Genomic DNA, 41,132 nt, shown 5'->3' with positions numbered 1-41,132 from the left:
ATGCGGAGAAAGGTATTACCCGGTATTAGCCCCGGTTTCCCGGAGTTATCCCGATCTTACAGGCAGGTTGCCCACGTGTTACTCACCCGTCCGCCGCTCGTTCCACAGGTTTCACCCCGAAGGGATCTGCCTGCTTCCCGCGCTCGACTTGCATGTATTAGGCACGCCGCCAGCGTTCGTCCTGAGCCAAGATCAAACTCTCCATAAAAGACTTGCACATGGATGTGCTGATGTCGATGTTGCAACAGGACGTTGCGAACTTAATCGACGATCATTTGATGCTTGCTCGTTCAAAAACTAGCTTGTATATCTTGCTTGACATACTGGTTGTTTTGTTCAGTTTTCAAAGATCAAATTGACAGCTGCGTCGTCATCTGCAGCTTAAACATTATATCGTTTCTCAAATGAAAAGTCAAGAGTTTTTTATAATGCTTGTTCGCCTGATTACCGTTCAATTAAAACGGCAACTTAATTATTATAACAATTATCAGCAACAAAGTCAATAATTGTTTTCGGCTTTGTGTAAATGAGTTAGCGATTAACGCAACGTTTAATAATTTACCATGATTATTATCGTAAATCAAGAGAAGAATACAAGGGATTTAATGGAAACACTTTGAAAGTAACAAGATAGAAAAAAGCAGGTCGCCGTTAGCAACCTGCCTTTTTGGTACTACTCTCTATTTCTCATTTGAGGGAACAACAGAACGTCGCGGATAGATGGCGCGTTTGTAAGCAGCATGACAAGCCGATCGATGCCGATTCCCAATCCGCCTGTCGGCGGCATTCCGTATTCCAGCGCTTCCAGGAAATCTTCGTCCATCTCGTGCGCTTCATCATTGCCTTGTTCTTTTTCTTTTACCTGCGCTTCAAAACGTTCCCTTTGATCTATTGGATCATTGAGCTCAGAGAAAGCATTTGCGTGCTCTCGACCTACAATAAACAACTCAAATCGATCGGTGAAACGGTCGTCCTCAGGGTTTTTCTTGGCAAGTGGAGAAATTTCCACGGGATGTCCATATACAAAGGTAGGTTGGATCAACTTTTCTTCCACCCTTTGCTCGAAAAACTCGTTGACAATGTGTCCGAAAGTCATGTTGTCCTTAATGTCGATTCCATGCTCTTTGGCTAACGATTTTGCTTCTTCATCGCTCATTTCCTTCCAGAAGTCCACACCCGTATACTCCTTAACGGCATCCACCATATGAAGCCTTGTCCACTCCGGCGCCAGGTTCACTTCATTATCTCCATATTTGACAGTTGTGGAACCCAGCACTTCTTTCGCTATATGCGCTACCATGTTTTCAACCAATGACATCACGTCATGGAAATCAGCATATGCCTCGTATAACTCCAGCATAGTGAATTCCGGATTATGCCTGGTGGAGACACCTTCATTACGGAATACCCTGCCGATTTCATATACTTTTTCCATGCCGCCGACAATCAGCCTCTTCAGATGCAGCTCTATTGCGATTCTCATGTACAGAGGAATATCCAACGCATTGTGGTGTGTTATAAATGGACGCGCAGATGCACCTCCGGCAATGCCGTGCATCATCGGCGTTTCTACTTCTAAAAAGCCATTACTGTCCAAGTATCTGCGCATTGATTGAATGATTTTACTACGGGTAAGGAATGTTTCCTTGCTTTCCGGGTTGGTGATCAAGTCTAAGTAACGTTGACGATAACGTTGCTCAACATCCTTCAACCCATGGAATTTATCCGGAAGCGGGCGCAAAGATTTGGTCAACATTTGAAATTCGCTTGCTTTGACAGATAACTCCCCGACTTTGGTTTTAAACACGGTTCCTGTAACACCGATAATATCACCGATGTCCGCAGTCGTGAACAATTCGTATGCTTCCTCGCCCACTCTATCTTTTCTGACATACAATTGTATTTGACCACTAAGATCTTGAATATGAGTAAAGCCAGCTTTTCCTTTCCCTCGCTTTGTCATAATCCGGCCGGCGATGGTGGTTTCTGCTTCTTTCTCTTCCAGCTCTTCTTTGGAAAAGCCATCATATGCTTGTTTGATTTCCTCGGCCAGGTGAGTCCGTTCAAACTTAGTACCGAATGGGTCCAGGCCTTGTTCTTGTAAATGCTGCAATTTTTCCCTGCGTACCTGCAGCTGGTCATTCAACTCTTCTGTCATTGGTCTCACTCCATTTGTTATTTATCCTCTATTTCTCATTCATAACCCGGCCGCCATACTGCTATACAGTAGAAGACGATGTTCTGTTGTATTATAACGATAATGAAAAAACTGCCAGCAAAGCACTGGCAGCATTTTCTCTTTATTTTCAGTATAGAAAAGGTGCTGCAAAGTGTCAACGTTGGAACACTGTTACGGATCAACTTTGGCCAAAAGAATCATACCTATGTTAAACATGGACATCTGTTTTTGGATGTCTGTACTTATGTTTATCCTGTTCAGGTGCCAGCTCCTGAGCAGAAATCTCCAGCACGTCCGTAATCTGGCGGAGCAGTTCATCGCTCAGCATGCGAGTCCCCCGCTCTACTTCCCCTATTACAGATACCGAAACACCAAGCTTTCGGGCAAACTGGACTTGTGTATATCCTTTCAGCTTTCGATATGCCTTTACCCTTCTTCCCCATTCTTTCCCAGCCATCGCGCAACTCCCTTTTTCTCCGTTGTCGGCAGCTCATCAAGAATTGCTGAAACACTTTTGTTTTGAGTAGGAATAATTGCGTCTGGATTTACATCCTGCAAAGGTATAAGTACAAAAGCTCGTTCGTGCATTCTCGGATGAGGTACAAATAATTGCTCTGTTTTAATATTTTCTTGATTATAAAGCAAAATGTCAAGGTCTATTGTACGGGGACCCCAGCGCACCTCCCTTTTTCTTCCCTTTTCTTTTTCGATAGACTGGCAGTACTCCAACAATTCCCAGGCAGAAAGGTCTGTTTTTAACTCCACCACCATATTCAAAAAGTTGTCTTGCTTCGTGTAACCAACTGGCAGGGTTTCATAAATGTCCGACTTTTTTTTCACGATAATTTGCTGATGGTCTTCCAACGCTTGAACGGATTCGGTCAAGAAAGTTTCCCTTGGCTGGATGTTGGACCCCAGACCCACATAGGCCGTATTCATCAGGAACGCTCCCGGTAAATTTCAATTGCCACTGAGTCATAATGTCCCGGAATAGGGGGATCCGGTTTTATGACTTTCACCTTACAAGCTTGCAATCTGGCAAACCTTTCAAGCAAACCCGCGGCAATTTTTTCGCCGACACTTTCTATCAGTTGTTTTGCTTCTCCTTCGACAACCGCTTTGGTTATTTGATAAATCTGCCCATAATCAATGGACGCGTCCATGCTGTCCGTTTCACCGGCTGCTTTTAAATCGACTTCCAATGTCAAATCGACATAAAAACGTTGCCCTAACTTTCTTTCCTCGGGAAAAAGTCCGTGATAGCCATAAAACTCCATCTTATTCAAAAATATTTTATCCAATTCCGTTGTCTCCTTTCCCCATCATCGCATCCATCATTCTAGTCATATCTTTAATCATCTTGACATTATGGACACGGACAATGTCTGCAGCCCCTTTGCTAACACCGTAGCAAACTGTCGCACCTGTCCCTGCATCCCTTTCCGGTGCAGGGACGTCCAGCACTTTACCAATCATCGATTTACGAGATGTTCCCAATAGCATAGGAAAACCCAGTTCTCTGAATTGATCAAGATGGCGCAGTACTACTAAATTATCATCCGACGTTTTGGCAAATCCGATACCTGGATCAAGAATTATATTTTCCTTCCTAACGCCCGATTCCAAGGCAACAGTAATGCTTTCTCGCAAGTCCTTTTTCATATCTTCAATCAAATCACCATAATCCGTGTTATCGCGATTATGCATGAGAACAATCGGTACATCAAAAGCAGCTGCCACCTTCGCCATTTCCGGATCCCTTTTGGCTCCCCATATATCGTTCAGTATCGAGGCCCCTGCTTCCAAAGCTCTTTTTGCTGTCTCTGATTTATAAGTATCAATAGAAATCGGAATGTCAACTGCTTCTTTTACTGCTTGAATCACGGGTACCACTCGATCGACTTCGTCCTGGACAGCTACAGGGGTAAAACCAGGCCGGGTCGACTCTCCGCCTATATCGATGATATCCGCCCCTTCTTTTTCCATTAAAACCGCTTGCTCAACAGCTGCGGCAACCTCGCTGTACTTCCCCCCGTCGGAAAAAGAATCCGGAGTTACATTCAATATTCCCATTACTAATGTTTGCTTGCTCATGTTATATTGCTTCACTTTGGTGTTTAAGATAAAAGACATAAGTATTCCTTCTTTCTCACGGACTGTATGTATCTACTCCTATTCTACCGCAAATAAGGAAATTCTTCATGCCGCGAGCGATGAGAGTCGACCAAAGAAAAGCACGAGCACCCATTTCAAAAAAAGCACCTCCGCATGACTTAGCGGAGGCGCTGACTGGTACTTATTCGTTATCTTCAAATTGGTAAAGCGGTGTAGAAAGATATCTTTCCCCGTTACTAGGGATGACCGCAAGAACTTTTTTACCTTTTCCAAGTTTTTTGGCAACCTGTTTTGCTGCATAAATAGCTGCTCCGGAGGAAACCCCGCCAAGCAAACCATCCTTTTTAGCAGCTTCCCTTGCCGTAGCATAAGCATCCTCGTTGCTAACCTGGATGACTTCATCATAAACATCGGTGTCCAAGACTTCCGGAACAAAACCTGCTCCGATACCTTGTATCTTGTGCGGGCCAGGCTTACCGCCCGATAGAACCGGAGAAGCTTCTGGCTCCACGGCATAAATCTTAATGTCTTTATACTTTTCCTTCAACACTTTGCCGGCACCGGTAATAGTACCGCCAGTTCCTATACCAGAAATAAAGGCATCAAGCTGATCGCCCATTTGCTGAACAATTTCTTTGCCGGTTGTGCGTGCGTGAACGGCGGGGTTTGCCACATTGTTAAATTGCTGCGGCATGAAGTAACCGTTCGCCTCTTGAAGCTCTTCCGCCTTTTTAATCGCACCCTTCATTCCTTCAGCTCCAGGAGTCAGCACTAGTTCCGCCCCATAAGCGCGCAAAAGATTGCGCCGCTCCATACTCATCGTATCAGGCATGACCAGAATGGCTTTGTAGCCTTTGATTGCGGCTACCAGCGCCAGCCCAATTCCAGTGTTACCGCTAGTGGGCTCGATCAGTGTATCTCCCTCTTTTATAAGGCCTTCTTCCTCAGCAGCCTCTACCATCGCAAGGGCAATTCTGTCCTTAACAGAGCTTCCAGGATTCATGAATTCCAGCTTGGCATATACTTCTGCACTATCTTCATCTGTCGTCCGATTCAATTTTACAATCGGAGTATTGCCGATCAATTCTGCTATGGATTGCGCTACCTTCATTATTTACCACTCCCAATTCCCACTATATTTGTTGGATTTATACTCAATGTAATGAATACACTGCTAAAAGTCAACTAATCCGCCACCTATAGACAGATAATTAACACTATTCATATAAAGCAAATCATATACCCGCATTCCTTATGAAAAAGAACCAACAAACCCTTCTACACGTCCTATAGATGCAAATAATAAAAGGCAGAAGCAGCCTTTCCTGCTCCTCCCTTTTCTTTATTGTTCTTCTGTTTTTAAAACCTCTAAATCCTCTGCTGAAAAATGATACTGTTCGTTACAGAAGTGGCACGTAGCTTCTGCTCCGCCGTCTTCCTTGATCATTTGATCTATTTCTTCCTCTCCAAGGCTTTTCAGAGCGTTTTCCACTCTTTCTTTTGAGCATTCACATTTAAACTGGACAGGCAGACTTTCATGGATTTTCAGGTTTTCTGTCCCGATCAATTTCTCTAAAATTTCCTCCGGTGTGTTTCCGTCCCTTATGAGGCTGGAAATAGGCGGGATACTATTGATTCGTTGTTCCAATTGATCGATTGTGCCATCATATGCGCCTGGCATCACTTGCAGGATAAATCCGCCCGAGGCAAGAATGGTATGGTCCGGGTTAACCAAAACACCTGCTCCTACTGCTGATGGGATTTGCTCGGAATTCACAAAGTAATAAGTGAAATCTTCACTCACCTCTCCCGAAATAATCGGAACTTGGCCTGTGAAGTGCTCCTTTAAACCGAGGTCCTTGACCACGCTCAAGCTTCCTTGCGTTCCGACAGCTCTAGCTACATCCAGTTTTCCTTTTGCATTTAAATCAAAATCCACATGCGGATTAGTAATGTACCCTCGAACTTCCCCTTGTCCATTGCCATCAGCGATAATCGGGCCCACCGGTCCGTCGCCTTCGAGCTTGACTGTCAGTTTGTCATTCCCTTTCATCATCGCTCCCATCATGGAGGTAACGGTAATAGTTCTCCCCAATGCGGCAGAAGCTGTCGCCCATGTGTCATGACGCCTTCTGGCCTCTTCAACCGTTTCTGTGGACTGAACAGCATATGCTCTCACTGTCCCGTTAAAAGCTGTTGCTTTGATTAAATAGTCACTCATCTTGCATCATTCTCCTTTAAAGCTTAAATATTTGCGTCCGGCTAAAAAACCAAATGAACTAAAGGCCGAATAGATGGGATGGAAGCGGTCCGTCACCACCACCCACGGGCCCCATACGAAACTCTACCTCAAATCATTCACCAGGCAAACCAGCCAAAAAAGGGCCAGTAAACGAGCCCTGTCTGTATATCCCACCGCTTATAGGTGATTGTTCATTATACTTAAAACCAGTACGGTATTTGTATTCCCCACTTTTAAAACAAAAACCAGAATCCAGCAGAGAAATTCACGTACCCACTTACTATAATCGATTTCGTAGACATATACACATCATTCGACTCCTGACAGGCGCCCAACCGTTTTGTATAGAAAAACGCCCTCTTTGTCTCACTTCAAAGAGGGCGTAATTATCAATCGTTATTTTTATTTTGGTCAGGAGCATTGTCTTCTGCATTGTCATGAGAAGCTTCGTCTTCTGATTTTGTTTGGATATTCACTTTCATATCCTTCGTTTCGGAATTCTCATCCTGGTCTTGTACATTTCCATCTTGCTCGGAAACTACTTTGTCAGGCATTTTTCCTTCTTCAAATAACGATTTTATCTCGCTGGCATCGAGTGTTTCCACTTCCAGCAAGGTTTTAGCTACCAACTCGAGCTTGGACTTGTTTTCCGTCAGAATCTCTTTTGCACGTGCATAGCACTGATTGATGAAGTTCTGTACTTCCTGGTCGATTTCATAAGCGATTGCATCACTGTAAGTTGGTTCGTTCTGCATATCTCTTCCCAGGAATACCTGTCCACCCGAGCTGCCAAATTGCAGCGGGCCGATCTTATCACTCATGCCATACTCGGTAACCATCTTACGGGCTATACTAGTGGCACGCTGGAAGTCATTATGGGCTCCGGTACTGACCTCGCCGAATATAATTTCTTCCGAAACCCGGCCGCCTAGCAGTCCGGTGATTTTATCCAACAATTCCGGTTTTGTCATGAAGTAACGATCTTCCCTCGGCAGCATGACCGCATATCCACCAGCCTGGCCGCGTGGTACGATTGTTACTTTATGGACCATGTCTGCATCATCCAGTACCATTCCGATGATGGTGTGACCACTCTCATGGTAGGCAACAATATTTCGTTCCTTCTCGGAAATGACTCTGCTCTTCTTGGCAGGTCCTGCAATGACACGGTCAATTGCTTCATCTACGGAAAGCATATCGATTTTCGGTTTATCGCTTCTCGCAGCCACAAGCGCCGCTTCATTAAGCAGGTTTTCCAAATCGGCACCGGAAAATCCTGGTGTCCGCATGGCAATCGTTTTAAGGTCAACGGAATCATCCAGCGGTTTGTTTCTGGCATGAACCTTCAGTACTTCTTCCCTGCCTTTAAGATCAGGCCGATCGACAGTGATTTGCCGGTCGAAACGCCCTGGACGCAATAAGGCTGGATCGAGAATGTCCGGTCGGTTTGTGGCGGCGATTATGATAATGCCCTCGTTTTCCCCGAAACCATCCATCTCGACAAGAAGCTGATTCAATGTTTGTTCACGTTCATCATGACCACCGCCGACACCAGCTCCACGCTGTCTGCCGACTGCATCTATTTCATCAATAAAAATAATACATGGTGCATTCTTTTTAGCGTTCTCAAACAAATCACGAACACGAGAAGCACCGACACCTACGAACATTTCCACGAAGTCGGAACCACTGATGGAAAAGAAAGGCACGCCAGCTTCTCCGGCAACGGCCTGTGCCAGCAAGGTTTTACCTGTACCCGGAGGGCCGACCAACAGAACCCCTTTCGGAATTCTTGCCCCGATATTGGCAAACTTACGAGGATCCTTTAAGAAATCCACGACCTCTACCAGTTCCTGCTTCTCTTCATCGGCACCTGCAACATCTTTAAATCTGACCTTCTTCTTCTCTTCGCTGTACAGCTTGGCTTTGCTTTTACCGAAGTTCATAACTCGGCTGCCGCCGCCCTGCGCCTGATTTAACAGGAAGAAGAATAAGATAAATATAATAACAAACGGAATCATCGTGGTAAGGAATGTTACCCATCCGCTTGGTTGCTCCTCTTCTTCAACATTCAGTATCCCCTGGTCGGTTGCTGTATCGGTAATACCGGCAACGATGTCAGGATTATCCGGAACATTGGTGATGAATGTTTCGTTTTCTTCGCCGGTTAATTCTCCAGTTATACGATAAACACCATTAGAGGGCTGCATGGTCATATCTGAAATTTCACCATTGTTCAATTTCTGCATAAACTCATTGACATTATATTCTGTTTCTTGATTGTTCTGTCCATTAAATACTCCGACAATTCCGATTACCACCAGGAATATCAGGAAATAAAAAATGACATTACGAAAAATTCGGTTCATTGCCTACCTCCTCCCAAGCGAGAAAACTATAGTAAATAGTACCATATGAAAAAGGACCAATACAACTGATTACCCTTTTAAGATATGTCAATATTTCGACAGTCATACCTGTCAATCAAACAAGATTATTCACCGCCGTAAATCTTCGGCTTCAATACTCCTACATAAGGAAGATTGCGATACTTCTCTTTGTAGTCCAACCCATAGCCTACCACAAATTCATTCGGCACATGGAATCCGACAACATCGGCCTTGATATCTACCTTCCTGCCTTCGGGTTTGTCCAAGAGTGTAACGATTTTAATCGAGTTGGCCTTCCGGTATTTAAACAAATCAACCAGGTAACTGAGCGTCAATCCACTGTCGATGATATCCTCTATTATCAGTAAATCTCTACCCTCGACCTTTGTATCTAAATCCTTGACGATTTTCACTTCCCCGGATGATCTGGTTTCTCCTCCGTAGCTGGAAACATCCATAAAGTCCATCTCAAGGTGAGTATCCATTGCCCGGAGTATATCTGACATAAATGGCATCGCGCCCTTCAGCACCCCGACTGCCAATGGGAATTTCCCTTCATATTCCTTTGTTAAACGTGCCCCTAACTCCTGGCATTTTTCTTTGATTTCTTCTTCAGAAATCAGAACTTTTTCGATATCGTTATTCATTCCTGATCCTCCTAGATGTTACTGTTCTTCTCGTAATGCAACCGCAGAAATTTGCCGTCATGACCACCGGAAGGCAGAACCGCACTTCTTAATCCAGCCAGCCATAAAATATTGCCTTTTCCATCTTCGACTACCGGCCAACCCTCTCTTAAGCCAATCGGTATTTTTTCATCAATAAGGATATCTTTGATCTTTTTTGTCCCTTTCATTCCTTTGACCCTCATTTTATCTCCAGGTTTTCGGGAACGGATGGACAACGGCCAGTTTATTCCGGCTAAATCATATGTAATGGCAAAGCGGGAATCTTCCAAGGGTTCACAGACAACCGAAGCAGACAGGATGGATCCGTCAGGCAGTTCGACACTGCCCGGGCCTTGCAAAACTATGTAATAGCTGCCGCCGAATTCGGCCGCAAAAGAAAACGTAATTGAATGGTATGCCTTGATGATCTTCAATCCTAAGGGCAAATCTACCGATGCGTTTGCTTTACTGCTTGAAATCAGGCTGAAGAATCGATCCTCATGGGCATATGAAAGGTCAGGTGAAGTCGAATCGTATAGATAATTCAATATTAGATGAAAGGCTCGCCTTTGTAAAGCAATGGGGAACTTGGCAAAGGTTTCTATCTGAAACGCCGCCTGTTTATCACCTTCTGTGAACTCTACATGGGCAAGGACAAGTTTTTCTGCCTGTTCGGTCAAATAAGTTTCATCGCTTCTTGCTGCATCACTCAGCCTGCGAACAGTTTGTAAGAAGTTTGGATTTTTTGCTTTGAGAAGCGGGAGGACGTGTAAGCGGAAATAATTCCTTGTATAATCGTCCTCTTCGTTGGAAGGATCCCTTCTCGGTACCATCCCATGCTTCACACAATAATCCTCGATTTCAGCCCTGGAGGAACTCATGAAAGGACGTATGATAATCCCGCCGGCGAACGATCGCTTGATCGGGATACCCTGCAATGCCGAAATATTCGCACCCCGCGTTAAACCCATCAGAACAGATTCCGCCTGGTCGTCGGCATGGTGGCCCAAAGCAAGATACTCAGCTCCGGACTTTTCCATTTGTTCGGCAAAAAACTGATATCGCAGATTTCTCGCCGAAAGCTGGGTGCCTGTGCCTTCCTTTCTCTTATACGCCGGCACATCCAAAAAGGTTTCAACAATTTCGATCTTCCACGAATTACATATCCCTCTTACAAATTCAACATCCTGTTTTGATTCATCCCCTCTTAAACCATGATCAACAGTCAATGCAATCAGCCGAAGGTTCCATTCTTCTTTCATCGAAGCTAAAATGTGAAGCAAAGCGAGTGAATCCGGTCCCCCTGAGACACCCACCAGAACAGTAGCCCCCTCATGAAGCAGCTTTTCTCTTTTAATTAACTCTTTGACTTTTGTTTCCATATTCCCCACTCCATTACCGGCTAACCATTAATTTCTGCGCCGTTGACCGGTCGCTTCCGCTTTTGTTCGTCCAGCTCCAGCTCCCAACGGCTCGAAGACTTCCTTCACCTCCGTCAATAAGTCAACATCTTCGCTGCGCTCAGTGTTTCCTTTATCTCCTTCGGCTCAGTCCACTCCCTGCGCCGTTGACCGGTCGCTTCCGCTTTTGTTCGTCCAAACCACTTTAATCCTATCACTTCCGATTTTGTACTGCAAAAGAGGCGGTATGGTTTAGATTAACAAAATATGAAATAAATAAAACAGACCTGCAGCAATTAAAATACTGATGCTTTCCAACAGGGACCGATCCCGGTTGGCTGTAGTCACTTTTCTGGCAGTTGCCCTGGTCATTTTCGGGGAAGTTTGCGGCCGGTACATAAGAAGGGTGGCAATCTCTTGTTTCATTTGACTGCTGGAGGTATAGGTACCTTTAAGCGCCTTTTTCAGTGGAACCTGGAATCTTTTCAACTGCCTGGTTGATCCTAGTTTGTTCATCAAAGTTTTTTCCGGTTGATTGCCTTTGTCGAATCTCCCCGGGTGATAAACATGCAGCATCACCATGGCCAAAGCAAACAAATCATAGGATGGTTCTGCCTTTCGACTGCCCATATTCCAGTAGCCTCGATCATAAAATTCCGTATATTCCTTAATGGATCTACCGATTTGTGTCGTTCCGCCTACATCGATCCACCTGACTCTTGGCGGAGAGGAGGCGACCAGCAAGTTCTCCGTCTTTAAATCGCCGAACACCCAACCTGATCGGTGCAGGTGCTCTAAATCTCCTAACAGCTGCATCATGAAAGTACCCAGCCAATCATCTCCGTTCAAACGGATGAAGGTGCCAAGCCCTTGACCGTTTACATATTCCATGACATAAAAAGAGTATCTGGCACCAGAAGGATGGAGCCAATCATCGACATCCAACAAAGAAGGTCCAAGGCTGCCGTTTCCCTGGACCTTTTTTAAGGTTTTCAAAACATTCACTTCGGTGGTGATGGAGGAACCACTGGAACTTATTTTTAATGCAGCCCGATTTCCTTGATGATCGCAAAGATAAACGGTGCCTACTGCTCCGTTTCCCAGCTTTTTAACAATTTTGTACTGGTTTCTATGCCACTTTCCCGAGATAATCGTTCCTGGAGGGAGAGGATGCTCACGCTTCTTCGACGTCTGATCGATTTTCATTTCTAAAGCTCCTTAGCAAGCTTTTCTTGCCAAATTGATACATCGCCTCTTTCAAAGCTGGTCCTGTCGGTGTAATACCGCCACTAGTAAGCTTAGGGAAAACAGAGGATATAGAATCGAGCCGCGGTGCCCAGTCCAACACTTTGTTTATTGCAGTCTTCTTACCCGGAAAAGCATAGATTGAGAACCGATTTCTGCCAATCCTTGCATTCAGGCTGACTGATAAATCGAACAATGCTTCCTGAACCGTCGGAAGCTTGTCCGTCATGCTTGCACTCGTATCTACCAGGACAAGCACTTCCAAATCGCACGTCTCGCCAAGATCCTCGACAACCTCCATGACTTCCCCTCTTTGTTCCGGGGGTAAATCTTCCAGACTTTGATTTGGACCCAGGATTTGTTGCAATTCCTGATTGACCACTCCCTGAAGTGTTTGTGTCATAGCTTGTTTGGTAACGGCCTGTACTGTTTTTGACAAAACTTGTTGGTAGACGATTTGGCTGACGCCGCCACCAGACAGCGCAATATCCTCCACTTCTTGCAGTCCACTGTCGTGTTCCGTCTGACTATCTTCCAATACGCCAATCACATTCACGGTAATGCCCTGTTCAAAAGCCAAGGCCGCTACTGCCGAAGGGTTCTCTCCTTTGTTGGAACAGCCATCGGTAATCAGCAAGATTTGCTTTAATGTTCCTTTTTTCATAAAACTACTCCTCCTCGAATATCCATCCTACTGGTATATGTTTGGTTCTGACTGGGGCGGTTTCATTTGCATTCATTATCACCATTTTCGACGTTTGGAGGAAAAATATACCTGCAAAAAGGAACAAAACCTTTCATGCATGTTGCTGATATGCAGGAAATGCTGCCCACTTCGGCTTATTGATATCTACTTTTGTCACTAAAACAGTCATATCATCCTCTATTTCTCCCGCGCGGTTGCGAACTACCTCTTCCAATAACAAATCGGCGATTTCCTGCGGGCTATCTGTCTCCATTTCTTTGATTTTTCTTTTCAACCAAACATCCACGTTTTCTACATGCTTGGGCCCTTCAAATATCCCGTCACTCATCATAATCAATACATCGCCCGGCTTTAATTGTTCCGTGACGACCTCTACGTCAAACTCGCGAATGATACCAATCGGCAAATTGCTCGCTTCGATTTTGTGCATCGTATTACCCCTTTTGATAAAGCTGGGGGTTGATCCGATTTTCAAAAACCGGACCGCTGCGTCATGTAAATCGATGACTGCCAAATCCAACGTGGAGAATATTTCTTCGCTCGTTCGCAGTGAGAGAATGGAATTGATGGACTTGATGGCGATTTGCTCTTGTATCCCGGATTGCAGTATCTGCTGAAGCAAACGGAGTGTTTCTGTGCTTTCCTCATGAGCCCGTTCCCCGTTACCCATGCCATCGCTAATCGCCAACGCATACTTTCCTGCTCCAAGTTCAATTGTGGAGTAACTGTCCCCTGATACCAATCCGCCACCTTTGGCAGCATGGGCCACCCCTGTTTCGACTGCATATTTTCTAGCAGATCCGAACGCCAGGAAGCATTCTCCATTAGGAAACGGCGAGATGTCTTCTTCCTTGACCACCACTGTTTCCTGTAAAATGTCGGACAGCATCGGAGCGATCAACTTTGGACCTTCGCCATGATATTGGGAAAAGGTAAGATGCATCTCAATATCGATATTGCCTTTTTCTACACTGAAAATGTCGAGTTTTTCAATTTCCATGCCCAGCTGTTTAAGGGCTGCAGCTATTTCCGTTTCCTGGTGTTCATGGTTCTCCCGTTCTTTCATGATTTCCTTGGCAAAATCGTCCATGACTTCCGACACGCCCAGTAGTTGGTCAGCCACAAACCGCCTGCTTTCGCTCACTTGCTTTTTTAATTTTTGATTCGCCTCATAAAAGGATAGCTCGTGACGCATCGTCTCTATTACTTTTGCAGATTTGACACAATGATCTTCCAGATTCCGCTGCAATATTTTATTAGGGCCTCCACCCGTTTCCATATCATTTTTCACTTCTGTAAGCAGACCATAGGTTTTATCAAAGTTCGCCGCCCAACAGCGGTCCTTTTTGAAGCAGGATTGGCATGTCTTTTCGGTAACATTGCTCAAAAAATAATCCGTTTCTTTTATATATTCTTCTTCCGGCGGTGTCTGCTGCTGTTGAACAAAGCTTCTAGACAACGCCTGAAAAACGTTGGAGAACTGTTCCACTCGGTTGGCTGTGACATCTCTCACCTTTTGCATATACTGTTCCTGCTCTTTGGAATGTTCCATCGTCCCAGGTATGTAGCGGGAAAGCCTTTTCACCCAACTGTGAGGTGTACAAATAAACAAAAGCACGGCGATGAACGTTTCCAACAGGGATGGGAGCAACGCCTCGACCCCTTTTCCATATATCCCGATGAGCAAGGTTCCGACAATCAGACCAATACTGACGCCCACCTTCTTTCCATCCTTCAGCAACCCTCCAAGCAGACCGGAAAAAGCAAGCAAACTCATCTGGTAAAGACTTGCAACGTTGGCCAAGCTTAAAATCAATCCTGCCACCACCCCAACAGTCGATCCGATGGCAGCACCTCCGACAAAGGCAAGCAGCAACACCAAATAGCGGGAAGTTATTTGTTCGATTGATGCCCCCTGAATCTCCCACCCGATGGTTCCGGTCAATATCGAAGCGAGTAAAATGATCATGCAGACGATTTCTTCGTTTTTCAGAGCAGGTTTGTACCTTTTTGGTGATAATAAAGGCACACTTTGCATAAATATAAGAACAAGCACAGCAGCAAGGATCCCTTCCACCACGGCAAGCATCCATTCGTAGGCAGTCAGTTGGTTTAACAAGGAAAAGCTGAATACCCGTGGCATCATACTGGATATAAGCACGAGCAGCGGCAGCAGCTTTTGTTGGTGCTTGACATTTTTAAAAACTGCTGCGGTGAAAATGAACATCATCATTGCCATGAGGGTGAACAATCCATGATGCAACCCTAAACTGAATGCTCCCGCCAGAACTGCCAACATGACAGGAAAGGACTTGTCCTTTCGAACAAACCAAACTGAAGCGAGGAATGAAAGGGCAAAGGGCGACATAGTAGATAACACAATAGCTCGTCCTAGCAAGAAACCGACGAACAAGAGCAGCCATCCTTTTTCCAATAACAATAACTTCGTCTTATCTCCCATCTTACGCTTTGCATTTTCCAAAGCCTTCTTATATGATATTGGCTTCGTTTGCTGTCTTTCAGCCGTCTCCATCATTAAACACCACTCCTTCGTGTTGTTTATTTAAACACATCCCGTCTCTTTTTTTTGTCAAAACAACGGGTCAAATCAAAAAAAGTCTTCGACGTCATTCCAGTGATGAGAGCGATTTTCAACATAAAATCTAAACAAGCTCTCAACATGCTGTCGATTTATCCGTTTGCAATTTGGGGTTTCTTGAACCTCCTTTTCTCGAACCATAAGCATATACAAACACAATCCTTTGCAGGACCTTGATTTTCCTACCCCAATGGTAAACGCCGTCATGAAGGCGTTTACTTTTATTTTTTGCTTTTATTCTATTGCTTTTTCCTCTAAAAAGATTATAATAGTTCTTGTGCTAATTGTTCGTATATGAACTAAATTGCCCTCTTAATTGCAGGAAGGGATAGCGTAAAGGAGAGGTAGATTTGCAGGAAAACAAAAAAATAGAAAGCATCATTACTTCTTTCCGGGAAGTGAGCAAAGCCTTCTATAAACAGATGTGGCACAATGCCAATGATTTAGGGGTTACCACTCTGCAACTGCAGATCATGAAGTTGCTGGAGGAACAGCCTGAGCTCGGTCTTGTCGAAATAGCCAATAAATTAAACAATAGCAAAAGCACGATCAGCGGTACTGTCGAACGATTGGTCAAGGCTGGTTATGTAGAACGAACCAGATCAGAACAAGATCGCCGTGCCATTGTTTTGACGCTTACCGAGGCGGGCGTGAAAAAGAAAAAGGAATCGTATAAAAGCTACCTGGAAAGAATGGAAGGTCTAAAAGAGATAAACGACCAGGACGTTGAAAAACTCGTCGAGCTGCACAGTCTTATTTTAAATAAAATTTCAGATAACGGAGATGAATGAAAGTGAAAGATAGAACAGCTTTTATAGAAGCGTCACAAGTTGCGAAAGGGCCGATTATTTTTATTATGGTGCTTGGAGCATTCGTGGCTATTCTTAACCAGACATTAATGAACATCGCCCTGCCTGTGATGATGGTAGACTTGGATATTACGGAAAATACAGCTCAGTGGCTGACCACCGTCTTTATGCTGGTAAACGGAATTCTCATCCCGGTTACAGGTTTCTTAATGGAGAAATTCAGCACCCGTAAATTATTCCTGACAGCGATGAGTTTGTTTGCGCTAGGTACGTTGATCTGCGGGATATCACCTAGTTTCTTTTTAATTTTGATCGGACGTGTCGTACAAGCGGCCGGCGCCGGGATTATGATGCCTCTTCTGACAAATGTCATTCTGAGCCTGTTCCCTTTGGAAAAACGGGGAAGCGCCATGGGTCTTATCGGTCTGGCGATGATGTTCGCGCCGGCGATCGGGCCTACATTGTCCGGTTGGATTGTACAAAACTACTCTTGGCGATTATTGTTCTTTATCGTATTGCCCATCGCAGTGATCGATGTTATTTTGGCATTCTTCTTATTGCGGAATGTCACGAAGCTTAGTAATCCCAAAGTGGATATATCGTCCATCATCCTGTCTACTTTCGCATTCGGCGGTTTGTTATATGGCTTTAGTACAGCAGGAAACAACGGCTGGGGAGAAACAGAAGTCATTGCTTCCCTTGCAGTAGGCGGTGTGGCGATGATAATTTTTGTGATCCGTCAGCTTCGGTTGAGCAATCCGATGCTTGAATTCCGGGTTTTTAAATACAACATGTTCACGCTCACCACCATTATCAATGTGGTCGTGACCATGGCAATGTTCGCTTCCATGATTCTTGTTCCTTTATATTTACAAATTGTCCGCGGCTTTACACCGCTGGAATCCGGTCTGCTTTTGCTTCCGGGGGCAATTATCTCAGGGATCATGTCACCGATCACCGGGAAGCTCTTCGACAAAATCGGGGCCCGCCCGCTGGCACTGGTCGGTTTGGCAATTACGGCAGTCATGACATTCTTTTTCACCGACTTAACGGATTCTACATCCTATATGCACATGATGATTATCTACAGTGCCCGGATGATCGGGATTTCCATGATCATGATGCCGATCATGACTGCTGGTTTGAACCAGTTGCCAAGACGTTATTACTCTCACGGAACTGCAATGGCTAACACATTGCGGCAAGTTTCCGGTGCAATCGGTACAGCATTCCTTGTAACGGTTATGAGTAATCAGCGTACAGCACACATGGGAGATTTCTTGCCAAACGATGCGGCAAACCAGCAAATGTATGCATTCCAGCACGCTACAATCGAAGGGATCAATGATTCCTTCATGGTTGCAACCGTGTTTGCCGTAATCGGCTTTGCTTTGTCCTTTTTCTTAAAGCAAGTACGTCCGGCAGACGAAATGGAAGCAGAACAGAATAAGGAGTCAATCCAATCAGCAGTATCGGCTAACCAAACTCCTACTCCTCAAAAGTAAGAACGGGGCTCACGACAAAAGCATAGTGACCACCATAAAACCGAACGATTCAATCGTTCGGTTTTTGCTTTTGTGTCCATGCTTTTCTCCCTGCAAGTTCTTTTTCAGAATGAAAAGGATGTCGTTATTTACTTGTATAGTGGGAAAGATGATCAATTTGGTTATAGTTGTGAACCTTCCATCCTTCTTTCAATAATTCAATATTACTAATGCACGCATTGATCAATTTGGTTTTTCCTGTCCCGATTTTTCCATTCGAGACAGTGGACAAGATTACATTGATTACTCCCCCATGGGCTACCAGCAATAATTCTTCTTCCATATACTTTTTGGAAACCTCCTCGATGCCCTTCATGACTCGTTCCCGAAATGCATCAAGCGGCTCCTGACCGGGATAATTCCGGTTAGGATACAGCCTGTTCCGTTCTTCCATGGGCATCCCCTCTGCTTCTCCAAAGGACCTTTCTTTGAAAGCTTCCATGATTTCAATCGGCTTCTGCCAGTTTTCATTGATAATTTCTGCAGTCTTCTGCGCTCTTATCAAAGGTGTTGTTATAATCCTGTCCATGTGCATATCTTTAAAATAATCCCTGCATTCCTTTGCCTGCTGGATCCCTGTTTCATTTAAAGGAATATTCGTTTCTCCTTGTAACCGCCCTTGTAAATTCCAATCCGTTTCCCCATGCCTTACTAAGCAAATCATCCTTCGGTTCCCCCGTTCTCTTCATGTGCTGCTCTTGCTTTTCAGTCCTTTTAAAAAACACATTTCTTATTTTTTTGTTGACAGTCTCGTAATGCTATTGTATTATATCACTTGTGCCTCAACAACAGAGGACAAAATGTTTTTCTATTTTTTGTGGCGGTGTAGCTCAGCTGGCTAGAGCGTACGGTTCATACCCGTGAGGTCGGGGGTTCGATCCCCTCCGCCGCTATCACACAGAAAAGGTGGCCCTTGGGCCGCCTTTTTTTATGTATAATAAGGCTTCTCAAAGCACGCGTTTTTTCATAAAACCTGTAAACTGCGACATAGTTTGGATGCGTCTTCCTGACTTCTTACTTTTGTTGAGTTGGAATTCGACGCTGCGAAAATACCCTGCGCTTTCCGCGGGCGGCTGGTGAGCTTCCTCGGGCTGACGCTCTGCGGGATCTCACCGAGGCCTTTCCTCCCGCGGGAGTCTCCGGGTATTTTCTTCGCTAGGAACAGCTTTAAGATGGCTTTTGGGACTCAAAGAAAAAGTCTCTAGGCTTGCGATAAACAGCATGCTTCAAGTGCAGGTAGCATGCGTAGACTCCAGCGGGAACAGCGCGAGCTGAAGATCCACTAGGTAAAGCGGTTTTTTTTTACCTAGTTAGCTGAAGCCGTGCCCGCGGAAAGTGAAGTATGCTGCCGAAGCGTTGGTTAGCACGCTTTTTGAATAGGACATTACAGTTACTGCGCATTTTCTATCAACGGCGACTAACATGCAACAAGATAGGAGACAAAAACCCTAATAATAAAAACGGATGCCATACATTCAAGCATGGCATCCGTTTTTTATATTAGTAACAGAGTTCATTTAACAGCTCTCTCGATAGACAGCAAGTTTTATCTTTTTGCACCTCGACCTCCGCGTTTAGACTCGGTATTCTTTCTGATAGAAGCCAAACGGTCTTCTGAATCTTTCAAGAAACGGTTCATTTTGGATTCAAAAGTTTCCGTGCGGTCGCGGTTATTATTACTTTTATGATTATTTTTGCGGCGCCCGGCATTCGGATTGTCTTTTGCTTTCTTGATCGACAATCCAATTTTGCCATCCTTCTCGACATTAATGACTTTAACCGTTACTTCGTCTCCAACCGTTAAATGTTCATTAATATCTTTAACATAGTTATCGGCAACTTCACTAATATGAACCAAGCCGGTTGAACCACCAGGCAGTTCAACGAAAGCCCCAAAATTAGTGATTCCTGTTACCTTACCCTGCAACTTGCTGCCTACTTCGATTGACATAAAAAAAATGCTCCTCCTTAGAATTTTAAAAGTATCCTACTTATATATTATATATAAGCTGTAAAATGCGTGTCAATAAGATGGCTCCTCCTCCGGAAGTTCGAAGATTATTTCTCCTTTATTTGAGAAAAAGTAATTCGTCCTGGCGATTTCCAACACATAATCTTCATCTTGAAGTAACCGGATTTCTTCCTGGAGGTCTTTTTCATCTTCTTTAAGAGAAGTCATTTTCCTTTCCAGCTTCTGATACTGCTCCTGCTTTTCTGCATATAACGATCGTTGTTTAACCTGGTAGGCTGCCAATCCGCCTACAACGACAACTACCACGATAGAGAATAGCAGCAATCGGCGGAAAAGTCGCTTCTTTTTTTTCTTTTGTCTTTCTACTTGGGCATCATATTGCTTCATATAAGGAGAATCAATTTTTGCCACGGATTTTTCTCTTCTTGCCACTTACTCAGCTACCTCCTTCTTTTGTGCATAAACTGCCGCCATTTTCTTAACATATTCTTTATTCTACTATAAAATCCTGCAAGTTTGTGTAAGTATTTTTTTACTGGCTTCGGAAGCAGCATCCATATCATTTTAAAAAGAAGCCGGAATGGGAACACACATATCTTTCCTATTACCGTAAGCAGCCATAATAAAACTGCTCCGATTCCGGACAGAAGCATAAGCAACAGACGGAAGAGCCAAATAATCGGCTGGATGATCAAGCTTTTGAATAAACGGGTGAAAAAACGATGAACCGCGACGATGAAACGGATCACTTGTTCCAACAAACGGCGGTAAAGATGCTCGAATAGTGCCTTGTAAGTCGCAAAACCGCACAAAAGCGCCAAAAAAATATAAAAACGCAATTCTCCCTGATTTACTTTGTATAATAAATAAAATAGGATCAATGTCTGGAGCAGCCAAAACCCGATTTCCATTCCATAAGAAAATAGAACACGGTGCTTCCAACTTCTTTCAAACCGGCGGAAGGTATCAATGGCAGCACCAATGTATATCCCTCCCGCCACCATGATTAAAATCGCGGCGAATTGGACAGAGAGAGTCATTTGAACAGCTTGCTAAAGAATCCTTTAGCCTTCTCTCCATTATGTTCGTCCAAATAAGAAAGCTCGAAGATTTTCCCTTTGATCGCAACATTTCCTTCTCCGACATCAAGGTTTTTCATCTGAAGGTTTTCTCCGCGGACAATCAAGTAACCCATGACTGTCTGTAAAAGGAACTCTTCATTGTCGAAGCTATCGACTTCCTTGACACCCGTTATTTCCAAATTCCTTCTATTATTCATTTTGATATGGTGTTCCGCCTGAGGAGCACGAACTGAAGGATCTTTTTCATAATAATTCATTGTACAGCCCTCCCTTTATCGTTATAAGTGTATGAAAGGAGGGACAGGCATAGAACACGTCCAGACAAATTACCTATTACAGGTGCAAGTTTTTCCGAGTTTTATTAGACTTTTAAATAGAAGTACATTTAAATATTCCCTCTTACGTACGTAAGCCTGGGCAAAAATGCTAAGAAAAGGTGTCATGTACACAATTTCCGCTTACAAAGTTTTTATTTTGGTAAAATGATTACAAATAAATGGGGAAAGGGTGTGTGCTGTTTGCAAAAACGTATCCTGTTTTTATCTCTGTTTCTGACAATAGGGACATGGAACGCTTGTACTTCTCACCCAAATGATGAATCCTCGAAAGAAAATGAAGTACGAGAAAGCACTAATGAGGATGAGAAGGCAAAGGCTGAAGATGACTGGGACATGTCTTCAACTTTTAATTATTCAGTTGAATATGAAAGTGGTGAAGAAGGTTCTTACGAGATTGTAGGAAACAAAGATACGGTCGGCTTTACCGGACCATTTCCCATTATAGCCGAAGAGGGTCAGAAATATTTTTGGTTTTATTTCGGAAAAGAAAACATCTACAATAAACCAGTCGAAGTAAAAGCCAGACCAAAAGCGCAAGCGCCTTGCTCACCCCCGACAAGCTTAAGAACAGCCTCGGCGTGACGCTCTTTGCCACACAGAGGGTGGACTTAAGACCTCGAGGGGGTAGGCGCTGGAGCTGGACGTGTCTGTTTCACCCATTATCAACAGAAAGGTGAATTTTAATTTTCTATACAATAAAAAAGGGGACGAAGAAGCCTGTTAATATCTGGTCCAAGTACCTTTTTTGAAGATGCGGTGGTAAGCCTTGATAGTGTGAATATGCCATCTACTTTAACCTTTCCATCAGCAGGATATGGAAAATCCTTATGTATATGGACGGGGAGTTATATGAAAAAATGTCTTCTTCAACTGAAAGGTAAATAAGCTGAAGAAGACATTATGTCGAATCGAACTTCCACATCTAAGACTATTACAGACAGCCTTCCATTAAAATCGGGATGTTCCGTCCTTTATTATATTCTCTCTAGTTGCAGTACTTGCATGAATTCTCTTACAGAACTTTTCCATAAATGTTGCTTACCATGTCCCTTTTTTCAAACCTTCTACCTGCATTCTGGCTGCACGATGTGCTCCGTATTTTTCTTTCAAATCCAGGAATTTGGCTTCACGCTGCAATTTTACATAACTTTTATAACGATCAGCTGAAAGCTCGCCGGATTCAATCGCGTTTTGGATGGCACAACCCGGTTCCTGTTCATGCCGGCAATCCCGAAACTTGCATTGTCCAGCCAGCCTTTCGACATCCTGGAAGGTTTCACCGGCAGCATCTTCTCCGGACCAAAGCTGCAGTTCCCTCATACCAGGCGTGTCGATAATCACGCCGCCTCTTGGAAGCAGAAATAGTTCGCGATGGGTCGTGGTATGGCGACCCTTCGCATCCTCTTCCCTGATCGTTTGGGTTTTCTGCACCTCACGGCCGAGCAGCCGATTGATCAACGTTGACTTTCCGACACCTGATGAACCGAGCAGAGAAACGGTCTTCCCCTCATGAAGGTATCCATTTAAGGACGTCAGGCTTTCTTCATGTAATGCATCAATTGCAAGGACAGGCGCACCGAATGCGATCTCCTCTACAGCCTGGACCTTTTCATCCGTTTCCTTATCCCCGCACAAATCCTTTTTTGTCAGAACAAATACAGGGGAAGCGCCACTTTCATAAACTTGCATGAGATAACGTTCCATTCTGCGCAAATTGAAGTCTTGATTCAGCGCATTGACCAGGAAAACGGTATCGACATTTGCGGCCATCAGCTGCTCTTCTTGTTTTGGTCCGGCAGCATGCCTTGACAGCAAACTGCTCCTTTGTAACACTTCATGGATGATTCCCTTGTCTTCCCCGTCAACCGCCTGAAATAGTACCCAATCCCCGACACAAGGATAATCCCTTGTATGCTCTGCGAGATGATGAAACCTTCCGCTCAAATGCGCCCTAAGCTCTCCATCTTCGGCAAACAGTTTATAAATACCATTGGAAGCCGTCGCAATCCGGCCAACCTTCCCTTCCTTGCTGCCATGCTGTCCTGCAAAAAACTCCCTGTATCCAAGTGCTTGTAAATTGTACAAATAATTTCCTCCTGTTATTGGGAGGACTGCCTGCTAGCCAGCTGCATCCTCCTTGATTGTTTGGCTGCTTGTTTTGGTCATTAGCGATACCATGCTCATAAAACATCACGCTCCTTTTGTTAGTTGTCGATAGTCTACCACAAACAAGAGGATGAAACCTCCGTCCCCAGCCCGAAAAATCGAGAGAGCAAAAAATTTGGGTGAAAAGGATTCCATGGTATAAGATAAACCTGTTTTAGAAAAAGTAAGTGTATTAGGAGGTTGGCATGATGACGAAAAAGGTTCTAATGGTGGTAACAAATCACACAACTATAACAGATGATCATAAAACCGGATTATGGTTGGAGGAATTTGCTGTCCCTTACTTAGTATTTAAAGAAAAGGGATATGAAGTGAAAGTCACCAGTATTTCTGGCGGGGAAGTAGCCCTGGACCCTAACAGCATTGACGAAAAAAGCCCTGATTGGGCAGAGGCCGAAGAGGTGTTAAAGGATACCGCCAAGCTCAGCAAGGAAGACGCCGAAGGTTTCGACGCAATTTTCCTTCCGGGTGGCCATGGCACGATGTTCGACTTTCCGGACAATGAAACCCTCTTGTATGTTCTACAGCAATTCGCAGAACAAGGTAATATCATCGGTTCTGTATGCCACGGTCCAGCCGGACTCGTGAATGTCACCTACAAAGATGGCACACCGCTTGTACAAGGCAAAAGGGTTTCCGCATTTACCGACGCCGAAGAAAAAGAAATGCAGTTGGACCAACACATGCCTTTCTTGCTCGAGACGAAACTGCGTGAAAAAGGGGCAGTATTTGAAGCAGCAAAAAACTGGACAGATCATTCTGTCCGTGATGGAAATTTAGTGACAGGTCAAAACCCACAATCAAGCAAAAGCACTGCCGAAAAAGTGGTCGATGCATTGGAAGACTAACTAAAAATAAAAACAGCAGCCACCGGTTTTTCCGGAGGGCTGCTGTTTTTTTTAGTTTACTGCTTCTTCTTTTTTTACGGTATACAGAGAAGCAGCTTCATCTTTCCTCACGACCTCCCGTAAGGAATCAATCTGGATGGTCAATAGCTTCTGGCCGAACTGAATCGTCAATTCATCTCCTACTGCCACATTCGAAGCTGCCTTAGCCTGATTGCCGTTTATCGTGATTCGTCCTTGATCGGCGACCTCCTTGGCTAATGTCCGGCGCTTGATCAACCTTGATATTTTAAGAAACTTATCTAATCGCATCTAGCTTCGTCACTTCCTTCTATATATTGTTATTCCATTTTCTTTGCTTCATTCCAATAATGATCCAATTCCTCGAGGGTCATATCGCCCATATTCTTACCGCTTAAAGCCGTTTGTTTTTCTATATAGGCAAACCTGTCGCGAAACTTGGTATTCGTCCGGTTTAAAGAAAGTTCCGGGTTGATTTTATAATAGCGGGCAAGATTCACAATAGCAAATAAGAAATCTCCAAATTCTTTTTCGATTTCCATGGTTTCTTTTTCTTCGACCGCCTCTCGCCACTCCTCCAGTTCTTCATGGAGTTTCTCCCAAATCGGCTCCGAACTGCCCCAGTCAAATCCCACTTTTGCAGCCTTCTTTTGCAGTTCCTCGGCAGCGGTAAGCTGCGGCAATTCTTTTGGAACTCCACTTAGCAAGGATGGCACACCCTGCTTCTCTTCCGCTTTTATTTTCTGCCAGTTATCCATCACTTGTTCTGCTGTATCGGCAACGGCTTCTCCGAAAACATGCGGATGACGGCGAATCATTTTTTCGGTCAATGTACTAATTACGTCATCGATGGTGAAAAATCCTTCATCTTCTCCAATTTGACTGTGCAGCATTACCTGGAGCAGTACATCCCCGATTTCCTCGATCATGGCATCATCATCTTCGGCATTAACCGCTTCGATGAACTCATAAGCTTCTTCCAATAAATACTGCCGCAGCGATTGATGTGTTTGCTTCTTATCCCAAGGGCATCCATTTGGACCTCTTAATTGTGCAATCACTTCCCTCAACCGGAAAAATTGGTGGTTCAATTCTGTATCCGGTACAGGTGCTACATAAACACTAGTCAAATTGCTCAAACGGGATGACTGATCCAGTTCCACCAGCGGGATGGTCATCACTTTTTCCTGGCTGCTGCCGGCAGCCTCCACGATTGTAACAGGATGCTCCGGAGAAAGATCCTCCAACAGTGTCAGCTTTATTTCCGAGGCAATAAACGCATCGTACACCTGGCAAAAAACAAGGTGATGACGGTATTCCAACACACTTCTTTTAAAGGAGGTGCCGTCAACAAACTGGAAACCTTCAATAGGATCGATACGCAACGTAGTAAAAAGGGCATCCAAGTAGCTTTGGCCGCCGGTCACGCTCACATGGAGATTATCGTTTTCCAGAAGTAACTGAACTGTCTTTTCCGCAAGCATCGGATGCCCAGGGACTGCGTAGATGATATCTTGCTCCGCGGCAGCTTCCGCCAGCATTTCCGCAATTTCTTGATACACGGAAGAAAAATCCTGATTCTTTTCATAAACTTCATCAAAAGAATCAAACGACACACCCTCTTGTTTTAATTGATCGATTACTGGGTGATCAAGCGTCCGCACATAGACTTTCCCCTCATGTTCTTGCAGTTTTCGATAAATCCCTAAAGGGAGCTGATTGATATCGCCTGCCCCCAAACCAATGATTTCAACGTTGTTAGCCATGTTTATTTCCTCCTTTATTTAAACCGGTTAAATAATTGCCCAACGGCAGTGCTTCCAATTCTTTGTCGGTAAATGCATGGAGCCTGATCAACAAGCAGACGTAGATAGCCGCCCCGCCGAAACAGGCTATGAGCGTATAAGCTACATAGTCTACTCTTGGCCCTCCAATAATCAGCCCCCCGAGGGTTTTGTGCAATCCATAAAGAAATAAGACCATGCCGGCAAGCGAGAAGACAAAAGAAGACCACCTTAACTGAAGCAGGCGTAGATCTGGAAGTCTTCGCTTTAACTGACAGTAATTCAAACACAAAATGATCGTGACCCCTGCCACGGTTGCAGCAGCACTTCCGGCAATCCCCCATAGCGGCACAAGCAACTCATTCATCAACCATTTGCAAGACACACCGAGCAAGACAATACCCGCTGTCAGCCTGATATCCCCCAATCCTTGCAGTATCGAAGAAAGGGTCAGGGCGAGTGAAGTAAATAAGATGGACAGCGCTAAAATTTGCAGACTGCCTGTCCCGGTATTATCCTCAAATAATAGAACATTCGCGTAAGGAAATATAGCAATCAAACCCGCGGTTGCCCCGGCTGAAAGCAGCAAACTGAAATTCCAGGTACTTTTCACATGTTCGGCCAGTTCATTTGGCCGCTGTTCCAGCTGTTTTTTTGTTACCGTAGGCACCAGTGCCAGAGCCAGCGAGGAACCTAACACTGTCCCCAATTGAACTAGCGGCTGGCCTCTGTCAAAAACGCCTTTCCATTCCATCGCCTGCTGCCGGGTCATTCCATATTCCTGTAAATTCGGAACCAGTGTAAAAGCATCAGCAAATTGGATCAGCAAAAACATCATGTAATTTATGCAGATAAACATACCATAGAGCAGAATCGTCCGGATATACTTCTTCCAGGGAACAGAAGAAGCAGATCGAGAAAGCTGCCAAGGGCGCTGGCGAAGGAACAGCACCAACAGTACCAGTACAGCGGCACATGCCCCCAACAATGACCCTGCGGCTGCTCCAGACCCGACTTCATACAAATTATCTCCTTTGTTCATCATGATGAACGCTGCAACTAAAATGACCGTCACTCGTACCACCTGTTCAGCTACCTGTGAGACAGCGGTCGGCTTCATATCATTTTGACCTTGGAAAACTCCTCTGCCAATAGAGGAAAACGGAACAAGTAAAAACGGCAGGGATGCAATCCGTAGAGGGGTTGTCAACCGACTGTCCCCCATGGCATCGGCCATCTGAGGGGCTAAAGCAAACAGCACGGCGAACAATACAAAATTGATGGTGGTTAATAACACGGTGACGGGCACATAAAAAGAACGGAAGGAAAGCGGAGAATCACGCTCTCTTTCCTCTGCCACCAATTTGGAGATTGCTGCCGGGAAACCATATAAAGACAACATTAAAGCCATTCCTAAAAAAGGATAAATTTGCTGATAAATATAGAAACCCATATCTCCGGTTATATTTTGCAAGGGAATGCGGTATCCAGCACTCAAAATTTTACTGATCAGTCCTGCAGCAGTAAGCAGGATAGCTCCTTTGAACATTTGCTTTGTAGGTTGTATTTCTTTCATTATTTCGTCCTTCATATCACATATTATAGCTGTTGCCCAACATTGAAATTCTTCTGCTATTATAGCACAGCGGTATCTTTTCCCATATCCACAGAGATAGGGACTTCTTCAACCGTTGTCCAGGTAAAAGGCGAAGAATATGAATAGAAAATTCGCAACTCCCTCCCATTGCGGACCTAGGACCAAAAAAAGACTCCGCCCCGGTAATCGCGGCAGAGTCTTTCCTTCTATCCATTATTGAATCGTGACGATATCTTTTTCTTTTGCGTCCACTTTGCCAGAAGCCTTCAAACTAACTTCCTGACCTTCTTCCAAATTCGTAAATACGACTGGCGTGATGGTGGATTCTGCATGTTCAGCAATATAGTCCAAATCGACTTCCATCAATGGCTGGCCTTGTTCAACAAAGTCACCTTCTTGTACTTTCGCCTCAAATCCTTCTCCTTTAAGCTTCACGGTGTCTATCCCGATATGGATAAGGATTTCTGTTCCGTTATCTGCCTGCAAGCCGATTGCATGCTTGGTCGGAAAAACATTTAACACTTTCCCGTTCACAGGCGATACGATTGTTCCCTGATCCGGCTTGATTGCAAAGCCATCCCCCATCATTTTACCTGAGAATACTTGATCAGGGACATCCGTAATGGATAGAATTTCCCCGCTTAACGGGCTGGCAAATTCAAGATTGTTCAGGTCGACAGGTGCTTTTTCTGCATCTTTTGCTTTATCGATGATTTGTGAAACGTCTTCTTTCGATCTCGGTGTTTTACCATCTATAATATCCTGCATTTGACCACGCAAGCTGTCGGAAACTGGCCCGAAAATCGCCTGGATGTTATTACCTACCTCCATAACACCAGAGGCACCCAGCTTTTTCAATCTGTTTTTATCCACTTCATTTTTATCGTCGACACTGACGCGCAGACGGGTAATACAAGCATCCAAGTGGGTGATGTTTTCTTTTCCACCCATAGCAGAAAGAATTTCGTACGGCAGGTCTCCGATTTCTTCTCCATCGTCTTCGTCAGCCGCCTCATCTTCCCGTCCTGGTGTTGCCAGGTTGAACTTAAGTATTGCCCAGCGGAATCCGAAGTAGTAGATGACCGCGAGAACCAGACCGACGATGATGACCCACCACCACGGAGTTTTATTTTGCATGACCCCAAACAGGATGAAGTCGATCAACCCACCGGAAAAGGTCATCCCGATTTTCACATTCAATAATTGCATTGTCATGAACGATAGTCCGGCAAAAATCGTATGAATTCCGAACAATACCGGTGCTACAAACAAGAAAGAGAACTCTAATGGTTCCGTAATACCTGTCAAGAAAGAGGTAAGTGCTGCAGATCCCATGATACCTGCTACTACTTTCTTACGCTCCGGCTTAGCAGTATGATAAATTGCCAGTGCGGCTGCCGGAAGACCGAACATCATGAACGGGAATTTACCGACCATGAATGTTCCTGCTGTAAACTCGTCGACTCCGTCTTTCAGTTGCTCAAAGAAAATAGTCTGGTCACCGCGGACAATTTCACCGGCCGCGTTGGTATAAGAACCGAATTCAAACCAGAACGGAGAATAGAAAATGTGATGCAAACCAAATGGAATCAGCGCCCTTTCAATCACACCGAACACAAATGCCGACAACGTTCTGTTTGTTTCCAGCATAAAGTGCGACAACGCATTAAGTCCGCTTTGGGCATATGGCCATATGAATAACATGATAATTCCTAGAATCAAAGCTGAAAAAGCGGTAATAATCGGTACGAATCGCTTTCCGGCAAAGAAGCCCAAAAACTGGGGAAGCTGAATATTGAAAAACTTCCTATACATATACGAGGCTAATAAACCAACTATTATCCCGCCAAAAACGCCGGTCTGAAGGGTTGGTGTACCAAGCACCATGGCATACGCGGGATTATCTTCTGCCATTTTCTGTGTGACATCTCCAAAAACCCCCATGGTGACATTCATGATTAAGTAACCAATGATTGCCGCTAGTCCGGCTACTCCATCCCCGCCGGCAAGTCCGATGGCTACACCAACCGCAAATAGCAACGGCAGGTTATCAAACACGACGCCACCCGCTTCAGCCATGACGGCCAAAATTTCCTGCACCCATGGTGTGCCGAAGAAAGGAACCTTGTCTACAAAGGTATCCTGGGCAAAGCTCGTACCAAAGGCAAGTAAAATACCTGCTGCCGGAAGCAATGCCACCGGAAGCATTAATGCTTTACCGACTTTTTGCAACGTGCCAAAAGCATTTTTGAACATCATAATACCTCCTAAATATAATGATTTTTTGCTAACCAATCTCTCCTAAAACGTTTTCAGGAAGACAAATAAAAAAGACATGAGTATTCAAGACTCAGGTTAAAAAGGATATACTTATCCCTTAAGATAACCCGAAAATCTCTTCATACTCATGCCTGATCGAATCAGTTACACGTAATGATTAGGATTTATTGGTTAAGCGCTGTAAATGAATCGTTAAATAAAGGACTTCTGATTCATCCACGGATCGATGTAATTGTTTTTGCATGACCTTTACTAACTTCCAAGCAAGATTATAGCATACGGGATATTCTTTTTTCAACATATCCGCCAACTTTTTTTCTCTCCCCAATGCTTCCCCTTTATGCACGCGGTCAATGGCGCGATGCAGATGTTGAATAAGGCGAAAGTAATTGACGTCCTGCTTGAGAAGCTTGATCTCCAGATTGTCTTCGATCAATTCAATCATGGTGGTGATCAACTGGTGATACTGATTAATATCACGGAGGGACTTATCCGTCACAGCACTATGGATATGCAAGGCGACGAATCCTATTTCCCCTTCTGGAAAATCGACATTTGTCTGCCTTTTCAATTTCTCCACCACTTCGACGGCTACCTGGTACTCCTTCGGATAAAGGGCTTCGATTTCAAACAAGAAGGGATTAGAAAAGTTCATATCTTTTTTTGCACGGTTGACTGCAAAAGCAATATGGTCCGTCAGCGCTACGTGAATATGCTCATTGAGTTGTTTCCCCATTCTCTCTTCGATAAACAACATGATATCATTCATGAAATCAAGTAATTCTTTATCGATATACGGGAGCAGATTAACGTACTGTTCCTTTTCCTTCTCATCCTTCAATAAGAATGTTTTATCCGCCTTGTCGACAGAAATGCGATCCCCCGGTTTCCGGTTGAACCCGATGCCTTTACCGATCAATACAACCTCTTTATAGGTTTCGTGCTCGGCAGTAACCACATTATTATTCAAGACTTTATCGATAATAAGCTGTTCCATGGTTTCCTCTCCCTGTTTTCCTGCAATTCCCTTTTCCTTTGTCTATCGTAAAGCCATGAAAGCCTTTTTACAAGGAATTTTATTTATACATGCCCTTTCAAAGTTCTTTTCCCATCAAACAAAAAGGACTGACACAAGGAACACTCCTTATGCCAATCCCTCTTCCACACACAACGTGCTTTTTTTCTACTCCATCTGCCTCGCCAGAAAACCGGCTGCAGTTTCTACTGCCTTTTGCTCCACTGGACCTAAATCGCCCTTTGTTTTCGACATGACCATGACACAACCAATCGGATCGCCGTTTGCAATAATCGGGCTGAGCACGTAGGAAGCGATATTTTCCTCTCTTCCTTCCACCAACTCGACTGATGCATCCTTTTCTGTCACCAGGTTTCGCTCATCCATTGCTTTCTCCATTTGCGAACCGATGTTTTTACTTAAATATTCTTTTTTGGATTCTCCGGCAACGGCTATAAATTCATCACGATCACAAATAAGTACGGGAGATCCTAGAGAATCGAATAGAGCGTCTGCATATTCTTTTGCAAAATCGCCTAGCTCACTGATCGGTGAATACTTTTTCAGGATCACCTCTCCATCCCGGTCGACAAATATTTCTAACGGATCCCCTTCACGAATTCTTAATGTTCTTCTGATTTCTTTCGGAATCACTACTCTGCCTAAATCATCAATTCGACGCACAATTCCTGTTGCTTTCATCTGCTGTGTAGCCTCACTTTCTTTGATGATCTTTCTGGTTCTCTTTCCACCATCGGTAACATTAAGCAGAAATAACCAGTTGTGGCTTTAGTATGATTCACCGGTTAATAACTATACATAAATATTCTACATTTTGCCTTTAAACCGCGTCTCCGCTCTACTATTCCCTTTTTGTGTTTTTCAGTCCGGAAATCAGTTCTTCGACGATCTCATAACGGCGCGGTTTGGTTTCCCGATTCCATTGTAATACCATTTTCAGGTTGCGATTTTCGGTACCCAGTTGAACCATCCGTCCATAATGGTTGGCAAATTCGAACAGCTTCGCTCCATCTATTTGCTGGCTGGTGTCTTCCTCTACCAACAGCTCAATCTTATTCTTCTTCTCACTGACTGATTGCACACGCTGCTGCTTGGCACCGCTCTTAATCGTCGCCACATGGAAAAGGTTGCCGACTTCTTCTGGATAGTCACCAAACCGATCCAGCAGTTCTTCTCTCAAGTCAAAGATATCCTCCTGGGAATCAATGGCCTGGAATCGCTTATACATATCGATCTTTTGTTTCTCATCATCGATATAGCTGTCAGGAATGTAAGCGTCCAAGTCCAAATCGAGTTCCACTTCGAACGGCTTCGCTTCTTCCACTGTTTTCCCGGCTTTCCTGGCATCGACTGCCTCTTTCAGCATTTGCGAGTACATGTCGAATCCGACCGAATCAATGAAACCATGCTGCTGGGCACCGAGCAGATTTCCTGCTCCGCGAATCGACAAATCACGCATGGCAATCTTGAAACCGGAACCTAGTTCTGTAAATTCTTTGATTGCCTGCAATCTTTTTTCGGCAACTTCTGTCAGCACTTTATCCTGTTGATAGGTGAAATAGGAATAGGCGACGCGATTGGACCTTCCCACTCTGCCACGCAGCTGATAAAGCTGACTAAGCCCCATTTTGTCTGCATCATAAACTATCAGCGTATTTACATTCGGAATATCGACACCTGTCTCGATAATCGTCGTGCTGACGAGGACATCCGACTCGCCTTCCAGGAAGGAGAACATCACATTTTCCAATTCTGCTTCATTCATTTGACCATGCGCAAATGCGACCCGGGCATCTTCCACCAACGCCGATATTTCTTCTGCCATCCGTTCAATGTTGTCGACCCGGTTGTACAAAAAGAACACTTGTCCACCGCGTGACATTTCCCTTTCAATGGCTTCTCTGATAAAGACCGGGTTGTATTCCATGACATAGGTTTGAATCGGAAACCGATTTTCCGGAGGTGTTTCGATGACCGATAAATCCCGTACTCCAAGCATCGACATATGAAGCGTCCGTGGAATTGGTGTTGCTGTTAAGGTCAGGACATCGACATTCGTTTTCAACCTTTTTATTTTTTCCTTATGCTTTACTCCGAATCGCTGCTCCTCATCCACAATCAGCAAACCGATACTTTTATATTCCACATCCTTGGAAAGCAGGCGATGGGTGCCGATGACAATATCGACCAATCCTTTTTTCAAGCCTTCCAATGTTTCTTTTTGCTGTTTCCTCGTCCGGAATCTGCTTAACAGCCCGATGTTGACAGCATGCCCTTGAAAACGTTCCATGATTGTTTCATAATGCTGCTGGGCCAGAATGGTCGTCGGCACCAGGATGGCCACCTGTTTTCCATCGGCAATCGCTTTGAACGCCGCCCTTATGGCAACCTCGGTTTTCCCATAACCCACGTCCCCGCAAAGCAGACGATCCATCGGGCGCGGCCGTTCCATATCTTTTTTGATTTCTTCAATACAACGGAGTTGATCCTCTGTTTCCTGATAAGGAAACGCATCTTCAAATTCCCGTTGCATCAGTGTATCTTCAGAAAAAGCATAGCCCTTGGTCGCCTCTCTTTCGGCATACAGCTTAATTAAATCGTCAGCGATATCTTCAACAGAGGATTGGACTTTGCTTTTTACTTTTTTCCATTCACTTCCGCCAAGCTTGTACAGCTTCGGTTCTTTGCCTTCCGAACCGACATATTTTTGAACCAAGTCGATTTGATCGATCGGGACGAACAGCTTGTCATCTCCCATATACTTAAGGAGCATGAAGTCTTTATGAAGCCCGTTCACTTCCAGTGTTTCAATTCCAAGATACCGGCCAATCCCGTGATTGGCATGGACTACGTAATCCCCCACTTTCAGTTCCTGATAGTTTTTAATCCGCTCAGCATTGGAAATCTTCTGTTTTCTTTTCGGCCTGCTGGTTCGCTTCTTGAATAATTCACTCTCTGTCAATATAGCCACTTTATGCATCGGCAGTTCAAATCCGCTGCTTATGTTATCCACCATGATAAGCGGCTTGGATTGCGGCAATTGCACATCTCCTGATGCCCGTACAGCTTCCATCTCATAATCGGAAAGGACTGCTTCGATTTTTTCCGCACGCTGTTCGTTCGGAGCAAAGATAATAATGGAAAAGTCGTTGTTTTGCCAGCGGGTAAATTCATTTTTCAATAAGTTCATTTGCCCATGGAACTGCTGCATGGCTCGACAGGATACATTCACCAGATTTTGCGGATTCGTATTAGGAATGTGGCGCAGGAATACAGACATATACAGGCGGGGCTGTTTCATTTTCGTCCACGTATCATGCCAATCAAAAGAAATAGTCAGGTTATGCACCATCTGCTGCTGTTCCAACAAGCTCTGATGCCATTCTGCTTCCTCTTCATCCAGCCGGTTGGCCGTCTCCTGGATTCTGCTCATTTCATCTAAAATGATCAACCCGTTCTCAGGCAGGTAATCTAATAAACTACCAGGTTCCTGATAGAAATAACCGATATATTTATACATTTCTTGAAAACGTTCCTGCTGCCTTAACCGGTCCAAATCCTGATTGACCGCAGCAGCCAGTTTTTCCTTATCCTCTGCTTTTTTAAACTTTTTCAAGGATATGGCCAGTTCTTCTTCAAGTCTGTCTGCCCCTGTTGCAATATCTTCAGGCCGCAATAACATTTCTGTAGCCGGTCCTACGACCACCTGTTCTGCTTTTTCCAACGACCGTTGGGTTTCTGCGTCAAAAAAGCGGATGGAATCGACTTCCTCGTCAAACAATTCCACACGAATGGGATTTGCCTCTGTAATTGGATAAATGTCAATAATTCCACCACGCAAGCTGAACTCTCCCGGGGTGGAAACCATGTCGACACGTTCATATCCCATTTCGAACAAGGAGGACAGATAGTTCTCGATATTGATTTCCGTTTCTAATTGAAAATGCAGCTGGTAGTCTTTCCAATAGGATGCCGGAGGCAAAATCCGTTTCAATGCAGCTACAGGTGCTATCAAAATACCAGATTCCTTGTTCATCCACTGATTCAACGCTTCGATTCGTTGGCTTTTCAGTTCGGGGCTGGCTATAGCAATCTCCGAAGCAATCAATTCATTGACCGGATAAAGATGAACAGAATCCCGTTCCGACATTTCCAGCAGGTCCTCATAAAGCTGCTGAGCCTGCATCAATTGGTGTGTCACGAGTAAAATCGGCTTTTTGGAAGCTTCATTGATCAATGATGCCAGCATGCCTCTCGCCGATCCAGTCAAGCCGGAAACGAGCTGCTCCTTAAGCCCTGCCTCGACACCGGACAATACCGAATGTATATCGTCTTGTGTCTTTAAATATTGTTTTAATCCTTGCATGATGCCTCCCCCTACTATTCCTATGCACAGTTAAGTATATTTTACGGATAAGTACAAAAACGCCTTGGCTGACGACCAAAGCTTTTACCTCCAATAATTCACCTGACGACTATGAAGTGCGTGGACAGCTTCCCTCCGAAAACACGAGGGAAACCCCGCACCATCCTTATTGATGAATATGTTCATCACTGTAAAAAATGATCCAATTCATGGTAATGAGGATGTTGCTCCAAGGATGCCTGGCAATTTTCACATATTGTTTTAATATGGACATCTCCATTAGCCTGATACTGGATCATTTCCCTTTTCTCATCCTGACTAAGCGTATCAAAACCTAATTGCTGCTCGTCAAGCACTTGCTGATCCAACTTGCCCACTTCATTGCCGCAATGCTTGCACTGATAAACAAGCGACATACGAAAAACCTCCTCTGGAAAAAAGTGTTTTATACGTACACTTTCAGTTTTTCCGTAAGGAAGGTTTCTATACCTATGTCAATTCAGTCTATGAATTAGCGATTAAATTCATTCATGACTTCCAAGAAGGGCTTCTCCAGCCAAGCTTCACAAGCATCCACTGCTTTTTCGACAACTTGGTCCATGGTTTGCTGCTCCTGTTTACTGAATGCTCCGAGGACATAGTCCGGCACTGGCATCGGGGTGGATGGACGCCCGATGCCTACACGGATTCGCTTAAACTCTTTCGTCCCCAAGTGATCAATAATGGAACGTATGCCATTATGACCACCATGACCGCCTTTTTCACGCAGACGGATTTTCCCCTGGGGCAAATCTAATTCATCGTAAATAACCACGATATCGCTTAAATCGATTTCATAGTATTCAACAAGCGGTCTGATCGACTCGCCTGATAAATTCATATAAGTCTGTGGCTCGAGCAGCACTACTTTCTCACCATTGATCGATTCCAGTGCATAAAGGCCATTGAATTTTTTCTTTTTTAACTTGATTTGATGCCTTCTGGCAAGTTCATCAATAATCATAAACCCTATATTGTGGCGTGTTTGCTCGAATTTTTTCCCTGGATTCCCCAGTCCTACGATACATTTCATTGCATTCACGTCTTTCTATCCATGATTAACGTTGATACCTCCTTATTGTACTTAGTTTACCTACAAAAATAAAGCAATAAAAAAAAGCGGAGGCATTTGTATAAAAGAGAACTGGCTACATTTATCACCGTCCTGTAACAACGCCCTGCATGACCTTCATCATGTGGGCTCCCGATCAGCTTAAACATATCGGAGCGGCCGTGTTTTTGCCACACAGAAGATAGTCTTAAGACCCGAGAGGGCAGGCGCTGTACTGGACAGCATTCCCAACGGAACTTTCTATTGCATAAAAAGCAGGCGCCCAAAAAGGTCCTCCCCCTTTTGACGCCCGATCAAAAACTACTCCCTATGCTCTGGCCAACATCCGGTCCAGGGCAAGCTTTGCCCCTTCTGCAATGTCGGAAGACACTTTTATTTGATTTTCGACAACTCCCTGCTCCAATGATTCAAGCGCCCATAAAAGGTGGGGAAGATCAATCCGATTCATTGTCAAACACGGACACATTTGCGGATTCAGGGAAATAATTTCTTTATCAGGATGCTGGTGCATCAGCCTTTTAACAAGGTTCATTTCCGTCCCGACCGCCCACTTACTACCAGCCGGCGCCCCGGAAATCGTATCGATGATAAATTTAGTAGATCCTGCATAATCAGAACGCTCGACGACCTCGCGGCTGCATTCAGGGTGGACAATGACTTTCATGTCCGGGCGTGTTTTACGGATATGTTCGACGTTCGGTACGCGAAAATTTTCATGGACGGAACAATGCCCTTTCCACAAAATAACCTGAATATCGCCGACTTCCCCGTCATATTCCAATCGATCCAGGATCGGATTCCACACCGCCATGTTTTCCAGCGGGATACCAAGATCATATGCTGTATTTCTTCCCAAATGCTGATCAGGCAAAAACAAGATCCTTTCTTTTTGGGTAAAGGCCCATTCGAGCATATGACTGGCATTTGACGAGGTGACGGTTGCCCCTCCATTTTCTCCAACAAACGCTTTTATGGCCGCTGTCGAGTTGACATAGGTCAAGGGGACAATGCTATCACCGAATGTCTTCCGCATGATTTTCCAGCCTCGTTCGGTTTGATGGATGTCCGCCATATCGGCCATTGAACAGCCTGCCCGCATATCTGGAAGGATTACTCGCTGGTAATCCTCCGTCAGAATATCTGCCGTTTCCGCCATGAAATGCACTCCGCAAAACACGATGTATTCGGCTGGATTTGCAGCAGACAACTGGGCCAGCTGTAAAGAATCACCTGCCGCATCGGCAAATTGCATTACTTCATCCTTCTGATAATGATGGCCCGGGATAAATAACCTGTCTCCAAATTTTTCTTTTATTTCTTTTACCCTTTCGGTCATCTCCATCTCCGTGAATTCCTTATATTTTTCCGGCAATACTTGTTTTTGGGTGTGCTGAAGTACGTCCAACATTTTCATCGCGGCTTCCTCCCTGTCGATTGATTTTCTACAAGCATGCTGATATCCAACGCATTGACCGAGTGAGTCAAATAGCCAAGCGAGATATAATCAACTCCTGTATCCCGGTATGCAGCCAGCCGATCTTCGGTTATTCCGCCAGATGCTTCGGTAATGATCCCGTCGGGTACAATCTTGACAAACTCTGCAACTTCCTGAGGAGAACGATTATCGAACATTATCACATCCACTCCCGCTTCAACCGCCTCGATCACCTGTTCTTTGTTTTCCGTCTCTACTTCCAACTTCACCATGTGTCCTCCATGGCTTCTAGCTGCATTCACTGCATTGGTGATCGATCCACAAAAAGCAATATGGTTATCTTTGATCATGATTCCATCATATAAACCGAAGCGGTGATTCTTGCCCCCTCCACACCTTACTGCGTATTTTTCCAGCATCCGCAGGCCTGGAGTCGTTTTCCTAGTATCACAAATGTTGGTATGACTGCTGCCCAATGTTTCAACGCTTTGCCTCGTTTTTGTCGCAATACCGCCCATCCGCTGCAGTAAATTTAAAATGACTCTTTCTCCCGTGAGGAGATGGCGGACTGGCCCCACCGCCTCTGCGATTTTCTCGCCGGGCAGAACAGATTGACCATCACGTTTCAGCAGGTTGACACGGATTGAAGGGTCAAACAGGCGATACGCCTCTGCAATAATCGATAGTCCTGCCAGTACTCCCTGTTGCTTTGCAATAAATGTTGCCGTCCCTGTTTGATGGAGGGGAAAAATTGCCGTACTCGTCAAATCCTGATCGCCGATGTCCTCCAAATAGAATTGCCGGAGCAGTTCTTGTAGTTTGATATTGTTCACTTTTCAGTCCCTCCTAAATCACCGCGGCTTGCTTGTGCAATCGGCGGATTATCCTCTTTTTCCCCCACTCCGATTTGGAAAAAGGAAAGTCGGTTCGGTAATGACCGCCACGGCTTTCCCTTCTCGATAAAGCAGAAGTGGTAATCAGCCAGGCTACAGTCAGCATATTGACCTTCTCTGCGGTCTCTCTCTTGTCAATCGACTTCACCGCATAGGGATCGAAGGATTCTTCCAGCCATGCTTTCAATTTCGCCAGCCCTTGCTGATCCCGCTCTACTCCTGCATATTCCGTCATCATCCGGCGGATAGCCTCTTTCTCTGGAAGCTTCCCTCCTGCTGCGTGGTGATTTGGGAAAACGGGATGACTCACTAATGAAGATGGTGATTTAGATAGGATATTTTCTGCTGTTAAGGTACCAAATACAATTCCTTCCAACAACGAATTGCTGGCAATGCGATTTGCTCCATGAACACCGGTCCAGGCGGCCTCTCCGACAGCATATAATCCTGGCAGTGATGTTTCTCCTCCTCTCCCTGTTTTGATTCCGCCCATTAAAAAATGGGAGCCGGGAATCACAGGGAGTAAAGTAGAACCATCCAGGTCATTTTCTTGGCAAAGTCGATGAATCGTTGGAAAACGGTTTGAAAAATTTCTTACCGGCGAAATATCCAAAAAAACCTCCGATCCTTGCTGTATTTGGTTGAAAATCTGTCTGGCCACCACATCACGCGGTGCTAAATCACCAAGCGGATGTATATGGTCCATAATTTTTCTGCCGTTTTCATTTATCAGGCAGGCCCCTTCCCCTCTGACAGCTTCGGAAACAAGTCCGAGCACTTCGCCATGTCGATACAGCATGGTCGGATGAAACTGAATAAACTCCAGATCTACCAGTTCAACACCGGCTCGGTAAGCCATCGCGATTCCGTCTCCTGTCACAGAGGCATGGTTGGATGTATATTTGTAGAGGCTGCCAACCCCGCCCGTTGCGATGATGGTATGCTCTGCAAGGTGGAAATTTACCGATCCATCTTTATGGATTGTTTTTATACCTCGGCACCGTCCCTGCTCGATGACCAAATCAACAGCCATCTCCTGCTCGATTATCTGGACGCTGCTTTGGATTTCCCGAAACAGAAACGTTGTCATTGCTTTTCCAGTCGCATCACCGCCGGCATGGAGAATGCGACGCCGGGAATGGGCTCCCTCTTTCCCTAGGGCCATTTGGCCATCCGTCTCACGGTCGAACTCCAGTCCTGCTTCCATGAGTTGTTTCAGATATTCCGGTCCCTGTTGGACAAGCGTTCGGACTTGGTCGCCATCATTATAATGGCAGCCTGCAGCCATTGTATCTTCGAAGTGACTGGACCAGTCATCCCCCCTGCCAATTGCTGCTGCAATTCCGCCTTGGGCCATGTATGAGTTGCTTGAGGTCTTCGCAGACTTTGTGAAAATAATCACATTTTTATGCTTGCTTAACTTCCTGGCAGCTATCAATGCCGATAAACCGCCGCCAATGATTATTACATCCGTATGAGGCATCGTCGCGTCTCCCCTATATTAATGTCTTCCGACAACATCATTACATAATATGTATATCTATGTGTCTTGACACCTATATTTACATATTATTTAATGAATGACAAGAGCTTTGTTTAATTTATTTAAATAGTTTTCAAACGACTACAGATTTTGTAGACATGGGAGGGGGCTTAAATGTACTCCGGCAGCATACTTCGCTTTCCGCGGGCACGGCCACACCTCCGCAGAAGTCTAATTACGCTGATGGAGTAGACAGAGTATATTCCTCGTGAGTCTTGACTACTGGAAAAGAAACAATGAAATTATATGATTTTTGACTTTTTGAATGCTTTGGAAATGAGGCGCTAAATCAAGGCGCTCAGACATTTTCCAGGTTATCACTGTCAAATACAGAGCAAGTAGATTCTCAGCGGAGGAAATACACGTAGACTCCAGCTGACGTATGCTTTTAATACGTGAGTACCGGAAAAGGGGAGCTAACGCAGAGATTCGACGTGTCATTTTTCCCGCAATTTAGAACTTCCTCCTCAATCCGTGTTCGAAATGAGGACAAAAAGGACCAAGAAGATCCAGGCAGCGAGGCTTTGAGGAACGGAGCGTATGCTTTTAATACGTGAGTACCGGAAAAGGGGAGCTAACGCAGAGATTCGACGCGTCATTTTTCCCGCAATTTAGAACTTCCTCCTCAATCGATGTTCGAAATGAGGACAAAAAGGACCAAGAAGATCCAGGCAGCGAGGCTTTGAGGAACGGAGCGTATGCTTTTAATACGTGAGTACCGGAAAAGGGGAGCTAACGCAGAGATTCGACGCGTCATTTTTCCCGC

At 44.7% G+C, this 41,132-nt stretch carries 35 protein-coding genes, 1 tRNA gene and 1 rRNA gene; 5 read left to right on the top strand and 32 right to left on the bottom strand.

Annotation, left to right across the window (positions count from 1 at the left end):
* The 14 genes from F6X55_RS02095 to spoIIE all read right to left on the bottom strand — a co-directional run.
* Positions 1-208 (bottom strand): 16S ribosomal RNA (locus tag F6X55_RS02095); the annotation flags it as partial.
* Positions 209-673: 465 nt separating this feature from the next.
* Positions 674-2,158: a lysine--tRNA ligase gene (gene lysS / locus F6X55_RS02090; RefSeq protein ID WP_153461773.1), complete on the bottom strand. Its 1,485-nt coding sequence runs from the start codon at positions 2,156-2,158 to the stop codon at positions 674-676.
* Positions 2,159-2,387: 229 nt separating this feature from the next.
* Entirely contained in the window at positions 2,388-2,636 is a 249-nt protein-coding gene (locus tag F6X55_RS02085) for a helix-turn-helix domain-containing protein (protein ID WP_026569013.1), read from the bottom strand.
* On the bottom strand, positions 2,606-3,118 hold the full coding sequence (gene folK, locus F6X55_RS02080; RefSeq protein WP_026569012.1) for a 2-amino-4-hydroxy-6-hydroxymethyldihydropteridine diphosphokinase: 513 nt from the start codon (positions 3,116-3,118) through the stop codon (positions 2,606-2,608). The genes F6X55_RS02085 and folK overlap by 31 nt, the downstream gene beginning before the upstream one ends.
* Positions 3,118-3,480, bottom strand: a complete 363-nt coding sequence (gene folB, locus F6X55_RS02075; RefSeq protein ID WP_026569011.1) for a dihydroneopterin aldolase — start codon at positions 3,478-3,480, stop codon at positions 3,118-3,120. The genes folK and folB overlap by 1 nt, the downstream gene beginning before the upstream one ends.
* On the bottom strand, positions 3,473-4,312 hold the full coding sequence (gene folP, locus F6X55_RS02070; protein WP_026569010.1) for a dihydropteroate synthase: 840 nt from the start codon (positions 4,310-4,312) through the stop codon (positions 3,473-3,475). Before folP ends, folB begins: the two co-directional genes overlap by 8 nt.
* A 163-nt stretch (positions 4,313-4,475) precedes the next feature.
* Complete coding sequence (cysK, locus tag F6X55_RS02065; RefSeq protein WP_200865428.1) at positions 4,476-5,405, bottom strand: cysteine synthase A; 930 nt, start codon at positions 5,403-5,405, stop codon at positions 4,476-4,478.
* Positions 5,406-5,636: 231 nt separating this feature from the next.
* Positions 5,637-6,515: an Hsp33 family molecular chaperone HslO gene (gene hslO, locus F6X55_RS02060; RefSeq protein ID WP_153461771.1), complete on the bottom strand. Its 879-nt coding sequence runs from the start codon at positions 6,513-6,515 to the stop codon at positions 5,637-5,639.
* A gap of 410 nt (positions 6,516-6,925) precedes the next feature.
* A complete protein-coding gene (gene ftsH / locus F6X55_RS02055; RefSeq protein WP_035426420.1) occupies positions 6,926-8,905 on the bottom strand; it encodes an ATP-dependent zinc metalloprotease FtsH in 1,980 nt (659 codons plus the stop codon).
* Positions 8,906-9,030: 125 nt separating this feature from the next.
* The gene (gene hpt / locus F6X55_RS02050; protein WP_026569007.1) at positions 9,031-9,573 is read right to left on the bottom strand and encodes a hypoxanthine phosphoribosyltransferase; all 543 of its coding nucleotides are present in this window, start codon (positions 9,571-9,573) and stop codon (positions 9,031-9,033) included.
* A gap of 11 nt (positions 9,574-9,584) precedes the next feature.
* Complete coding sequence (gene tilS / locus F6X55_RS02045; protein ID WP_153461769.1) at positions 9,585-10,976, bottom strand: tRNA lysidine(34) synthetase TilS; 1,392 nt, start codon at positions 10,974-10,976, stop codon at positions 9,585-9,587.
* 270 nt (positions 10,977-11,246) lie between these two features.
* Positions 11,247-12,200, bottom strand: coding sequence for a protein kinase domain-containing protein (locus F6X55_RS02040; protein ID WP_026569006.1), 954 nt, complete (start codon positions 12,198-12,200; stop codon positions 11,247-11,249).
* Positions 12,169-12,903 carry a vWA domain-containing protein gene (locus tag F6X55_RS02035; RefSeq protein WP_026770974.1) on the bottom strand — a complete coding sequence of 245 codons (735 nt, stop codon included), beginning with the start codon at positions 12,901-12,903 and terminating at the stop codon, positions 12,169-12,171. Before F6X55_RS02035 ends, F6X55_RS02040 begins: the two co-directional genes overlap by 32 nt.
* Positions 12,904-13,036: 133 nt before the next feature.
* Positions 13,037-15,481 carry a stage II sporulation protein E gene (gene spoIIE / locus F6X55_RS02030; RefSeq protein WP_153461767.1) on the bottom strand — a complete coding sequence of 815 codons (2,445 nt, stop codon included), beginning with the start codon at positions 15,479-15,481 and terminating at the stop codon, positions 13,037-13,039.
* A gap of 413 nt (positions 15,482-15,894) precedes the next feature.
* Here spoIIE and F6X55_RS02025 point away from each other — a divergent pair, with 413 nt between their 5' ends.
* Together F6X55_RS02025 and F6X55_RS02020 are read left to right on the top strand one after the other, a co-directional pair.
* Positions 15,895-16,335 (top strand): MarR family winged helix-turn-helix transcriptional regulator, encoded by a 441-nt coding sequence (locus F6X55_RS02025; protein ID WP_026770976.1) that lies wholly within the window; start codon positions 15,895-15,897, stop codon positions 16,333-16,335.
* 2 nt (positions 16,336-16,337) lie between these two features.
* Positions 16,338-17,858, top strand: coding sequence for a DHA2 family efflux MFS transporter permease subunit (locus F6X55_RS02020; RefSeq protein WP_272914931.1), 1,521 nt, complete (start codon positions 16,338-16,340; stop codon positions 17,856-17,858).
* A 124-nt stretch (positions 17,859-17,982) separates the two neighbouring features.
* On the opposite strand, the gene F6X55_RS02015 is transcribed toward F6X55_RS02020, so the two are convergent.
* Positions 17,983-18,561, bottom strand: a complete 579-nt coding sequence (locus tag F6X55_RS02015; protein ID WP_026569001.1) for a histidine phosphatase family protein — start codon at positions 18,559-18,561, stop codon at positions 17,983-17,985.
* Positions 18,562-18,716: 155 nt separating this feature from the next.
* Between F6X55_RS02015 and F6X55_RS02010 the strand changes: the two genes are divergently transcribed.
* Positions 18,717-18,790 (top strand) — tRNA-Met (locus F6X55_RS02010).
* A 653-nt stretch (positions 18,791-19,443) separates the two neighbouring features.
* Here F6X55_RS02010 and F6X55_RS02005 read toward each other — a convergent pair.
* The 4 genes from F6X55_RS02005 to yabP form a co-directional block, all read right to left on the bottom strand.
* Complete coding sequence (locus F6X55_RS02005) at positions 19,444-19,848, bottom strand: S1 domain-containing RNA-binding protein (RefSeq protein ID WP_026569000.1); 405 nt, start codon at positions 19,846-19,848, stop codon at positions 19,444-19,446.
* A 72-nt stretch (positions 19,849-19,920) separates the two neighbouring features.
* Positions 19,921-20,301 carry an FtsB family cell division protein gene (locus tag F6X55_RS02000; RefSeq protein WP_026568999.1) on the bottom strand — a complete coding sequence of 127 codons (381 nt, stop codon included), beginning with the start codon at positions 20,299-20,301 and terminating at the stop codon, positions 19,921-19,923.
* An 8-nt stretch (positions 20,302-20,309) separates the two neighbouring features.
* Complete coding sequence (gene yabQ, locus F6X55_RS01995; protein ID WP_153461764.1) at positions 20,310-20,909, bottom strand: spore cortex biosynthesis protein YabQ; 600 nt, start codon at positions 20,907-20,909, stop codon at positions 20,310-20,312.
* Positions 20,906-21,208, bottom strand: coding sequence for a sporulation protein YabP (yabP, locus tag F6X55_RS01990; RefSeq protein WP_026568997.1), 303 nt, complete (start codon positions 21,206-21,208; stop codon positions 20,906-20,908). The genes yabQ and yabP overlap by 4 nt, the downstream gene beginning before the upstream one ends.
* 261 nt (positions 21,209-21,469) lie before the next feature.
* On the opposite strand from yabP, the gene F6X55_RS01985 reads away from it, so the two are divergent.
* A complete protein-coding gene (locus tag F6X55_RS01985; RefSeq protein ID WP_153461762.1) occupies positions 21,470-21,871 on the top strand; it encodes a hypothetical protein in 402 nt (133 codons plus the stop codon).
* A 456-nt stretch (positions 21,872-22,327) separates the two neighbouring features.
* Here the strand turns inward: F6X55_RS01985 and rsgA are convergent, their stop codons facing one another.
* Positions 22,328-23,374: a ribosome small subunit-dependent GTPase A gene (rsgA, locus tag F6X55_RS01980; protein WP_026568995.1), complete on the bottom strand. Its 1,047-nt coding sequence runs from the start codon at positions 23,372-23,374 to the stop codon at positions 22,328-22,330.
* 269 nt (positions 23,375-23,643) lie between these two features.
* On the opposite strand from rsgA, the gene F6X55_RS01975 reads away from it, so the two are divergent.
* On the top strand, positions 23,644-24,303 hold the full coding sequence (locus tag F6X55_RS01975) for a type 1 glutamine amidotransferase domain-containing protein (RefSeq protein WP_153461760.1): 660 nt from the start codon (positions 23,644-23,646) through the stop codon (positions 24,301-24,303).
* Positions 24,304-24,354: 51 nt separating this feature from the next.
* Here F6X55_RS01975 and F6X55_RS01970 read toward each other — a convergent pair whose 3' ends face one another.
* The 12 genes from F6X55_RS01970 to nadB all read right to left on the bottom strand — a co-directional run bounded on the left by F6X55_RS01970 (position 24,355) and on the right by nadB (position 40,306).
* A complete protein-coding gene (locus tag F6X55_RS01970) occupies positions 24,355-24,612 on the bottom strand; it encodes an RNA-binding S4 domain-containing protein (protein WP_026568993.1) in 258 nt (85 codons plus the stop codon).
* A 29-nt stretch (positions 24,613-24,641) separates the two neighbouring features.
* Positions 24,642-26,087: a bifunctional methyltransferase/pyrophosphohydrolase YabN gene (gene yabN / locus F6X55_RS01965; protein ID WP_153461758.1), complete on the bottom strand. Its 1,446-nt coding sequence runs from the start codon at positions 26,085-26,087 to the stop codon at positions 24,642-24,644.
* Entirely contained in the window at positions 26,080-27,681 is a 1,602-nt protein-coding gene (locus tag F6X55_RS01960) for a putative polysaccharide biosynthesis protein (protein ID WP_161993044.1), read from the bottom strand. The genes yabN and F6X55_RS01960 overlap by 8 nt, the downstream gene beginning before the upstream one ends.
* 234 nt (positions 27,682-27,915) lie before the next feature.
* Entirely contained in the window at positions 27,916-29,958 is a 2,043-nt protein-coding gene (ptsG, locus tag F6X55_RS01955) for a glucose-specific PTS transporter subunit IIBC (protein ID WP_026770983.1), read from the bottom strand.
* Positions 29,959-30,139: 181 nt separating this feature from the next.
* A complete protein-coding gene (gene glcT / locus F6X55_RS01950; protein ID WP_026568991.1) occupies positions 30,140-30,979 on the bottom strand; it encodes a glucose PTS transporter transcription antiterminator GlcT in 840 nt (279 codons plus the stop codon).
* Positions 30,980-31,165: 186 nt separating this feature from the next.
* Positions 31,166-31,699: a stage V sporulation protein T gene (spoVT, locus tag F6X55_RS01945; RefSeq protein ID WP_026568990.1), complete on the bottom strand. Its 534-nt coding sequence runs from the start codon at positions 31,697-31,699 to the stop codon at positions 31,166-31,168.
* 160 nt (positions 31,700-31,859) lie between these two features.
* Complete coding sequence (gene mfd, locus F6X55_RS01940; protein WP_026568989.1) at positions 31,860-35,384, bottom strand: transcription-repair coupling factor; 3,525 nt, start codon at positions 35,382-35,384, stop codon at positions 31,860-31,862.
* 185 nt (positions 35,385-35,569) lie between these two features.
* Positions 35,570-35,800, bottom strand: a complete 231-nt coding sequence (locus F6X55_RS01935; RefSeq protein ID WP_026568988.1) for an anti-sigma-F factor Fin — start codon at positions 35,798-35,800, stop codon at positions 35,570-35,572.
* Between the two features lie 95 nt (positions 35,801-35,895).
* Positions 35,896-36,456 (bottom strand): aminoacyl-tRNA hydrolase, encoded by a 561-nt coding sequence (gene pth, locus F6X55_RS01930; RefSeq protein ID WP_153461779.1) that lies wholly within the window; start codon positions 36,454-36,456, stop codon positions 35,896-35,898.
* A gap of 346 nt (positions 36,457-36,802) precedes the next feature.
* Complete coding sequence (nadA, locus tag F6X55_RS01925; RefSeq protein WP_026770984.1) at positions 36,803-37,900, bottom strand: quinolinate synthase NadA; 1,098 nt, start codon at positions 37,898-37,900, stop codon at positions 36,803-36,805.
* Positions 37,901-37,905: 5 nt separating this feature from the next.
* Positions 37,906-38,763, bottom strand: coding sequence for a carboxylating nicotinate-nucleotide diphosphorylase (gene nadC, locus F6X55_RS01920; RefSeq protein WP_026568985.1), 858 nt, complete (start codon positions 38,761-38,763; stop codon positions 37,906-37,908).
* Positions 38,764-38,776: 13 nt separating this feature from the next.
* Positions 38,777-40,306 (bottom strand): L-aspartate oxidase, encoded by a 1,530-nt coding sequence (gene nadB / locus F6X55_RS01915; RefSeq protein WP_026770985.1) that lies wholly within the window; start codon positions 40,304-40,306, stop codon positions 38,777-38,779.
* Between the last annotated feature and the right edge of the window lie 826 nt (positions 40,307-41,132).

Origin of the sequence: Sediminibacillus terrae, from assembly GCF_009602435.1 — a bacterium.
Lineage (GTDB): Bacteria > Bacillota > Bacilli > Bacillales > Amphibacillaceae > Sediminibacillus > Sediminibacillus terrae.
The sequence above is the reverse complement of the archived record's forward strand: the minus strand, read 5'-3'. Positions and strand labels throughout refer to the sequence as shown.

Excerpts from the sequence above, each read along its gene's own strand:
- folP (WP_026569010.1), bottom strand. The coding sequence starts at position 4,312 with ATGTCTTTTATCTTAAACACCAAAGTGAAGCAATATAACATGAGCAAG.
- folK (WP_026569012.1), bottom strand. The coding sequence starts at position 3,118 with ATGAATACGGCCTATGTGGGTCTGGGGTCCAACATCCAGCCAAGGGAA.
- yabQ (WP_153461764.1), bottom strand. The coding sequence starts at position 20,909 with ATGACTCTCTCTGTCCAATTCGCCGCGATTTTAATCATGGTGGCGGGA.
- yabN (WP_153461758.1), bottom strand. The coding sequence starts at position 26,087 with ATGGCTAACAACGTTGAAATCATTGGTTTGGGGGCAGGCGATATCAAT.
- F6X55_RS02035 (WP_026770974.1), bottom strand. The coding sequence starts at position 12,903 with ATGAAAAAAGGAACATTAAAGCAAATCTTGCTGATTACCGATGGCTGT.
- F6X55_RS02085 (WP_026569013.1), bottom strand. The coding sequence starts at position 2,636 with ATGGCTGGGAAAGAATGGGGAAGAAGGGTAAAGGCATATCGAAAGCTG.
- hpt (WP_026569007.1), bottom strand. The coding sequence starts at position 9,573 with ATGAATAACGATATCGAAAAAGTTCTGATTTCTGAAGAAGAAATCAAA.
- F6X55_RS01975 (WP_153461760.1), top strand. The coding sequence starts at position 23,644 with ATGACGAAAAAGGTTCTAATGGTGGTAACAAATCACACAACTATAACA.
- F6X55_RS01970 (WP_026568993.1), bottom strand. The coding sequence starts at position 24,612 with ATGCGATTAGATAAGTTTCTTAAAATATCAAGGTTGATCAAGCGCCGG.
- hslO (WP_153461771.1), bottom strand. The coding sequence starts at position 6,515 with ATGAGTGACTATTTAATCAAAGCAACAGCTTTTAACGGGACAGTGAGA.
- F6X55_RS02005 (WP_026569000.1), bottom strand. The coding sequence starts at position 19,848 with ATGTCAATCGAAGTAGGCAGCAAGTTGCAGGGTAAGGTAACAGGAATC.
- tilS (WP_153461769.1), bottom strand. The coding sequence starts at position 10,976 with ATGGAAACAAAAGTCAAAGAGTTAATTAAAAGAGAAAAGCTGCTTCAT.
- cysK (WP_200865428.1), bottom strand. The coding sequence starts at position 5,405 with ATGAAGGTAGCGCAATCCATAGCAGAATTGATCGGCAATACTCCGATT.
- F6X55_RS01960 (WP_161993044.1), bottom strand. The coding sequence starts at position 27,681 with ATGAAAGAAATACAACCTACAAAGCAAATGTTCAAAGGAGCTATCCTG.
- yabP (WP_026568997.1), bottom strand. The coding sequence starts at position 21,208 with ATGAATTATTATGAAAAAGATCCTTCAGTTCGTGCTCCTCAGGCGGAA.
- spoIIE (WP_153461767.1), bottom strand. The coding sequence starts at position 15,481 with ATGATGGAGACGGCTGAAAGACAGCAAACGAAGCCAATATCATATAAG.
- pth (WP_153461779.1), bottom strand. The coding sequence starts at position 36,456 with ATGAAATGTATCGTAGGACTGGGGAATCCAGGGAAAAAATTCGAGCAA.
- spoVT (WP_026568990.1), bottom strand. The coding sequence starts at position 31,699 with ATGAAAGCAACAGGAATTGTGCGTCGAATTGATGATTTAGGCAGAGTA.
- ptsG (WP_026770983.1), bottom strand. The coding sequence starts at position 29,958 with ATGTTCAAAAATGCTTTTGGCACGTTGCAAAAAGTCGGTAAAGCATTA.
- F6X55_RS01935 (WP_026568988.1), bottom strand. The coding sequence starts at position 35,800 with ATGTCGCTTGTTTATCAGTGCAAGCATTGCGGCAATGAAGTGGGCAAG.
- lysS (WP_153461773.1), bottom strand. The coding sequence starts at position 2,158 with ATGACAGAAGAGTTGAATGACCAGCTGCAGGTACGCAGGGAAAAATTG.
- nadB (WP_026770985.1), bottom strand. The coding sequence starts at position 40,306 with ATGCCTCATACGGATGTAATAATCATTGGCGGCGGTTTATCGGCATTG.
- F6X55_RS02040 (WP_026569006.1), bottom strand. The coding sequence starts at position 12,200 with ATGAAAATCGATCAGACGTCGAAGAAGCGTGAGCATCCTCTCCCTCCA.
- ftsH (WP_035426420.1), bottom strand. The coding sequence starts at position 8,905 with ATGAACCGAATTTTTCGTAATGTCATTTTTTATTTCCTGATATTCCTG.
- F6X55_RS02015 (WP_026569001.1), bottom strand. The coding sequence starts at position 18,561 with ATGATTTGCTTAGTAAGGCATGGGGAAACGGATTGGAATTTACAAGGG.
- glcT (WP_026568991.1), bottom strand. The coding sequence starts at position 30,979 with ATGGAACAGCTTATTATCGATAAAGTCTTGAATAATAATGTGGTTACT.
- mfd (WP_026568989.1), bottom strand. The coding sequence starts at position 35,384 with ATGCAAGGATTAAAACAATATTTAAAGACACAAGACGATATACATTCG.